Origin of the sequence: Levilinea saccharolytica (assembly GCF_001306035.1) — a bacterium.
In the GTDB taxonomy this organism is placed as follows: Bacteria; Chloroflexota; Anaerolineae; order Anaerolineales; family Anaerolineaceae; genus Levilinea; species Levilinea saccharolytica.
Genome location: NZ_LGCM01000014.1, coordinates 119,694 through 177,364 on the forward strand (window position 1 = coordinate 119,694; position 57,671 = coordinate 177,364).

General features: G+C 54.1%; 53 protein-coding genes (1 of these 53 only partly in view). 37 read left to right on the plus strand and 16 right to left on the minus strand.

What is annotated here, in order from left to right:
- Positions 1–78: 78 nt before the first annotated feature.
- The 8 genes from ADN01_RS03330 to ADN01_RS03365 form a co-directional block, all read right to left on the minus strand.
- On the minus strand, positions 79–417 hold the full coding sequence (locus tag ADN01_RS03330; protein WP_330218292.1) for a GIY-YIG nuclease family protein: 339 nt from the start codon (positions 415–417) through the stop codon (positions 79–81).
- A gap of 6 nt (positions 418–423) precedes the next feature.
- Entirely contained in the window at positions 424–906 is a 483-nt protein-coding gene (locus ADN01_RS03335; RefSeq protein ID WP_062416916.1) for a hypothetical protein, read from the minus strand.
- 134 nt (positions 907–1,040) lie between these two features.
- Entirely contained in the window at positions 1,041–1,901 is an 861-nt protein-coding gene (locus ADN01_RS03340) for a nucleotidyl transferase AbiEii/AbiGii toxin family protein (RefSeq protein WP_062416915.1), read from the minus strand.
- Complete coding sequence (locus tag ADN01_RS03345) at positions 1,902–2,741, minus strand: type IV toxin-antitoxin system AbiEi family antitoxin domain-containing protein (protein WP_082142586.1); 840 nt, start codon at positions 2,739–2,741, stop codon at positions 1,902–1,904.
- A 129-nt stretch (positions 2,742–2,870) separates the two neighbouring features.
- The gene (locus ADN01_RS03350; protein WP_075070917.1) at positions 2,871–3,902 is read right to left on the minus strand and encodes a restriction endonuclease; all 1,032 of its coding nucleotides are present in this window, start codon (positions 3,900–3,902) and stop codon (positions 2,871–2,873) included.
- 93 nt (positions 3,903–3,995) lie between these two features.
- On the minus strand, positions 3,996–4,370 hold the full coding sequence (gene arfB / locus ADN01_RS03355) for an alternative ribosome rescue aminoacyl-tRNA hydrolase ArfB (RefSeq protein WP_082142585.1): 375 nt from the start codon (positions 4,368–4,370) through the stop codon (positions 3,996–3,998).
- A gap of 42 nt (positions 4,371–4,412) precedes the next feature.
- Positions 4,413–4,838, minus strand: a complete 426-nt coding sequence (gene arfB, locus ADN01_RS03360) for an alternative ribosome rescue aminoacyl-tRNA hydrolase ArfB (RefSeq protein ID WP_062416911.1) — start codon at positions 4,836–4,838, stop codon at positions 4,413–4,415.
- Positions 4,839–4,855: 17 nt separating this feature from the next.
- Positions 4,856–5,824 (minus strand): tyrosine-type recombinase/integrase, encoded by a 969-nt coding sequence (locus tag ADN01_RS03365; protein WP_062416910.1) that lies wholly within the window; start codon positions 5,822–5,824, stop codon positions 4,856–4,858.
- On the opposite strand from ADN01_RS03365, the gene ADN01_RS19580 reads away from it, so the two are divergent.
- From ADN01_RS19580 to ADN01_RS03375, 3 genes are all read left to right on the plus strand, one after another.
- On the plus strand, positions 5,812–6,048 hold the full coding sequence (locus ADN01_RS19580; protein ID WP_062416909.1) for a hypothetical protein: 237 nt from the start codon (positions 5,812–5,814) through the stop codon (positions 6,046–6,048). The two genes, ADN01_RS03365 and ADN01_RS19580, sit on opposite strands and share 13 nt — an antisense overlap.
- 204 nt (positions 6,049–6,252) lie before the next feature.
- Positions 6,253–6,480: a hypothetical protein gene (locus tag ADN01_RS03370; RefSeq protein WP_062416908.1), complete on the plus strand. Its 228-nt coding sequence runs from the start codon at positions 6,253–6,255 to the stop codon at positions 6,478–6,480.
- 2 nt (positions 6,481–6,482) lie between these two features.
- A complete protein-coding gene (locus ADN01_RS03375; protein WP_062416907.1) occupies positions 6,483–6,938 on the plus strand; it encodes a hypothetical protein in 456 nt (151 codons plus the stop codon).
- 79 nt (positions 6,939–7,017) lie between these two features.
- On the opposite strand, the gene ADN01_RS03380 is transcribed toward ADN01_RS03375, so the two are convergent.
- Both ADN01_RS03380 and ADN01_RS03385 read right to left on the minus strand, forming a co-directional pair.
- Positions 7,018–7,353: a type II toxin-antitoxin system HicB family antitoxin gene (locus ADN01_RS03380; protein ID WP_062416906.1), complete on the minus strand. Its 336-nt coding sequence runs from the start codon at positions 7,351–7,353 to the stop codon at positions 7,018–7,020.
- Positions 7,340–7,642 (minus strand): hypothetical protein, encoded by a 303-nt coding sequence (locus ADN01_RS03385; protein WP_201778623.1) that lies wholly within the window; start codon positions 7,640–7,642, stop codon positions 7,340–7,342. Before ADN01_RS03385 ends, ADN01_RS03380 begins: the two co-directional genes overlap by 14 nt.
- Positions 7,643–7,722: 80 nt before the next feature.
- Between ADN01_RS03385 and ADN01_RS03390 the strand changes: the two genes are divergently transcribed.
- The 21 genes from ADN01_RS03390 (at position 7,723) to ADN01_RS03500 (ending at position 39,730) form a co-directional block, all read left to right on the plus strand.
- Complete coding sequence (locus ADN01_RS03390; RefSeq protein WP_062416905.1) at positions 7,723–8,736, plus strand: metallophosphoesterase; 1,014 nt, start codon at positions 7,723–7,725, stop codon at positions 8,734–8,736.
- A gap of 209 nt (positions 8,737–8,945) precedes the next feature.
- The gene (locus ADN01_RS03395; protein WP_062416904.1) at positions 8,946–10,919 is read left to right on the plus strand and encodes an AAA family ATPase; all 1,974 of its coding nucleotides are present in this window, start codon (positions 8,946–8,948) and stop codon (positions 10,917–10,919) included.
- A gap of 187 nt (positions 10,920–11,106) precedes the next feature.
- On the plus strand, positions 11,107–11,331 hold the full coding sequence (locus tag ADN01_RS03400; RefSeq protein ID WP_075070918.1) for a helix-turn-helix domain-containing protein: 225 nt from the start codon (positions 11,107–11,109) through the stop codon (positions 11,329–11,331).
- The gene (locus ADN01_RS03405; RefSeq protein WP_147238957.1) at positions 11,328–12,494 is read left to right on the plus strand and encodes a UPF0758 domain-containing protein; all 1,167 of its coding nucleotides are present in this window, start codon (positions 11,328–11,330) and stop codon (positions 12,492–12,494) included. The genes ADN01_RS03400 and ADN01_RS03405 overlap by 4 nt, the downstream gene beginning before the upstream one ends.
- A 14-nt stretch (positions 12,495–12,508) precedes the next feature.
- Complete coding sequence (locus tag ADN01_RS03410; protein WP_062416902.1) at positions 12,509–13,075, plus strand: hypothetical protein; 567 nt, start codon at positions 12,509–12,511, stop codon at positions 13,073–13,075.
- On the plus strand, positions 13,059–17,393 hold the full coding sequence (locus ADN01_RS03415) for a DUF6079 family protein (RefSeq protein WP_062416901.1): 4,335 nt from the start codon (positions 13,059–13,061) through the stop codon (positions 17,391–17,393). Before ADN01_RS03410 ends, ADN01_RS03415 begins: the two co-directional genes overlap by 17 nt.
- A gap of 18 nt (positions 17,394–17,411) precedes the next feature.
- Positions 17,412–18,683, plus strand: coding sequence for a hypothetical protein (locus ADN01_RS03420; protein ID WP_062416900.1), 1,272 nt, complete (start codon positions 17,412–17,414; stop codon positions 18,681–18,683).
- Positions 18,684–18,694: 11 nt separating this feature from the next.
- Complete coding sequence (locus tag ADN01_RS03425) at positions 18,695–21,280, plus strand: DNA methyltransferase (protein WP_075070919.1); 2,586 nt, start codon at positions 18,695–18,697, stop codon at positions 21,278–21,280.
- A 92-nt stretch (positions 21,281–21,372) separates the two neighbouring features.
- Positions 21,373–22,476 (plus strand): AAA family ATPase, encoded by a 1,104-nt coding sequence (locus tag ADN01_RS03430; protein ID WP_062416898.1) that lies wholly within the window; start codon positions 21,373–21,375, stop codon positions 22,474–22,476.
- Entirely contained in the window at positions 22,473–23,135 is a 663-nt protein-coding gene (locus tag ADN01_RS03435; RefSeq protein WP_062416897.1) for a DUF4276 family protein, read from the plus strand. The genes ADN01_RS03430 and ADN01_RS03435 overlap by 4 nt, the downstream gene beginning before the upstream one ends.
- A complete protein-coding gene (locus tag ADN01_RS03440) occupies positions 23,102–25,924 on the plus strand; it encodes a PglZ domain-containing protein (protein WP_082142583.1) in 2,823 nt (940 codons plus the stop codon). Before ADN01_RS03435 ends, ADN01_RS03440 begins: the two co-directional genes overlap by 34 nt.
- 32 nt (positions 25,925–25,956) lie before the next feature.
- Positions 25,957–26,346 carry a TIR domain-containing protein gene (locus ADN01_RS03445; RefSeq protein WP_062416895.1) on the plus strand — a complete coding sequence of 130 codons (390 nt, stop codon included), beginning with the start codon at positions 25,957–25,959 and terminating at the stop codon, positions 26,344–26,346.
- Positions 26,343–26,900, plus strand: a complete 558-nt coding sequence (locus tag ADN01_RS19140) for a RipA family octameric membrane protein (RefSeq protein ID WP_147238956.1) — start codon at positions 26,343–26,345, stop codon at positions 26,898–26,900. Before ADN01_RS03445 ends, ADN01_RS19140 begins: the two co-directional genes overlap by 4 nt.
- A gap of 40 nt (positions 26,901–26,940) precedes the next feature.
- Complete coding sequence (brxL, locus tag ADN01_RS03455; RefSeq protein WP_062416894.1) at positions 26,941–28,971, plus strand: BREX system Lon protease-like protein BrxL; 2,031 nt, start codon at positions 26,941–26,943, stop codon at positions 28,969–28,971.
- Between the two features lie 246 nt (positions 28,972–29,217).
- Entirely contained in the window at positions 29,218–30,066 is an 849-nt protein-coding gene (locus tag ADN01_RS03460) for a helix-turn-helix domain-containing protein (RefSeq protein ID WP_062416893.1), read from the plus strand.
- A 136-nt stretch (positions 30,067–30,202) separates the two neighbouring features.
- Entirely contained in the window at positions 30,203–30,406 is a 204-nt protein-coding gene (locus ADN01_RS03465; protein ID WP_062416892.1) for a hypothetical protein, read from the plus strand.
- Positions 30,407–30,637: 231 nt separating this feature from the next.
- Complete coding sequence (locus ADN01_RS03475; protein WP_062416890.1) at positions 30,638–33,295, plus strand: DUF3854 domain-containing protein; 2,658 nt, start codon at positions 30,638–30,640, stop codon at positions 33,293–33,295.
- Positions 33,288–33,524 carry a hypothetical protein gene (locus ADN01_RS03480; protein ID WP_062416889.1) on the plus strand — a complete coding sequence of 79 codons (237 nt, stop codon included), beginning with the start codon at positions 33,288–33,290 and terminating at the stop codon, positions 33,522–33,524. Before ADN01_RS03475 ends, ADN01_RS03480 begins: the two co-directional genes overlap by 8 nt.
- A gap of 263 nt (positions 33,525–33,787) precedes the next feature.
- Positions 33,788–34,573 (plus strand): winged helix-turn-helix domain-containing protein, encoded by a 786-nt coding sequence (locus tag ADN01_RS03485; protein ID WP_062416888.1) that lies wholly within the window; start codon positions 33,788–33,790, stop codon positions 34,571–34,573.
- A 9-nt stretch (positions 34,574–34,582) separates the two neighbouring features.
- The gene (locus tag ADN01_RS03490; protein ID WP_062416887.1) at positions 34,583–36,214 is read left to right on the plus strand and encodes a recombinase family protein; all 1,632 of its coding nucleotides are present in this window, start codon (positions 34,583–34,585) and stop codon (positions 36,212–36,214) included.
- Positions 36,215–36,763: 549 nt separating this feature from the next.
- Entirely contained in the window at positions 36,764–39,730 is a 2,967-nt protein-coding gene (locus ADN01_RS03500; protein WP_062416886.1) for an ExeM/NucH family extracellular endonuclease, read from the plus strand.
- Positions 39,731–39,987: 257 nt separating this feature from the next.
- On the opposite strand, the gene ADN01_RS03505 is transcribed toward ADN01_RS03500, so the two are convergent.
- Positions 39,988–40,455, minus strand: coding sequence for a nucleoside 2-deoxyribosyltransferase (locus ADN01_RS03505; protein ID WP_160318370.1), 468 nt, complete (start codon positions 40,453–40,455; stop codon positions 39,988–39,990).
- A gap of 120 nt (positions 40,456–40,575) precedes the next feature.
- On the opposite strand from ADN01_RS03505, the gene ADN01_RS03510 reads away from it, so the two are divergent.
- On the plus strand, positions 40,576–41,256 hold the full coding sequence (locus tag ADN01_RS03510; RefSeq protein ID WP_062416884.1) for a hypothetical protein: 681 nt from the start codon (positions 40,576–40,578) through the stop codon (positions 41,254–41,256).
- 147 nt (positions 41,257–41,403) lie between these two features.
- Positions 41,404–42,747: a nicotinate phosphoribosyltransferase gene (locus ADN01_RS03515; RefSeq protein ID WP_062416883.1), complete on the plus strand. Its 1,344-nt coding sequence runs from the start codon at positions 41,404–41,406 to the stop codon at positions 42,745–42,747.
- Here the strand turns inward: ADN01_RS03515 and ADN01_RS03520 are convergent.
- From ADN01_RS03520 to ADN01_RS03530, 3 genes are read right to left on the minus strand one after another with little or no spacing between them, the layout of a single operon-like run.
- A complete protein-coding gene (locus ADN01_RS03520) occupies positions 42,730–43,566 on the minus strand; it encodes an SDR family NAD(P)-dependent oxidoreductase (protein ID WP_062416882.1) in 837 nt (278 codons plus the stop codon). The two genes, ADN01_RS03515 and ADN01_RS03520, sit on opposite strands and share 18 nt — an antisense overlap.
- A complete protein-coding gene (locus tag ADN01_RS03525) occupies positions 43,563–44,573 on the minus strand; it encodes an SDR family oxidoreductase (RefSeq protein ID WP_062416881.1) in 1,011 nt (336 codons plus the stop codon). Before ADN01_RS03525 ends, ADN01_RS03520 begins: the two co-directional genes overlap by 4 nt.
- Positions 44,570–45,169 carry a TetR/AcrR family transcriptional regulator gene (locus ADN01_RS03530; RefSeq protein ID WP_062416880.1) on the minus strand — a complete coding sequence of 200 codons (600 nt, stop codon included), beginning with the start codon at positions 45,167–45,169 and terminating at the stop codon, positions 44,570–44,572. Before ADN01_RS03530 ends, ADN01_RS03525 begins: the two co-directional genes overlap by 4 nt.
- Before the next feature lie 234 nt (positions 45,170–45,403).
- Here ADN01_RS03530 and gatB point away from each other — a divergent pair, with 234 nt between their 5' ends.
- The 9 genes from gatB (at position 45,404) to ADN01_RS03575 (ending at position 53,766) form a co-directional block, all read left to right on the plus strand.
- Positions 45,404–46,870, plus strand: a complete 1,467-nt coding sequence (gene gatB / locus ADN01_RS03535; RefSeq protein WP_062416879.1) for an Asp-tRNA(Asn)/Glu-tRNA(Gln) amidotransferase subunit GatB — start codon at positions 45,404–45,406, stop codon at positions 46,868–46,870.
- A 10-nt stretch (positions 46,871–46,880) separates the two neighbouring features.
- Positions 46,881–47,771 (plus strand): phosphate ABC transporter substrate-binding protein, encoded by an 891-nt coding sequence (locus tag ADN01_RS03540; protein ID WP_062416878.1) that lies wholly within the window; start codon positions 46,881–46,883, stop codon positions 47,769–47,771.
- Entirely contained in the window at positions 47,768–48,694 is a 927-nt protein-coding gene (gene pstC / locus ADN01_RS03545) for a phosphate ABC transporter permease subunit PstC (protein ID WP_062416877.1), read from the plus strand. The genes ADN01_RS03540 and pstC overlap by 4 nt, the downstream gene beginning before the upstream one ends.
- A 10-nt stretch (positions 48,695–48,704) precedes the next feature.
- Positions 48,705–49,571 (plus strand): phosphate ABC transporter permease PstA, encoded by an 867-nt coding sequence (gene pstA, locus ADN01_RS03550; protein ID WP_236690960.1) that lies wholly within the window; start codon positions 48,705–48,707, stop codon positions 49,569–49,571.
- A 4-nt stretch (positions 49,572–49,575) separates the two neighbouring features.
- Positions 49,576–50,331: a phosphate ABC transporter ATP-binding protein gene (locus ADN01_RS03555; RefSeq protein WP_062416876.1), complete on the plus strand. Its 756-nt coding sequence runs from the start codon at positions 49,576–49,578 to the stop codon at positions 50,329–50,331.
- 268 nt (positions 50,332–50,599) lie between these two features.
- Positions 50,600–51,886, plus strand: a complete 1,287-nt coding sequence (locus ADN01_RS03560; RefSeq protein WP_062416875.1) for a Glu/Leu/Phe/Val family dehydrogenase — start codon at positions 50,600–50,602, stop codon at positions 51,884–51,886.
- Positions 51,887–52,095: 209 nt separating this feature from the next.
- The gene (locus ADN01_RS03565; protein WP_062416874.1) at positions 52,096–52,266 is read left to right on the plus strand and encodes a DUF362 domain-containing protein; all 171 of its coding nucleotides are present in this window, start codon (positions 52,096–52,098) and stop codon (positions 52,264–52,266) included.
- Between the two features lie 111 nt (positions 52,267–52,377).
- Positions 52,378–53,082 carry a DsbA family protein gene (locus ADN01_RS03570; protein WP_075070920.1) on the plus strand — a complete coding sequence of 235 codons (705 nt, stop codon included), beginning with the start codon at positions 52,378–52,380 and terminating at the stop codon, positions 53,080–53,082.
- Positions 53,083–53,103: 21 nt separating this feature from the next.
- Positions 53,104–53,766, plus strand: a complete 663-nt coding sequence (locus tag ADN01_RS03575) for a deoxynucleoside kinase (RefSeq protein WP_062416873.1) — start codon at positions 53,104–53,106, stop codon at positions 53,764–53,766.
- A 58-nt stretch (positions 53,767–53,824) separates the two neighbouring features.
- Here ADN01_RS03575 and ADN01_RS03580 read toward each other — a convergent pair whose 3' ends face one another.
- Positions 53,825–54,085, minus strand: a complete 261-nt coding sequence (locus ADN01_RS03580) for a stage V sporulation protein S (protein WP_062416872.1) — start codon at positions 54,083–54,085, stop codon at positions 53,825–53,827.
- Positions 54,086–54,270: 185 nt separating this feature from the next.
- On the opposite strand from ADN01_RS03580, the gene ADN01_RS03585 reads away from it, so the two are divergent.
- Entirely contained in the window at positions 54,271–54,894 is a 624-nt protein-coding gene (locus tag ADN01_RS03585) for a GNAT family N-acetyltransferase (protein ID WP_062416871.1), read from the plus strand.
- Between the two features lie 33 nt (positions 54,895–54,927).
- A complete protein-coding gene (amrS, locus tag ADN01_RS03590) occupies positions 54,928–55,986 on the plus strand; it encodes an AmmeMemoRadiSam system radical SAM enzyme (protein ID WP_082142579.1) in 1,059 nt (352 codons plus the stop codon).
- A 24-nt stretch (positions 55,987–56,010) separates the two neighbouring features.
- Here amrS and ADN01_RS03595 read toward each other — a convergent pair whose 3' ends face one another.
- Positions 56,011–57,671 carry the 3' portion of a hypothetical protein gene (locus ADN01_RS03595; protein ID WP_062416869.1) on the minus strand. It continues 145 nt past the right edge of the window, so only the last 1,661 of its 1,806 coding nucleotides appear in the window; its start codon lies beyond the right edge, outside the window — the gene reads right to left on this strand; its stop codon occupies positions 56,011–56,013.

A 57,671-nucleotide genomic window follows, 5' to 3' on the forward strand; every position in this document is an offset into this window, starting at 1 on the left:
ACATGGTTGGCGGTGAGATCGCTTCACTTCGTTCGCGATGACATAATTTTGCCATGACATACGATTTGCCGCTTCACGCTAATCGCCAACACCCTCTTCAAACAAATCCTTCCATTCTGGATTCATGCTGTTCACCAGATCAACCTTCTTTTGTCTCGACCCCGCCTTAATCTGTTTATCTCTAGAAATCGCCGTCTGAATATCACAGCCCGCTTCATAATAAACTAACTTTTTGATGTGATATCTGCAAGTGAACACGCCGCCTCGCCCTGACTTGTGTTCAAGCACCCGGCGCTGCAAGTCATTGGTTACCCCCGTGTATAACACCGCGTTGTTATAATTGGTCATAATGTAAACGAAGTAGTCATTCCTGGGCATCATTCCCCCAAAAAACGCACAATTCTCAAAAGACCACATCCATCTCTACCCCAGGCGGCGGCGAATCTCCGTCATGCGTCGCAGGCGCTGCGAACGGGCGCGGTTGAGGCGGATGGCGCTGTAGGTGGTGTATAAAAACACCCCCGCCCCCACCCACATCACCGCGGGGGCGAAGAAACGCCACAAACCCGCCTCCGGCGGAAAAATCAGTATCTGGCGGATCATAAAACCGATGAAAAACACCGCCAGGCTGCTGAACAGCACCCGGTTCTGGCCCTGCAATTGGCGCGAAAGCCCCTCCACCTCCACCGCCAGCACAGGCAGCAGGTTAGCCTCCTGCTGCCGCTGCAAAGCGCCGATCTGCGCCTGCATCTGGCTCAAGCGCGCAGCCATCTCCTCCAGATTTTCGCCCTGGTTCAAAATTTGCTCGCGCCCGCAGTGCGAACAGGCAAAATGTCCGCGCTGTGCCGCGGCTTCCAGCTTTCCCCCGCAGTGGGGGCAGGTCAGGGCGATCCAATCTGAGGTCATACTGATTCCTTTCAGGTGCTGTACTGATTTGATTTAACCACAGTTTGCGCAGGGTGTGTTCAGGATTTTCCCCATTGTTGTTTCCGGTGCGCCCCACCCAAGTTCAAATCGCCGTTAGTTCCATCGACACGATATTAATCCCACAATGATACGATGGAAGACCGCACCTGCAGTAACACTTCCTCTGCCCGAGGCACATCTGGTACAAATGGGAGAATCTGCTGTGTCCATTCCTGGCTGGCTACATTCAACAGATCTTCCGAAACGAAATCGCTCGGAGACTGATAGGTCACATTCCGGACAGCGCACTTCTCAGACAGCAAAGGGAGCATAGCAGGCGATAGAAGTGTAGGAGCCTGCAGCAGATTCCATAGGTCGTAATAGTCTCGGCAAACCCGGCTGGCGCCCCAGCCGCGCTCCTGCAAACGGGCCTTGCTCTGCAGCAAAGCCCGCAGTTTCTCCACAGTGATCTCTGCCAGCGAATATACTGGAACCTGCACAGCCATATGCTCAGCAAACCCATGCAGAATCGGATAAACGTTCACCGGAGTCAGGATGGGTTCATCCACCGTAATTTCCACTTTGAGTCGGCACAAGGCCTGACGTTGTTCGGGGAATTGCACTCGGACCACATACGCTTTTTGGCCGCCTGGGTGCGGCTGGTTCAAAACAAGGGGTTCCAGGTTGGCCTGAAACGGTCCGCGTTCATTCAACATCTCAGCCATCGTGCGCACAGCCGTTTCCATCCGTGCATTGACTTGTTGGATTGGTCCTAGGGTCCGCGTGGAGTAATCCAGATCTTCAGAAAAGCGATAATCCGCGAAGTAGAGTTTCTTGAGCGCCGTACCGCCTTTTAACACCAGGTGATTGCCCAGGCCGTCTGTTTGAGCAATGGCCGCCAGCAGATAACTCAAAGCATAGTCTTTTTCGACGATGTACTGCTGAACGTGTTTTTGTCGGCTGACCGACCGGATCATTTGGGGAACGCTGGGCATTTACGGCCTTTGCATGTTTTGGTTGATTTGCCAGGAAGGGTCCAATTGAGCGCTGCGCGGCTGATTCGGATCCAATAACACAATTCCGGTCACAGGGTAGGCTCGTAAAGGAAAGAGCAGGCTTACATCCACCCCCATTCTTTCCAACAGCCATCCCAGACGCTTAATCACCGCCCCAACATCATATCGCAGAGCATAGGCAACGAGCTGGTTCAGATTAATTTGAGACAGTGCGCCTTCCAGCAGTTCGCTCGCCGCGCGAATTCCGCCAAAAAGGTCTGGGCGAGCGATTAAATCCAAAACGGTTCGTTCTCGGTCGGTGATGTTCACCTGTGTCCAGGCGTTCACCCACTGCTTTTCAAATCCCCAAAAGCGCTCCTTCTTTACATAAATGAATTCAAATTCCAGGTCAAAGGCTCTCCATGAGGCGCGCCCTCTGGGGCGGTAGGCCTGACCTTGGCGCATTTCGGGGGTGATAACTTTGACGGGTGTTGAGGCCTGGATCATGAGTGGATTTTGGGTGGAGAAACCGTGATAAGCCAACGCAGACCAATGACTGATCGCCGCGGGGTTCACCAATGCATGGGCGATAGCAAACGGGGGAATGTCGCCCGAATACAGGGGGCTTTTGACCGCATAGGTTCCGCGCTTGAGAATTTCAATCCACCCCGAGCGAGCCAGCAAGCTGATCCGTTTTCGAACTTGCTGGGAGGTCAGCAGTTGGTGCTCTGATAGTGACAGGATCTGCTCCAGCGTGAAGATCGGACCAAACGCAGCCACGGCCCTTTCAAGCAGTTGGATTCCCTGAGAATTGGAATAAGAAGTCGTTGTCTCTGGCATAAAAATATTATACTTCGATAATACCCAATAAAGGCATTATCGAAGTAACCAATTTTCAGCAAACTTCTTTGGATGGGTATTTGGGTCGTTTATGGTTAGCAAGCGCCCTTTTACCGAGACTATTTCCCCCTACTCTTTAGATTTACGCAGTTTGCCAATCCTCTCGAATCTCCCGGTTTCCGGATCCTGATAATGCCAAAAATCCCAGCCATTCACCGACTTCCAGTCCACCGCCACGGCTTTTGCGGCCCCAGATGGGGTATCAAATTCCTGCCCATTCCACTGCACAATCCCTTTCGGAGTGAGCAGCTGTGCGAAATAGGTGTGATCTTTGTAACTGGCCTGAATGCTGATTGGAAAAGCAATTCTGGGTTGATCCGGTGTTTTTTCCTTCTTTGAACTTTTCACCGGGGGTTCAGTTTCAAGGAGGGTGACACCTAGCACCTCCGCCCAATACTCTCCGTCAATACTCGGCACGACATATTCTTCTTTTTTAACGCCCACATTATATTGAATCAATAAATCTACCAGTTGGCTGCCGTTGATCAGCCGGATGGGTGTTTTCCCGCTGGCCTGGGATTCCTCTTTCGCACTTGAAGAAAAATCGCTGGGGGTGATAATTAGCCCCTGTTCGGAATCCGCAACTTTTAGTGAGCCGCGCAAATCACGCACCACACCCGCGCCAACATTGCCGGTCCAACGTTTGGCTTGAATTGCAACTTTGACGACGCTCAGCGGATTCGAACGCAGCACACCGCGCACATCCACACCCTTGTCATTACTGTAAGGAGTGGTCTCCGTTTCTTCAAACCCCATTTGCTCTAAAAGAAGGCGAATCAGTTCTTCAAATTTCTGCGGCGGCATGTTCAACAGCTGTTTGCGCAGGTCCTTATGAATTTGAATTTGGATATTTTCAATCTGCTGCGGAATGGTGCCGTCAGCCGCCCCTTTTATCACAAAAGTGCCGCGCTCATCTCCGCGCCGAAAGCGTGAGTCTGGGTTGATGGTATCCGTATAGAGCATGGCGCCCATCGTAGCTTCAGGCGTACGGCCAAGAGTCTCCAGCAGTCCGGCTTCGATGGCTCTAGATGCGATCACTTTATAGTGCAGGGGCTGTCCGGCTTGCTTGAGGATTTCGAATGCGGCATCTTTGAATTGCACTTTGAACCTCCAGATTCATATTCCATAGGAAAGTTCAGGTACGCCAGGGATTTACGCTGCCAGATCTTCATTATAGGGGTACAAAAGCTGACCTTACTCCTCCCAATCCTCCCAATCACCAGGGTCCAGCTGACGCCAGCGCTTGGCCTCGGAACGGTGGGCCTTATCCTTCAGCCGGCTGCCGCCGGAGGGGCGCGTGGCCTTGCGCACCTTGGGCACCACGCTGGCCTGACGGATCAGCTCCACCAGGCGCTCCACGGCGTCCTGGCGGTTTTGCTCCTGGGTGCGGAAGCGGCGCGCTTCGATGAACAGCACGCCGTCTTCGGTCAGCCGGTTGCGGGCCAGTTTGGACAGGCGGTCTTTGATGTCTTCCGGCAGGCTGGCGGCGGTGATGTCGTAACGCAGCTGCACCGCCGTGGCGACCTTGTTCATGCCCTGGAGGACTGCCGGTACACTTCTCGCTATCATTTAGCTACCTGCGGGAGCCCAGTCCCAGGAGGAAAAAGAAGGTCACTCCCAATCTTCCGGGACATATCGCCGAATCCGCTTAGTTTCGCCATGTTTTTTCTTGTCGCCCACCCGAGCCGCTTTTGCAGTAACGCTCGGGCGGGTTGCTTTTCTTTCCTTGGGTTTTTCGAGGGCTTTTTGGATCCAGGTGATCAGGCGTTGGGTGGCATCGAAGCGATTTTGCTCCTGGGTGCGGTAGCGCTTGGCTTCGATGATCAAGATTCCATCCTCAGTGACGCGGCTGCCGGCCAGCTTGATCAGGCGTTCTTTGACTTCGGAAGCCAGTGAGGGGGAATTGCGAATATCAAAGCGAAGTTGAACTGAAGACGCGACCTTATTTACGTTCTGGCCACCAGGGCCAGACGCGCGGATGAAATCGAGTTGGATTTCGCTTTCATCAATTTTTAGGGTCGGGGTAACCTCAATCATGGGTTAAGTATATCAGTTCACTCAGAAATGGTCGCCGGAGAGAAACCCTTCGGTACATATTTATAAGTCACATCAATCCGGGCATGCCCAAGCAATACTGACACACATTTACGTGCCTCGCGCTCATCCATTCCCTGGGCTAGAAAATCCTGGTATTTATTCTGGGCAAAATTAGCCCGCAACCGATGAACCCCGCTGATCTCAATACCAAGGGCTTTGGTCGCATCTCGAACCGTTCGACGGAAACCAGCTCGCCAGGAAGCGCTTGGGGTAAACAGATATTGTTTGGAGTGGTTTAGCTGACTAAGCAAATCGTCTGGGATAGGAACAGGACGATATCGGCCACCTTTGCCAGTGATATGCAGCAGCTTATGTTCTACATCGATGTTCTCGCCTTTCAATCCAGCAATTTCATCTTCCCGTAGCCCACAGCGTAAAGCCAGTTCCGCCGGCAGAGCATAGACAGATTTTTTCGCTTTCAGATGGGAAACCACTCTTTCGGCATCTTCAGGTCTATATCCAAACCTTGGTGAACGCACATCACTATCGTCGCGAAATGCCTTTACCCAATCACGTAATTCTGGGGTAATCGGGCAAGGCTCTTTCGTCCAGCCGAGTTTGGTACAACCAAGATGAACTTTCTCTAGCGCTGCCAACAATTTGTTCGCCGTCCCAGGTGCCGCATCTGAGTAGTGCTCTTCAAAAGTTGTCATGATGATGTCTTGATCCAGAAGGTTGGCCAGCAAACCCTCATCGGCGATTTCTTCAGCGCATTTGAAGAATAAAGTAGCTGCCTGAAAATAAGTTCGACGGGTGCTGATGCCCAGAATGACCGGTAGGGGTTGGGTTGGATCTCCGCCTGGTCGCAGCGATTTCTTGACAGATGTCACTCCTTGCTCGGCCTGGTACTCTGCAATTTGTTCTTTATTCCAGGTTACTTTGGCCAGGGCATGATTGACCTGGTTGGATATGGATGCCAAAGACAATTTACACCTCCTCCGACGGCTTTGGATTGCGTTTCCAGCCGTTTCTAGTATTAAGGATTTTTTGTGCCGTTGAGCCTTTCGCCGAGATGATCTCGACGTACGAACAGGGTTTGCACTTCGCGATGCCTGCGACCCTGGGCGCTCTGCGCGGCATCTTCGGACTGGTGTTGATCTGTCATTTCGTGACAGACCGGCAAGCGCAGGACTTGCCTTCTTCCCCATGAATAACTCACGTTGAAAATAAATCTCACGATAGGGGAAACCAGCTCACGTTGAGAAACATGATTTTGTCTACGAAGAGACAATTTGTACTGTTACTAAACCACAAACCCACGATTTAGTTCAAGTACCCACTTTTCGGGAATTTACATCTTGTATTCGTAATACATTTGTATTACAATATTGATAACAACATACAGGAGAATAAAATGCCCAGGAAAAACTCGAGCACTAAACCAGTACGTTCTTTCCGCCTCAGTCTTGAGTGCGTGCGCCAGTTAAAAGATCTGTCTGGAACGATGGGGCGCAGCGAAGGAGACGTCGTTGAAATTTCAATTGACCGGATGTACCGGGAAGAACTGAGATTTGGAAACTTGATAGTGGCTGAGGGAAATAACTCTGAGGACAACTACGTCGTTGAAAAGAAAGAGGAATAAACATGGTTTCGGGATTTTTACACCTGGTATGGAAACTGATCTCAAATATCGTGCTTCTGATGGTCTGCGCTGGTATTGTGTTCATTGGATACAAAGCGAACCAGCCTATGGCAGTTGCCGGAGCGCCAGCGGGGATGACGTACGTTGAGTTCATGCAGGATCGGCTGGATGCGGCAAAAACCGTAAAGCCATCCCGTTGCGGATGGGGCATGATGTTGTCTTTAGCGGCGCTGGGACCAATTTATTCACTTGACTATACTTGGGTGGCAACCCATCCGGATGGTTATCTGGCGAAGGTCACGGCTCCAGACCCGGATATCCCTCAGAATGTGGCCGGGGCAAGTTGGTATAAAATCCCTGGAATCTGGTGGACAGTGGTCGAGCGATTGTCCTGGACAATGCTGGCAGAACATCACCCGGGATGTAATTTGGGTCTGGTGCAAGCGCGAAGTGATTAATACGATCGCAGTTGAAAGAGTTGGCGCATAAAAACAGCCGCGGTAGATTGTGCGGCTGTTTTTGTTGCTTGGTACTCTTTTAGCATCTTACCCTGCTGAGCTTGTCACTTGCCAACCGGTTCAGGCTAACGCCGGATTCTGCTGCTTCCATTACCAACTGTCGGTGGAGTTCAGGAGGGACTCGCACCATAAAGCGGCCGCTGTATTTTTTCACAGCCAGAGGTTCCGGAACCGGTTCGCCGCTCTTTTGCAAGTCAGCCACGACATCGGCAACCACCTGGCGGATTCCCTGGAGTGCCGCTTCGGGGTCGGCTGCCAACCAGCTCAGACTGGCGAACTCCGCGCACAGCCCAATATATTCGCCATCCTCTTCGGACCAGGTAACACGATAGGTGTAATGATCATTTTGTAACATTGTCTTGTACCTCCACATCCCCGTCGGGGGCTGTCAATCGTTCAATGGCTTTGAGCACTTGCTTCACCTGATAAGCTTTTGCCATTCCTCTGTCGTTTTGAATGTTTACTCGCGGATCTCCCGGCCAGGGTGTCTTGCCCCCACCCTGGGTGGGGGTTGTAGATCCTGTGGCTGCTGCCGGACTGTCGGGCCACACCAAAGAAATGGTCGTACCTTTACACAAATCGCCAAAACTTACCCCTTTTGGGTTTCGCCGCATGATAGCGAGAATGTCTTGGATGGATGGCATATCAATATGATACTACTATTGATATCATTGTTAAGAAATTTCATAACGAGTCACCCCACAAGTGAGTTATCATCATTGCTATGAACACCTTTGTCATTGGGGATATCCACGGCTGTACCACCGAACTACAGGAGCTGCTCGACAAAGCCGGTGTCGCAGAGGACGTCCGCATTATCGCGTTGGGCGATATCGTCGACCGCGGACCGGATTCGGCGCAGGTGCTGGATTTCTTTAGCAACAATCCTTCCCGGCTCAGCCTGATGGGCAACCACGAGCGCAAACACGTTCGCGGTGCACGGCATGAAGTCCGTTTAGCACTGTCGCAGATCATATCGCGAGAGGAGTTCGGGCCAGCGTATCCGCAAGCGCTGGAACGGATGGGCAGCTTTCCTCTATACATCGATCTTCCTGAAGCCATACTTGCGCATGGCTATCTTGAGCCGGGCATTCCGTTGGAGCAGCAGCGGGACACGGTGTTATGCGGCACGATGTCGGGAGATCATTATCTCCGGAACCAATATGAACAGCCCTGGTATGCCCTGTACGATGGTGAAAAACCGTTGATCGTTGGACACCATGACCATCTACACAATGGGCAGCCGTTCATTTTCCAGGATCGTGTTTTCTGTCTGGACACCAGTTGCGTGCATGGCGGAACCCTGACCGGTCTGCTGCTTCCCGAATTCAAGATTGTGTCGGTTCCCAGCCGGCGCGATTATTGGCGCGAAACCCGTCAGAAGTTTACAAAATCGAAATCACCTCAACAGGTGGACTCGCCCAAACGAACCCTGCCCGATGGGTGGGATGACGCCAGTGAGCAAATTCTCGAAATGATCGCTGCGTTGGCCCAGGCCGAGAATAGTCGAATCCTGGCAGAGTTACAAAATGATCCTGGCTTTTCTGAATCAACACCCCGCCAGCAGGCAAAAGCTTACGCGGCGGTGGTTGGCAGCGAGATGCCATGGGCACCGCTGCTGCATCAGGCTCGGAACGGAGGAATTCGATTGGACACGGCCCGGCGGTTGTTCAAGAGCCATATAGAGGCACGAGATCTTTTGAGCCGATTAAACGGGACAAATGAAAAATGGGTTTAAAATAGGGAAACGGAGAATGGTTGAAAAGCACATCTCCGTTCTCGGCAATTCAACATGTTCTTTCTACTTACGGAATATTGTCGTTTTTAATTTCATAGTTCACAAGATAGAAGTATAATTTAGAACATCTGAACAGGTAATGCCGACCTTTATGGAGACATTACACCATTGTCAATTTCGCTTCGGTCCGTTAAAAAAGGGGTGAAAAAATGAAGCTCCAATCCGTCAGAGTACGTGAATTTCAATCCATCCAAGATTCAAACGAATTTGAAATTGGAGACATTACCTGTCTCGTTGGTAAAAATGAAGCAGGAAAAACTGCCATATTGCAGGCTTTGTATCGTCTGAATCCCATCATTGAAACCGAAGGGAATTATGATGTCACCGATGATTACCCTAGAGCTTACGTTGAAGATTATCAACAAGATATTGAAACCCGAAAAAGAAAACCAGCGACCGTTGTTACAGCAAAGTTCAGTCTAGATCCAAAGGAAGTCGCAGAAATCGAAAATGAATTTGGATCGGGGATATTGGTCAACCCAGAATTTACTTACAGTAAGAGCTATGAGAATCAACGGTTTTTTAATTTAAACGTAAACGAGATTATTGGCATTCGATCTCTTATTGAAAAAGCAGAGTTACCCACCCGACTTTCATCGAGTCTATTAAAAGCCACAAGACTTGAGGAGTTGAAAGAGGTACTTCAATCAAAGAGCACTCCCGAAAATGCTGATCACCTAAAACGGCTCAATAGTGAATTAAGTAAAATCGGCAATAAATCATTAGATCAGTATATTTTTGAGACTTATATCGTTGCACACATTCCAAGGTTCATGTATTTTGATGAATACTATCAAATGACTGGGCGTGAAAACCTCGACGCGTTGATAAAGCGCAATAATGAAAACAAGTTGCAAAAGAGTGACTATCCTCTCCTTGGGCTACTTGAATTAGCGCGCATAACTTTCAACGAGGTGTTAAATCCTACGCGGACTCAGGAGCTTGTGAATAAACTTGAAGGAGCCAGCAACCACCTAAGTAGAAAGATTTTAAAGTATTGGTCACAAAACAAACATATTGAGCTTAGGTTTGATGTCCGACCTGCACGACCTCAAGACCCGGAAGGAATGACGAACGGCACCAATATTTGGGCTAGGGTTTATGACAGCAAACACAAGGTTTCAACCCTACTTGGCTCTCGTTCAAGAGGATTTGTGTGGTTTTTCTCCTTCCTCGCATGGTTTGATAAACAGCAAAAGGCAAACGAACCTTTGATCCTTTTATTGGACGAGCCAGGTTTATTTTTGCACGGAAAAGCCCAGGAAGATTTGCTGCTTTATATCGAGGAGGAATTAAAAGACAAGCATCAAGTAATCTATACTACTCACTCACCATTCATGGTCGATGCACGAAAATTTGAGCGAGTGCGTATCGTTCAAGACAAAGAAATGGACACTACTGAAGATTTACCAGAGGAAGAGCGCGGAACAAAAGTCCTGAACGACGTCTTGGAAGCAACGGACGACAGTTTATTTCCTTTGCAGGGCGCTTTAGGATATGAAATATATCAAACACTCTTCGTCGGCCCTAACAACTTAGTTGTTGAAGGGGTTTCTGACTTGATGGTACTTCAGACGATATCGGCCCTCTTGGATAGGCTCGGTAAAACGAGCCTATCTCCAAAATGGACAATTACTCCTGTTGGTGGAACCGATAAAGTCCCGACTTTTGTCGCCATTCTTCGTTCTCAAAAGGGCATGACAACAGCCACTCTAATTGATATTCAGGCTAAAGATCGTCAGCTTATCGAGAATCTATATAAAAAGAAACTTCTAAAAAAGCAGAATGTGATTACATATGCTGACTTTTTAGGTCGAGGCGAAGCGGATCTTGAAGATATGTTTGGGGATGAGTTTTATTTACAATTAGTCAACAAGGAATATGAAGCCAGTTTACAAAAGCCAATAACTGTCGATGACATCAAAAATGGCCACCCACGTCTACTTGTCAGGCTAGCAGAATATTTTGAACATAACCCAATGAAAGGCAATATAACTTTTTCTCATTATCGTCCTGCAAGATACTTCGTTGATTGTATTGGAGTTTTGGAAAATCACCTCCCACAAACCACAATCGAAAACTTTGATAAGGTATTCAGTACTTTGAACAAGCTACTTAGGTAGTACCTGAAAAGCCCTTTTGAAAAGCTCTCTACTCAAACCTAGAGGGCTTTTCTCTTTTTATGGCATTACTACTATATCCCATGCTCCAAGAAATTCGTTCACGAAAGAACTATTTTTGATTGACACCCATGAAATAAGATGCAATAATTACTAACAACCTCAAATAACAGTCTTACGGGAGCACTCGATGAATGACGAGAGTTCACCCATCATAACCATTGAAGAAGCGGCTGATCTGCTAAAAATACCAGTATCATCTGTATATAAATTAGCTCAGGCCGGTAAGATACCCGCCCAAAAAGTGGGCAGGCATTGGCGTTTTCATCGTCCGACGCTGATTCAATGGATTGCGAATGGTCAGTTGAACTTTGATTCCTCAAAATCAAAGCCGCCTAAAATGGATTTTTCATGAACTCAGATTCAGCAAAAGATCATGAAGGCCATCGAGAACGTTTACGAAAACGTTTTTTAACTTTTGCTGACCAGGTCAGTGAAATTGAATTACTGGAATTAATCCTAACGTATTCGATACCCCGGAGAGATGTGGCTCCCCTTGCTGGAAATTTATTACAGCATTTTGGAAGTATAGACGCTATCATTTCAGCCCCTATCGAGAAATTATCGTCCTTTCCTGGCATTGGAGAATCAACGGCCACTTTGTTCAGAATTATTGATGCTATCAAAATGAAGAAATCATTTATTCAACAACCCACTCTTTTTAATTCACATGAAGCGAGTGTTCAGGAATTGGAACCAGAATCACGCAATATGCGTGTTTTTGCAAATGATGAAATTGCCAATTCTCTACTTCTTTTACCCAAGGCCCCTTCTTTTACAAATTTAGAGGATTACAAGAACTACCTAATTAGCAACCTTCCTTATAACTCTGAAGAGACGCGACGAAGAAGAGCCAATTACATTGTTGACCGGTTTTACTCAACGGGAAAATTCAAATCCCCTTTGACCCTATTCCTCAGTCATGAACCACAAGATAATGCCCTAAAACCGATTGTTTTTTACCATATACTAAAATCCGAGCCGATAGCCATTAAGGTGGCGGAAGAATTGGTTTATCCATTGCTCCCAATCGGGCGAACCAACCGGGACCAGGTGAAGGATTTTGTTCTAAAATACTTACCTGAAGCCAGCGATTCTTCCCTTAAAAACATGCTTCGGGCAATATTCTATTCTTATAATCTTCTAGGCATCGGCAATGTAGCCGGTGAGACTATACGTTTTCAATTACGGCCCGGTGAGTTTGAGCCTTTTTTGTATGTTTTCACTTCTGAATTTAGCGAACCCGGTATTTATACATTTGATCAACTTTACCAGGGGCCACTACACCGGTGGTTACTTTGGGATCGAGAGTGGCTTCGCCGTCAGTTATACAACCTGCGCGATTTGGGAATTATTTCCAAAATCAGCGAAATCGATAATGTGAAGCAATTTACCGTCTCACTCGATCAAACAGCGGCTTTACAGGAATATTTTTCGAAGTCAAAAGATAAGGCGTTATTCCTGCGTGAAAAACCGGAAGATTTCTCCGACACTCAACAGGAATCTGCAGAGTCGTAAAGGGGAAGCAAATTATGAAGTTGAGCGGGCCGCAAATCACAACGATACTCAGAGAAAACCTGCAAATTGACAGCGGGCGCCACTTATATGGTGTCTTGGGTACTTACTCGCAACTGGCTGCGTTTGAGAATGACATCCTATCTCAAATAAACCTCTTGTCTCAGGAACCAGGCAATGCGACCACCGCTCGCCACCAGGTCGTCAATCTAAATTTTGCTTTGATGGATCGGATTGGAGATGAGGACCTGCGTGACCTCGTTCGAAGTGAAGGGAAACGTCCTCAAACCATCCAACGCCGGCTTAATTTGACATTTGACTCGCTTCTTGCCAATCTCTTAGAGAAGGATCACTTTATCATCCTCAAACAAATTGAGTTATTGTTCGCCTATGATCTAGATCTACAGACCATCCGCGCGCGAGCATCCAACCAAAACCATATCCTGCTTTTACTTCCTGGTGAAAAGCGGGGTGACCATGTCGCGCTGTTTACCGAGGCGAATTCACGTTTCCACCGAGAATTGCCTTACCAGTTGATCGCCGACAACCATCTTTGGGAGTTAGAAAATGCCAACGCCGCCTGAACTTAAACTTTACCAACGAAAATCACTCGACCAGATCACTCAGGTGCCCGACGATATTATCAGCGTCTATGTTGTCGAACAGCACATTTGGAATAATAAGGGAACAGAGGAAGAGCGACACCAATCCCGGAAAAACCGCGTTGGCGAAACGCAGACAGTGACAGAATTCCTGATCGATCCTGTCCGGCCCTTCCTGATGGATTTCTTCCGTCAACTATCTGCACCCTATGATCCCAAAAGGAAAGACACCCCGATTGGTCAAGGATATTGGATTCAAGCAGAATTTGGCTCAGGGAAAAGCCATCTTTTGTCATTCCTCGGTGCATTGGCGCTAGGCGGCGAGAAGGAATGGGAGGTTGTTCGAGAAAAAGAAGACAAGCTTGGGAAAGGAAAACGCGACAGCCTGTATTACTTCTATGAAAATGGACTAAAGAAGAAAACCCAAGAAACCAGAGGGCTTTTGGTAGCTGTAAAAACGTTGGTGGGGCAAGGTGGCGGCAGCGGCTCTGGATTAAGCGGATCTGAAAAGAACCTGGCTGATTACATTCTTGAAGCGGTTGGCGAGCAGTATTTCATTGAAAACGGTCATTCGCTGCCTTTGTACCCAACCGAAATTCTGGCGGAACGCTTCCTACAGCAGGATATTGAACGTTATAGTCGTGACCTGAGCAAATTCTTACAGGATCCAAAATACTTTGACGAAGAAAGCCGGGAAAGCCTGGAGGAATTCCTGGGCGATTTACAGAACAACCAGGACCCGGGTGTTCGGCGTGACTGCGGTCAGCGTTTGTGGGATTTTTATCGACTCTATCTAAAAGTTACTCCCGATATCCCGGTGGATACTGAGCCAAAGCTCAAACACATGGTTGATCGCTTACTTTCCGAAGGGTATGCGGGCTTGTTGATTATTTTGGATGAAGTATCCCTTTTCATGAAAGGCCGCAGCGACTCGCAGCGGGTAGAGGATGAGAAAGCCCTCGTGGTGCTGTCGAATCGTCTGGCCAAGGTTGAGAACCTGCCCGTGTGGACGGTATGCGCTGCCCAGCAGGCGATCGAGACCAAGCTGGTGGGGGTGAAAAATATCATCGCGGACGAACGCTTGAAACTCGTGCCTTTGCTCAACCGGCCAGATTACTATTACGATATCGCTCTTTCGCGCGTGCGGGAAATTACGGACAAAGCCGCGATTGATCAATACTACGAAGATTACAAGCGCAGTTTCTCCTGGCCGCAAGCGACCGGAAAAGATCAGTTTGCCCGTTTCTTCCCATTCTATCCGCCGGCTATCGATGTGGTACGTGCGGTGTCTTTCCACCTGACAACGGTACGGTCGGCGCTTTATTTCATGCTCCAGACGCTGAAAACCCAGCGGAAACGTCAATCCAACGAATTGATCACCCTCTGGTCGCTCTTTGAAGACGTGGTCAGTTATGAAGAAGATCCATCCGGCACCACGCGCAGTATCGCCAGCATCAAAACTAAATTTCCCGAAGAATGGCAGGCTTACGAGGAAGCCAAACGCCAGATTGACGGTGCACTGGGCGGGCAAATCAAAGTGTTCCGCAGCCGCTGTGAAAAGATCGTCAAGACGCTGTTTCTATATCATGTGGCAAATCTTTCACCGGATGGTCTTTCTTTCGAAGAATTAATGAACTGTGTTATGGAGTGGAAAGATCACGACAAAGGTCAGGCGGCAGACCTACAAGATAACCGGGATCACTATGAAATATTGGCCGATAAGCTGGATATCGAACTCGTCCAGGTTGAAAAGGTCAGCGGTAAATACCGCTTCAATGTCACGGGGTCTGGTCCCAATCCGGTGGATATCTTCCAAAAAGCCCGGTCTGAAGCCGAACAGAACGAAGTTTATCAGCGCGATGCCTGGCATCAACTGCTGGCGTTGGACGGTTGGCAAATTGACACCAACCTTCTGACTCTAGAACTGGCCTCCGGTACGCAATCGCTCTTGCGTGAGGTTGCTCCGGAAAGCCAGAAAGATTTCACCATCAAATGGCATGGCCGCGAAATTACCGGCAGAGTTTACATGCGCAACCTGTTGGATATTGCCAAACGCGGCGCAATCCTTCCTTCCATCAACAGCGCAGAAACCGGCCTGGACTTTGCAGTATTCATCAGTAACACGCCGGCGGGGAGCGAACTGGAAAAGCTGGCGAAGGATAAAGGCGACTCGCGGATTCTCTATTGGTCTCCGGATCAATTAACCCCGGCCGAGGAATCCCTGCTTTTGGATTTCGCCGCTTACCGCAGCATGGTGGCCGAAGCGATGGGTAAGGATTCGGATAAGGCCAAACTCATCCTGGATTGGGTTCAAGGCCGGCTAAAAGCCCAGATGGGCACCATCTATCGCATCGTTCCGGATAGCTACGGGCGGGGTCAGATCACCGCCACCGACCATTCTCAAATGGCATTTCTGTCGCAGGGAGAGCTCACCGCGATCCTGACGCCTCTGGTTGGGCAGGTGTTGGATTCAACCTATGCCTGCAAAGATATCGTCTTCGATGCTCAAGCTCCCTTCAACGACCTGAATGCAATCAATGTAATTAATGGGATCGTAAAAACAGGCGAATTCCCACGCGGTGTAAAACCTGGCAAGGAGGTGTCCGCGTCCTGGAACTACGGCTTCGCGTTAGGGATCATGCGCAAACCCAACGACCTCAAACTGGACACGCGGGACTGCCGTTATACCAAAGAAATGCTGGAGTGGATTGAAGATAAGATCGGCAGCAGCGGGGTTAGCCTGGCTGCCACCACCCTGTATAAAAATTTCACGGGAATCGGCGGTCCGGGAGGCGTGAATTACGGCCTCAGCAAGCGCATGATCCAACTCTATCTGCTGTGCCTGGTGCGGGAAGGCCGTTTGCGCATCACGTTATCGGGTAAGAATTTGCCTGCGGAAGCGATCGATTACAGCAACATCACCACGATCGACTTTAAAACCGCCACCCTGGATGCTTTTGACCAGATCCAGCGCTTGAAGCCCCCGGAAGGGTGGGAGGTGCTGGCGCCTTTTGCCGCCGTTTTCTTAAATGATGAAAGCCTCAAATCCGTGCATGAGGACGCGGACATCCAGATTGCGGTGCAGCGAATATTGGAATTCAAAAAAGATGCGCTGGAGCCCTGCCGGAAGTTAAACAAGGGGATGAAGGATCTCTTCGAAGAAATCGGCAAACCTTTCACGATGGCAGAAAGGATGAGTGCCTGGGAGAGATTTTTGGCCAGCCCGGTTGAAGTGACCGATCCAATCCCCTTCCTGCGCAATGCGATCGAAAAGGCGTTTGGCTATCCTACCTATCATGAGGATGTTGTTCGCTCCGAAGACGTGGATGACCTGATCATCCGCCGGAATGAGATCGATCAGGTCGGCAAGTTCTATGCCTATCGGGAACAGCTCCGCGCCGGCATGCGTTACCTGGATGTGGAGATCCCCACAACCCCCGAACTGGCGGATCTGGGACGAAATCTGGCGGCGTTGAAGCTGCGGATGAAAGACCTGGATGCCTGGGTGAAAAATGAAACCCGGTTGTTGAATGAATTTATCCAACCCATGCAGGAGGCGATTGAGTCCTACCGGGTGCGCTACCTGCAAGCCTTTGACCAGGTGGTGTCGCATACCGAACAGGTCCGGCAGGAACTCGGCGAAGTAGAAAGCCAACCCGAATACCTGGCCCTCAAAGCGCTGGCGCAGCTCAAAGCATTGGGAGCCGACCCCTGCCCGGCCATCCAGAACCTGGTTCGCCAATTGGAAAAATCACCGGATTTGTTCCCTGCCAGCCTGACACGCGCCGGGGTCGAACGCGATTTGGCCTACTGGCCGCAGCCGGCCAACTGCCCGCTGACCTTGGGCAACAGCTCTGAATGGATCACCCGAGCAAATGCTGCGCTTCAGGCAGCCCGGGAAAGCATTCAGACCGCGTTGACGGCCAAGGTTCAACTATTATTGAGCCCATCCCTGCAGCAGCGTCTCAAGCAGGGTGAGGAGGAAGCTCTCATACGTGATCTACTTGCGGCACGAGACGCAGATAATTTGAAGTCAGTTCTTGTAATGTTACTCATGGGTGATAACAAGAATGCGCTATTGCACTTGCTTGAAAAGTATCTCAAGCAAGTTGTGATGATTAAGATTAATATGGCTGATTTCATGCCCACTAAACGCACCTATGAGGGTGGTGAATTAGAACTGATCGTTTCTGAATTTGAAACTTATCTTCGTAAACAGATTATCGGGAACGATCAGGCTGACCAAACGCTTGTGATCGAGATTTCGACATCCACCGATGACCAAAAGGGCGCACCGTAAAATGAAAGGGGGAATAAGATGACCACCCAAAAAACATCCAACATTCAGGAAACCATCCTGAATCAGGTTCAAACACTCAACGAATCTTCTGCCTTTTTGGAATGGAAAGGCAAAGAATTAACTCGGTTTGAAGAAGATGATCTGGTGATCATCAACAATTCTTTCCTGTTTCGGGATCAATTTCAAACGAACAAGAATCCCTCTTACCTTTGCATGATGGCCGCAGATGGAAGTGATTTTAATATAAAGAATCTTGCATTAGTGGATGGAATTCAGGTGAATTCCGATTTCAAATATATTTCCAAGAAAAGTAAGAACCTGCCTAACAAGCAATCGATCACCAATGCGATTGAAGGTGAATTAGCCTCGCTTGGCCGGATGGTTTTCATTTTGATTGGGAAGGTCAATGCGACGGAGCAGTTTTCGGAAACCATTAATCATGCCCTTTTCAACGAAATTCAGATTGACCCAACCCTACCCAATTCATTAACCGTGGCTCAACCTCTCATCCAAGTTCAGAATTTACCCGACGAAGAATTATTGCTGGATGAGGTTGAAAAGGCCGTCCCTTTACCCGACAACTTTTACAAGCCATTCCATGATGCATATATTAAGTTAAAGAAAAAATGTTTCGCATCTCTACAGGTTCCTAAGCCAGGCGAAAAGGTTACCGTCGGTTTTTTAGACGAGGTGGCCAATGCTCTTGCAAGGCAAGCAGATGAATATCACGCGTCTCTTCAAAAATGCGGCCCTCAATTGGATCAGAACCAGGCGGAATTCAACAATGTGCTTCGAATCGCGTATGATTTTGAAAGCGATGCCGTTAGAATTCTACGCCTGTTGATGAGTGTCTGTGACTTGAAGCCGATCATTCTCTGGATGACCCTTTCGGCTCACCACAACCTGAGTGAAGCCTTCCGCTGCCTGCCACGGTCTCGAGATCAGAATAAACCCTCTTTGTCAAATTACCGTGAGATGATCCACGGGGCCAGAAATAGAGCATTTCATAATCTGCTCCCATTTGGCCAATCGATTCAGGTGGATCTGGATGGAATTAATATTAAGGCAAAGCGATTGAGGCTGTTTTCAGAGTACAAGTTGAAATCCGAGAATGTCTTCGACTTCGAGGATAAGCAACTGGTTGAGATCCTTACCGAGTTCACCCGCGCGGATGAAAAGTATGTAACCCCAGACTTCTGGAAGCGCAATCATGATGTAATGATAGCCACAGCGCAGCTTGTGGCAGCCGTATCAGATGCAATCAAAGCGCTCAATTTATTGCACGTATAGGTCGCACCCCCATGCCCAAACAAAAACCCTCCCCTCATCAATCCCCGCTCTTCAAGCGCAGCGTGCCACGGATGCCCGACGGCTACTACTCCTCCGGCCCCAACCCGAACTTGCGCAAATTCGTGGAGGAGCACGCCACGCCCTACGACCCCGAGCATGACGATTACAACGTGCCGCCTTTTGATGTCCCGATCACTACAACGAAGGCGACCGCCATTTACAACATGCACACTTACTGGTCGAAGAAGCCGCATGACGCCATCCAGCAGTACATCCGCCATTACACCCAACCTGGCGACCTGGTGCTGGACCCCTTCTGCGGCTCGGGCGGGACGGCACTGGCGGCGTTGATGGAGGGACGGGCTGCCATCGCCATTGACCTTTCGCCGGCGGCCACCTTCATCACCAAGAACTACTGCACCCCGGTGGATGTGGATGAACTGCAGCGCGCCTTTGAGGAGTTGAAAGCCAAAGTAAAGCCCGAAATGGACTGGCTGTACGAAACGCGCTGCGACCGCTGCGACGGGCGCGCCACGACTGCCTATACCGTTTTTTCAACAGTCTTCCAATGCTCACGGTGTCTTGAGAAAGTAGCTTATTATGATTGCCCAGAAATTCAAAGTCAGACTAGTGATGGAAAGTTAAAAACAATACGCATTTGCCCATCTTGCCTGAAACATGGTCATCAGGAAGAGATTAATACTTCTGGGAAACGTCTAGAATCCATACCCGTAGAGGTTAGTTACATTTGTGAAGAGGGTTGTAAACCTCAACGTGGTGAACGTAGCCATATTGACCCCAATGCTAAGAAACGAAAATACTTTGAGTTGTTTGACTTAAAAAAAATTAAAGAAATTGAAAGCAAATCGTTACCGTATTGGTATCCCCACAATAACATGAATAACACCCCTGATAAAGAATTAAGGTGGGGATTGTTATGGCGTCCCTACCACGGGGATTTGAAGAGAGTTGACCAATTTTTTACCAAGCGGAATTTATGGGCCTTCGCATTATTCTTGTCTGAAGCAGACAAATCATTATATTCCAATGTTTTTCGCCTACTTCTAACAGGTTCTTGTTTACACGGTAGCAAGATGAGCCACCATAAAGAAGCTGGTGGGGGAATTATGGCGGGAACTTACTACTTGCCACAGATGTGCAAGGAACGAAACGTATATGATCTGCTGGAAAGAAAGTTTGTAGATATTAGAAATGCAGAGGTTGAATTATCCAAGTCATTATCTGCTGTTGATGTTTCGATTTCTACACAATCAGCAACTAATATCGGAACAATCCCTAACGATTCAATTGACTACATCTTTACCGATCCTCCTTATGGTGAAAAAGTTCAATATGGTGAACTTAACTTTGTTTGGGAAGCATGGTTAAAACTAGATACATCTTGGCAAGACAACGAAATCGTAATTAACAAAATAAGAGGTAAAACCGATGTAGACTGGGCTCAATTAATGCGTAGCTCTTTTGAAGAGTGTTTCCGAGTGCTAAAACCTAATCGGTGGATAACACTTTGCTATCACGATACAAGTGAAGGAACTTGGGAACTGGTACAAGACTTTATGACCGAAATTGGATTTATACCAGATAAATCTGACTCTACTCTTTTTATTGATACTGGCCAAAAATCATATAATCAATATACTGCTGAAAAAGTTACCAAACGAGACCTGGTGATTAATTTCCGTAAGCCGCGACCGGGCGAAGTGGCCGCCAAAGTCATCCTCACCGGCGATGAGGACGCGACTTCCTTCTTCGAAAAAGCGCGCGCCATCCTGATTGAAGCTTTGGAAGCCCACCCCGGCAGCAGCGCTGACCGGCTGTACGACGAACTGGTCAGCCGCATGGTGCGGCGCGGCGAGTTTCAGCGCCACAACTTCGACGAGCTGCTGCGCAGCGTGGCCGAACCGGTGACCGAGCCGGTGATGAAAAACCTGTTTGAACAAAAAGAAGCTGATTTGTTCGGATCGCATGAGGCCGTGCGCTGGTACCTGCTGGATACCGCCGGCCTGGTGGATGAGGCCGAAGGCAAAAAAGAATCCGCCGCGGCGCAGCGCCTGGAGGCCTTCATGCAGCGCTGGCTGCGTGAACACCCTGGCGAGAGCGGCGTGCACTATTCAGACCTGTTCGAGCAGTACCTGCCCATCAGCGATAAACCGCGCCGCCTGCTGCAGGAATGGCTGCCGGAATTCTTCTTCAAAACCGCTGAAGGCACCTGGCGACCGGCCAAAGACGATGAAGAACGTCAGCAAAAGCTGGGGCTGCGCTCTACCGGTGTCCTGCGCCACATTAAACGCTTTGCCAACGCCCTCAGCGAAGGGGTACCGCCGGGCGAGCGCGACAAACCCGCCAACCCCGCCACCCTGGCAGACTGGATCTATCAATGCCGTCGCGCCGGGCTGTACGATCTGGGACGCATCCTGTACGAAAAGGGCGGCCTGCGCTTCGATGGGCTGGGCGAAGAACTGCAGCTGCAGGTGGAAGAGGATTACCAGATCTGCGTCAAGCGCGGAATACAAACAAGCCCGAAGAAAACCAGGAAGAAACCCGACCAACCCCAATTGGAAGGGTTGGTCGATTGACCATGAGCATTGGATTGTGTGATGATAGGGGATGTTCTTTGTCAAGTATGACAGGTACTCGAATGAATGACGTGAAATGGAGATGATCGGATATGGCCAGACCTCTCGACCAAATCAGTATAAAAGGTTTCAAATCGATCCGGGAATTGGTTGATTTTCCCCTGGGTCCGCTTAACGTGTTAATTGGGGCAAACGGGGCAGGCAAAACCAACTTTATCTCCTTTTTTAACCTTCTAAACCAGATCGTGCAAAACAATCTGCAGGTAACGATTGCCCAATCTGGTGGAGCGAATTCATTCTTATATTTCGGGCAGAAGAAAACTTCGGAGATAAAAATTCGCCTGGTTTTCGGCAGCAACAGCTATCAATGCACTCTGGTTCCTGCATCCGGCGATACGCTCATATTCGCGGATGAGTTGATTTGGTTTCATGACAAAAAACGGTATCCCAATCCGTACACCGTCCAATTAGGGGGAGGGCAACGGGAGACAAGGTTACATGAAGAATCCAGACGCCAACAATTTATGTCTATCGCGGATCATGTTCTTGGGGCCATAAAGAGCTGGCGGGTTTATCATTTTCACGATACCAGTTCCAGCGCCAGGGTAAAGCAGCAAGGCGATCTTAACGATAATCAGATGCTTCGCCCAGATGCGTCCAACCTGGCGGCTTTTTTGTATCTTTTGCGTGAGACTGAAAACGACCATTACCGCAAAATCGTTTCGACGATCCGGTTGGTTGCGCCTTTCTTCGATGATTTTACTCTGCGCCCCAATCCGCTGAACCAGGAAAAAATACAACTGGAATGGCAGGAGAAGGGTTCGGATACCTACTTCAATGCCCAAACGCTTTCGGATGGCACTTTGCGATTCATGTGCCTGGCGACATTGTTGCTGCAACCCAAGCTTCCCTCGACGATCATTATTGATGAACCTGAGCTGGGCTTGCATCCCTATGCCATCACCATGCTGGCGTCCCTACTGAAGAGCGCATCCCAAAAAACCCAGGTGGTGGTCTCAACCCAATCCGTGCCGTTGGTCAACCAGTTTGGGCCCGAAGAGATCGTCGTGGTCGATCGCAAAGATGGTCAGTCAACCTTCGAGCGCCGAACCGCTAAGGATCTTGAGAACTGGCTGGATGATTATGGAATGGGCGACCTGTGGGAAAAGAACTTGCTTGGGGGACGCCCTCGATGAACCGAGTTCTCATCTCTGTGGAAGGGCAAACGGAGGAAACGTTTGTCCGGGAAATCCTCACGCGGCATCTCTGGAATCTTAATGTAGATCCAATTCCTGTTGTGGTCTCTACGAAGATCGTAAAGCAAGGCAATAAGTTCAAAGGAGGATTGCTTTCATATGCGCAGGTGCGAAATGATGTCCAAAGATTGTTAAGAGACAGCAACGCACTGGCCATTACCACCATGTACGACCTTTACAAACTTCCAACTGACTTTCCAGGTTATTCGACAAGACCTGCTGGAAATTGTTTTACCAAAGCCGCTTACCTTGAAGCTGAGTTCCAGCAAGACATCAACCACCCAAGATTCAGACCTTATCTTCAGGTTCATGAGTTTGAGGCGCTGTTGTTTGTCAACCCTGAGATAACTGCGCGCATGTTCCCCGAAACCAATAAACTGAGGGAATTACAGCAAATAAGGAATGGGTTTAACTCCCCCGAAGAGATCAATGATGGAGTAACAACCGCCCCTTCTAAACGAATTCTGCGATTATTTCCAAATTACGACAAGCCGTTGTACGGCTCTCTCGTCGCAATTGATGTGGGTCTGGAGAATATTCGGGCTGAATGCCCTCACTTCAATGAATGGATTACCTGGTTGGAGGGATTGGGGGGATAATGCTGGAAAGCTATATTTTGTCAAAACTAGAATCAATAAAAAACTCATCCCTGATCATCCTGCGCGACCCGCAGCGCATGATTCGTCCAGGTGCAAGGGCTGTAGATGGTTGGGCGCAAGAACACGGCTATACTGTTTTACTCTGCACCGGGAATCTTGCCCTGCGGGAAATGTACGAGCGCCTGCGCAATACACCGGATGCCAAAATCCTCCTGGTTGACCGCAGCCGCAACGATGGTCAACTCTTCTACCCTGATCTTGAAGCCGCCTCGCCTAAACCGCCTTTAGAGATTACCCTCAGGGATTTTTTGGTTGAGAAAACGGGCGATCCTGCCTGGCCTCACCTTGTGGCTGATCGCAACTTTTCGCGTCTCATTTTGGCAAATATTGAAGGGGTGATCGCGGCGCACGAGCAGTTGCGCCAGGTTTCACCCACCCGGTTCAGCGACAGCGATCTTTACAAAATCATCCTGGGTGCCAGTCTTCACATTAACCCATTTAAAAAATTATCTACCAGCGAGGTGCGGAAAATCTGCCTCGAACAGCACAGCACTTTGGAAGAACTAAATCGTGTTTTGCCAGATGAGGTAAAAGTAATCCTGCAACAAATTATCAAAAGTGCGCCAAAGCCTTTCTGTTATTTACTGGATCGCGATCCTGAAGCAATCATTCGCGCCTTTACCCTAGCCGGCATACTCCACCAGCATGGGCTGGATTACTCACTCCTGCTAGCCAACCTGGATCCGGCGCTGCACGAATATAAGAACATTGAGCCAGCCGTGCTGGATGCTGCCCTCAAGGATCAGATTGCATTCGATCCGGATTGCATTTTGGCCGATGTGCAAAAAGTCGAAGAATTCCTAAAGGAAGATCCAAAGCGCCTGTCCTTCCTGCTGCGCGACCAACTCCACCTGGACGAACCAAAATTCGCAGTCGAAGCGCTGAAAAAGGAACAACTCTCCAACCTGGTGCGATCCATCGCACTGGCCACTCTACTGGTAGATTTAATCCTTGAACTCAACTGGCAGAAGCACCTCAAAGTACTAAAAAATCTCGAAAAACAGGAGCGTGAAGCCGTTTTTCCAGTTTTGCGCCGGCCAACGGAGCAGTGGCAGCAGTTGCTTTCAGCTTATAAACGGGCAATTTCCCTGTATGAATTAACCGAGAAGTTGAAAAACCAGTACATGGATCTGAAAGTTGCCCAAACAGAGGATTTGACTTTCACGAAATTTGATCAGCTATGGAACCAGGAGCGGTTAAACCGGCTCGATTTTTACGTTTCTGACCTGGAACGGATGCTGCGTGTAAGTGATATGCTGCCCGTTCCGCATGCTCAATTATGGCCTGAGTTTGAAAAACGCTGGAATGATGCGCGATCTGCGTTTAAATCCACTTCCGACGTGGTTGACAAGGTTTTCCAGGTCATCAATAAGCAGTTCCAGGATCTTTACCACAAGAACTACACCAAATGGATTCTGCAAAATGATTCGCCGGTGGTTTTTACGCATCAATTCCTCAGCCGGATGTTAAAAGCGCATTGGGATCCAAAGTCTGGTGTCAAAGCCGTTGTCATGGTTTTTGATGGCCTGCGCACGGATGCCTGGGATGAATTTGTACGACCGGTGCTCGAAGAACAATTTGATGTGATGGAGAGCCGTCCTGGCAGCGCGTTAATCCCTACCGAAACCGAATTGTCGCGGAAAGCCATTGCAGCGGGAGCGCTACCGACCGAATTCCCCATTAAAAGTAAACGCGAGCTGGATTTGTTGGCTGCCTGGCTTAAAACCAACATGAATCTCTCCTCACATTTCACTGTGCTGCGGGATGATGATACGATTGCATCTGGAATGACGGTACGGTACCAGTCGAAAGAGTTAGATTACATCGTCTTCAATTTTACCGATGACAATCTCCATCACAACAGCCAGGACCTGGCGTTTATTTACAACACCACGGTTCGAGAGATCATTCGTCAAGATGTGCGCAGCGTACTGCGTGAGTTGCCGGCGAACGCGATGGTCTTCGTGACCAGCGACCATGGTTTCACCCCCATGCCTTCCGGAGCCCTGGACGTTACCGATCAAATTGTTGGAGATCCTGCTCTGATCAAGTATCGCAGTGCTCGAGCAGCGCACAATTTCAGCGGGGCGGAAGCCACTCAGGTCGTTTCGTTTGATATTCGCGCTTTAAAAATTCCTATCCCGAATGTGTCCCATGGATATGATCCGGTTCAATCCGTGCTATTCCCGCGCCCCGGGATTAATTTCCGGAGAGATTCCTACAAGCACTCCCCAGATCGGTACAGCCACGGCGGGCTAAGCCTCGCGGAATGCATGGTGCCGATGGTGGTTCTGAGCCGCCGCAGGCAGGATCAGGGCGTGCTGATCCTGGAGGATGTGCAGCAGATTGGCTCCATGAATGAAAATGAACCGCTCGAAATCGCCATCAAAGTTCGATCCAGCCAGATGCTGTTTGAAGGCCTCCCGTTGACGCTGTCATTCAGCACCCCGGAGATCACAGACCGCAAGGAGTTTTTCAGCGGAATTGAAAAGGTTTACCAGGTGCAATGGAAACCTAAGCTGAAAGACATTACGGAAGAGGAGCGCAACCAGGGATTTATCGAAATTCCGGTCACAGTAATTTTAACTTACGCGCATAAGGATCAATCCTTCCGGCAGAGCAAGACCGCCGATTTACGCATACGGTTGGACACCAACCGCCTGCGCCGGCGGATCGACTCCAGGCTGGACTTGCTGATGGGCAAAACGCCCAAAGAGTTGAAGAGTTAACCTAAAGAATAAATAACAAAGGAGTTTAAGAAATGGCCAAATCACGAGTTTTCATCAGCTTCGATTACGACCATGACCTGGGTTTAAAGAATTTGCTTGTCGGTCAGGCTAAGAACCCAGATTCCCCATTTGAGTTAGCGGATTGGTCTGTAAAAGAGCCTTTTACTGGAGATTGGAAAGAAAAGGTCCGTTCAAGGATGAGACAGACCGACCAAGTTATTGTGATTTGTGGCGAATACACAGATAAAGCCAGCGGTGTAAACGCTGAAGTTACGATTGCCCAAGAGGAAGCTTTGCCTTATTTCCTTTTGTATGGATATTCCGATAAAACATGCGTAAAACCCAAAACAGCCAAGGATTCCGACAAAATGTATAAATGGACATGGGATAATTTAAAACTATTGATTGCAGGGAACAGATGAAAAAGAAGGACCCGCAACCTAAACCACATATCGAATTACGCAATCCGCACATTTCACAAGAAGCTTATTGTTCAAACGAGAAATATCAAGACCATCTGTTTGAGCAATACAAACTCTATGTGGAGATGGCGGACCGATTGAGCGAACGGCGAATGGTTGCTAATACTTTTTTTCTTACACTCCACACTCTAATAATCGGTATAGCAGGATTTTCTTACGAAAGCCTACTTAGTTTGCCATATAAGGGGTTTTTGATTTTTCCGTTACTAGCGATCATCGCTCTATGTTATGCGTGGAGACGAATCTTATATTCTTATAAGCAATTAAATACTGGCAAGTTTGAAGTGATAAAAGAATACGAAAATCTGTTACCCACTCGTCCATATGTAGAAGCCGAATGGAAGGCTCTAGGTTTGGGTAAAGACCCTAAAATTTATAGACCATTGACAGACATCGAAAACTGGATTCCAATAATATTTGCTGTTTTGTACATTATCGGAATAAGTCTTATTATTGCGACTGTCCCTCCTTCTTGTGGCTCTACTACCCCATGAACCGAATAATAAGCTCTACTAATTCCCCAAGGATGTGTATATGAACTTGCGGTTTAAAGATTCTTTTTCAGGAAAAGTTGTCAACAAACGGCTGACTTTTAATACAGGCATGGACGAGTTCCCACGCTACGTTCTCGAATATCTGATTGACAACTATTGTTCTGAAGATAATTTTCAGGAAGATTTTGAGCGGGTGAAACGCCGGCTTAGAGAAAACTTTGTTCATGGAGCAGAGGCAGAACGCATCCGATCTTACATCCGGGAACATCGAGAACATACGATAATTGCCAATCTGGAAATACGCCTGGTAGAAACGGAAGACAAGTACTGGGGATCGATTGGCGCGATCAATGAATCGTTCGTCAATATCCCAGAGCCATTGGTCAAACAGTACCCCATGCTATTAGCCGGCGGCATGTGGGGCACTATCACGCTGACATACGACGAGAGTGAAGTGCACAATAAAAAAATCCGGCCTTTTAAAGTCGCCGAATTTACCCCATTCCAAATTTCGATGATTGACTTGAAAGAGTTCATCGAGAAACGAAAGTTATTTGACGATCGGGAATGGCTGGATATTTTGGTGAATTCATTCGGCCTAAATCCAGATAAGATGACGCGCCGAGAAAAATTGCTTTATATCAGCAGGGCAGTCCCGTTGGTAGAAAGTAACCACAATATGATCGAACTGGGACCGCGCGAAACCGGGAAAACGTATTTATTCCGTAATGTATCCTATTATGCTCACGTTCTGAGCGGTGGGAAAGCCACGCCCGCAGGTTTGTTCATCAACCTGAATACTGGAAATGTTGGGCTGGTTGGCACCCGTGAAGCGATTGTGTTTGATGAAATCGCCAATACCGACTTTACCGATCCCAAAGCCATGGTCAGTATCATGCAAGGATACATGCAGGATGGAAAGTTCAGTCGTGGGAAAAAGGAAATTTTGGCATTTGGTTCCATTGTGTTAGTCGGCAATTTGGACATCCAGGGAAAACTGCCTCACGAAAAGTATTATCACCTCTTTGAGCCCTTACCCAGTTTTCTGCAAGTCGAGGCACTGATCGACCGTCTGCACTACTACCTGCCCGGTTGGGAAGTTCCAAAAATTAGTCCGGAAGGTGCCAGTCAGGATTATGGATTTATTACGGACTATTTTTGTGAAATTATGCATGAGCTGCGAAGGATTGATGTCTCTGGACCAATCAAAAGCCGATTTGAAATCTTTGATGGTTCGGGCACCGGACCTGGATTAACCTCGCGTGACGTGCGGGCTATTAATAAAACCTTATCCGGGTTGCTTAAACTCATGTATCCACATGGGGAAGTCAGCGATGACCAGTTAGAAGAATTGGTTTCATTAGCCATAGAAGGCAGGCAGCGTATTCGAAATCAGCTACACCTGATGGCACCAGGCGAATATGCACCAGTTCAAATATCTGCGCGTATTATAAAAAGTGGTGAAGTGATCATTCCTACGTTAATCGAAGGAGATCGGAAAGTTCACGTACAACTTCCTGCACAAGCTTTGGTTGGTGAGGTTACAGGCCTTGCGGTTGCTGGCGAACAGGGGATGATTTTGCGTTTTGAAACTCAGGCCTCAAAAGGTCATGGCCGTATTGTGCCTTTAGGTTCGATTCAACGCGTTATGCGGGAATCCATTGAAGCAGCGGCGCAATATATCAAGGTCTATGCTGCAGATCTGGGGATTGCTGCGGATTGGGCAGAAAACTTTGACCTGGCAGTTTTGGCAACAATGATGGCTATTCCCAAAGAGGGGCCGTCCGCAGGAATAACAATTGTGACGGGAATTGTTTCGGCTTTGAAGAATCAACCCGTTCGCCATGATATCGCGATGAGTGGTGAAATTACGATTATGGGAAAGGTATTGGGGGTTGGAGGTATTCAGCCCAAATTAATGGCAGCCATTGATGCTGGCGTTAAGATGGTCATATTACCCGAGGAAAACAAGACTGACGTTCTTAACCTTCCTGAATATATTCGAAATCGTATTCAGGTACAATACGTGACTGATATTAAGCAAGTTCTAGGGTTGGCTTTATTGGTTTAAATAATGTCGCCTAAAATTACAGGGCTGAATTGTTTTCGAAGTGTCATCGCTTGCTTCCAACCTGTGTTTGGACCGGGGGATTTTTACTTTTCCCAATCGACAGAGTCGGCAGAGCTAATCCTATATTGTAAACAGTGGGGAAATATTGGGAAAATATTTTTTCGAGAAGGTCATCTAGCGGCAAGTCAATTTCGTTTCGAGCCCCCATTCGCAGTCATTCCTGATGAGCCTCTTAAGTACGAAACCATGCTCCGCGAAGAAGTCCTGGGGCCCAGGGGACGACTTGCCGAACTGATGGGCCAGAAAGATGTTTACCAAGCCATTCTCTCCGATGCGCTGTTTGAGAAGCGCGTCCAGCGACAGCAGGAATTCAAAGTCTGGCTTTCCAGCAGATTACAAATCTTTGGTTATCACGACCTGCCTTTTGGAGCAGTTGCGGACGGCTCAAAGAAAATCGATCAGCAGTTCGATTTCTCCATCAAAGGCACGCCGGCGCAGTTCGGGGTCATGCTGCGTCAATTCGCACTGACCTTACGGAGCAAAGCAAACTACCAACGGCTAGCGTGCCAAATTCTACTTCCAGGCGGACGCAAAGATGCAGGCAGCATTCCACCAGATGCCAACCCCATTGAAGCAAAGATTTCTCTCGATAAGAATCGCTTATCCATTCACGCGCATATCCTGCCTTCAGCAGGGACCCTTCTACGAATACGCTTGACCGGTGAAAGAACCCTCTGGGACCTGTGGGATGCGATCCGCGAAGAGCTGGAAAAGTTGGGTTGGTTTTCCTTGCCAGAAATCCCCGAAGTCACTGCTTCTACTACTCCACAAGCTGTAACCAGTACCGAAGCGCAATCTCAACCAGCAAATCCAACTGCGGAGATCTGGATGACCATCCCGGATGTCGGACCCAACCGCGAGATCTTGCGCCATTGGCACAAAGGTCTGACCTGTGAACAGATCGCGGTCCGGGTAAGCCTTTCGAGAAAAACAGTCCTCAACCGGATCAATAAGCTGCGAAAAGGTTATGGGGCTGAAGTAGTACCCTACCGAAAGTCGAATTACATCAAGGATTCCAAGAAGAAGCTCTCTTGAACCAATAACCTTCGAAAAAAGGATATGGAAGGGATAAAGAGGGATATTGCGGGTACTTGAGCAAGGGATATCCCTGGCGGCAGAATGGCGGCGTTGAACGATAACGCCGTCATTTTATTTTGCCGAAAGGAGATCTATGCTCAACCGTTTGAAAATCCTCTTAGAACAGCCCGAATACTCCGCCCTGATTCATCTGGCGGAGCAGGAACTGCGTACCCCGGCGGACCAGGCCAGGCTCATCGTCCGCCTCGACCTGATCCGGCGCGGTTTGTTATTAGCTTCAGAAAGCCCATCCACAGAACCACAGGAGAATTGTGTTCGCCATGATTCAACCTGCTGAGATCCTCCAACTTTCACCGGAGGAGCAGGGGAGGTTGTTGGCGCGCGTCTACGCTTACATCCTCAGTGATCAATTTACAGGTACGAAACCCGAAGGCCCCCGCACGCAGTGCAGGGGGAGAGAGCCAGGCAAGAAATCGGACGAACCTTCCACAAAGAAACGCAAGGTACGAACCACAGGAGACACAGCTGTTTTAGACGCAGAAACCACCGATAGCCAGGAGCCCAAAGCATGAGCCTCACCGACCTGTCCCTTTCAGACAAACACTTGAAGATGCTTACCGAAGAATCGGGCATCTCGGAACAGGTGATTCGAGAGCGTGGCTACCGCACGATTACCAGCGAGGGCGACCTGGTTCAATATGGCTTTTCGCCCGCCCAGCGGCGTGTGCCCGGACTGCTTATCCCTTTGCACACCACAGACGGCAAGGTTGGCTTGCACGTCTACCGTCCCGACAACCCACGCACCTATGAAAATCGCGGCAAACGTGATTCTGACGGCTTGCGACCGGTTAAAGTGCTCAAGTACGAGATTCCCAAAGATACCGGTGTGCGGGTGGACTGCCCAACCTCCTGCATGAAGAAACTCACAAATCCGAGCATTCCGCTGTACATCACCGAAGGGCAGAAGAAAGCCGATTCTTTAGCCACGGCAGGAGCTTGCACCATTGATTTACTCGGCGTCTGGAACTTCAAAGGGCGCAATGAATTTGGCGCGACAACCATCCTGGCGGATTTCGACTTCGTTGCCTGGGAGAACCGCTCGGTGCGCATCGTTTTCGACTCGGACGTGATGTACAAACCTTCGGTGCGCCAGGCGATGGAACGCCTGACGGAAATCCTCCAGCGCAAGGGAGCTACCGTTTCGGCCATCTATCTGCCCAATCATCCCAGCGGGGCCAAATGGGGTGTGGATGACTGGTTGGCCAGCGGGCATGATCTGAAAGACCTGGAAGCGCTGGCAGAACTCCCCCGCCCCATCCCCCAGGCTGCCCTGCCGACCATCGAGTTGTTGGATGAACCTTCGCCCAATATCAAGCGCCCCCTCTGCCTGATTGGGAAATATGCATTCGCTGCGACCTGGCTGCCGGTGCGCACCACCCAGCGCGAAGGGTTGGACAAGGATGGCAACCTGATCGTCCACAACCCGCCCCTGGTCGAGGAAAAGACCTGCCTGTTCATCATTCGCAGCGACCGGCGCGTTTTCGCTGAAGTCAGCGACGGCCAAAGCACACGCCCGATGAGTGAACTGGGGATGAACGCGATCTTCCCCGAAATCATCCCGGTCGAGAAACGCTGGTCTACGCGCGGCGTCCGCGCTTACGTTCAAGGCAAAATCCCTGACCCGATCGACACCTTCCAGCAAGTCGTGGATGTGGTCAATCGCTTCCTGGATTTCGATCATTCGTTGGGTGACCAGCAGGCCATGGCCGAATTGGTTGCCTGCTACATCATGGCGACCTACTTATTGGATGCATTCAATGTGATCGGGTTTCTCTGGCCAAACGGGGGAGCCGGATCAGGAAAGACTAACCTGCTAATCGTGGTGACCGAAATGGCTTACCTGGGCCAGCTTATCCTGGCCGGGGGAAGCTTCGCCAGCCTGCGCGACCTGGCGGATTATGGCGCCACCCTGGCTTTCGACGACGCCGAGAACCTGGCTGACCCGAAAAAGACCGACCCGGATAAACGCGCATTGCTGCTGGCCGGCAACCGGCGCGGTTCGACCATACCGCTGAAAGAACCGGATGGGCCCGGAAAATGGAAGCTGCGCCACGTGAACGCCTACAGCCCGCGCTTGTTTTCCGGGATCAACATACCCGATCCCGTTCTGGCATCGCGCACCATCGTCATTCCCCTCATCCGCACCGCCGACCGCGACAAGGCCAATTTCGATCCCCTGGATCACACCTTCTGGCCACACGACCGCCGCGCACTGGTCGATGATCTGTGGGCCGTGGGTCTGGCAAATTTGCCCTTGCTGCACGATTTTGAAACTCAAGTCGCCCAAAATGCACGCCTCCGAGGGCGCAATCTTCAGCCCTGGAAAGCGATCCTCTCCGTTGCCGCCTGGTTGGACAGTCTTGATCAGCAGCACCGCTTGCAGCACTCTTACACAGTTCGCAACCAGGGCCAGGATCAGGTGGTAATCAGTGGCCTCTGGCAGCGATTGGAGGAGATGTCCTGGCGCTACCAGCAGGAGGAGAGCGCCGACCAGCAATCGGGAGACATCGTTTTACTGGTGCTGCAGGGGCTGTGTAAGCTGGCAGGTGACAAGAGTGACATTAAGGACAACAGTGACATTCATTCAACCGTATGGACGTTTACGACATCTCAGATCAGCGAAGCTGCCCAACACATCGCCGAGCAAACCGAAGCCGATATCGACACGGAGAAAATCACTTCACGGAAGGTGGGGCGACTGCTGGGAAAGCTCAGGCTGCGCAAGGCGCGTGAAGCCGGCAAAGGTACGCGCATGTGGCAGGTCACCCTCGCCGATCTAAAACGCTGGGCAGCCGTTTACAACATCCAACTGCCGAAAGAGCTGGGGCAAGAAAATAATGTCACTCATGTCACTGATGGCCAAACGTCACAAGAGACTGAAGAGCCCTGGTTGAACTGTGAAATCGCCATCCGCCTGCCCGCGGACAGCAAAATGCCCGCGATTGGCGGCTGCTGGCGCAGGCTGCCGGATGGAAGAATCGAGGCCGGTTACAACCCGGAGCAGCTGGCTATGGCGCTGTCGATTTTCCTGGATAGGAATGTCGGGGCCGAGAAAATCAGCGGCTCGCCCATACCACAGTTGAGAGAACGATTGACGGCGGTTACAGATGGGGAGGTCATCCATATCCATCTACCGGAGAAATCCGAGGAAAGCAAAGATGGTTGACGCGATTATCCATGACCCGTATATAGCACTGGCCCTGGCTGTGATCTACCATGCCGTTCTGGATCTGGACAGCGATAACCCGGCTCGCATGGCCGAAGCCCGAGCATGGCTGCAGTTTGTCGGGCTGAATTGGTGCGAACTGCTGGGTGTTTCCGAGGAGGAGTTGGAAACGTGGGTGGCAGGCGGTTTTGCTCTGCCGCCCAGCGCCCATCGCAACTGGCGCTATTGACTTTTTTCCGGTTGGCTCGCTACTTCCGGATAGCCCTAAATTCGATTACTCGCATATTTGTTCTATGAGATATAATAGATAGAACAAAACCATAGGACGGTTCGTGCAGGTGTAGCGAGCACCTACACGAACCTGACCCCAACCACCGGAATTGGCGGCGGCAGGGGCTGATCTCATTATAGCTGATCAGCCAGGATTCGCCCTCGGTGGGGACCATTTGCCGGGGGCTTTTTGTTGCCCCCTACTTATTAAGGAGGCTTATCTTGGCTGATCAATCTTTTCTTATTCGATTCCGGGAGGCCCTCTCGGAAATTGAGACCAATCTTACTGATGGCATTGCCGCCATCGGTCCCTGGATCACTCCCATCCCCAGCGCCGTGCTGGTGGCCAATGCCACAGTCAAAGACTTGCATTGGAGCGCTGAGTTAGCTTGGGTCGCTGCTGCGATCATCGAGAGCCTGGGCCTAACTACCGTAAGTACCAGCCTGCTGCTTTGGGAGTACAACGCAGACAAAAGGAAAACGGATCCAGATGCGCCTTTTTTGTTGGCAGCTTCTTTAGTCGGTGTTTACCTGGTTTCCACCATTGGTTTGACCGTGCTGTTGGATATTTTCCCAGATCTGGCCCGTTACGCGCCGGCACTCTTTCCAATTCTGGCGCTGGTCGGTGCCGTCAATCTGGCATTGCGTTCTGGACATCGCCGGCGTCTGGCAGGTATTACCCAAGAGCGTGCAGATCGAAAAGCGGAACGTCAAGCTGTTCGTCCACCAGTGGGGAATCTGAATGACTTACTTGCGTCCAATGCAACGTCTATAACTGTCAATCCAGACAGTTCGTTAGTCAAAGCGCGTCAAGCCAGGGCAGCTATTCAGGGTAACCGAATGGACAATCTTTTGACACTCTATCGTGACAATCCAACGATTGGGGTGACAGATGCTGCTCGTACATTGAACATGTCCAGGCAGACGGTTTACTCCTACCTGGATCGTCTTGAAAATGATGGGCGCATTCGGCGCAATGGACATGGTGTTGAGATCATTAAGGGTTAGGTGATAATTATGGCTACCAAACGTGCGATTATTTACTCTCGGGTTTCTACGGACGATCAGCGATCCAACTTCAGCATTCCCACCCAAATTGCGGAATGCGTCAAGTATTGTCAAAATAACGGTTATACCCTGGTGGGGAATGCGTTCGTGGACAAGCAAAGTGGATTGGATGTCGAGAAAAATCCCAATTCAATTCCCGCTTACGTAGATGATTATTCCTCCCGTGAAATGAACCGTCCCAGTCTGGATGCCGCGTTGACCTATCTCGAAGATTATGGCTTTGATGTTGTTGTGGTCCATTCGATCGATCGGTTAGCCCGCGACCCCTATATCCGCCAAACCTTGGAGAAGGAATTCTTCCGGCGGGGAGCCAAAGTCGAATTTGCGCTCGGAAATTATGACGACTCACCCGAAGGCGAAGTGCGCAAAGATATGGATGCCACTTTTGCCAAATGGGAAAATGCCAAACGTGTCGAGCGCTGCAATCGTGGGAAACGTGGTAAAGCCGAAAAGGGTCTGTATGTTGGTGGACGAACACCGTATGGTTACATATTGGATGCGAAGGGAATGGGTGGACTGTCTATTCATCCTGAGCAAGCCGAGGTCGTTCGATTGATCTTCTCGCTTTATGGCGAGGAGAACTACTCTATGCACAGGATTCGTGTAGAGCTAGAAAACCGTAGTATTCCTTCCTACACGGGAAAACCAAACTGGCACTTATCCGCCATACGAAACATCCTGACCAATACCGCTTATAAAGGGTATGTCCATTACAACAAATCGGTATGCCGGAGTAATTCGGATCGAAAACCACGTGAAAAACGTGAATGGATTAAGATTGAAATTGCCCCTCTGATAGATGTGCAATTATTTAACCTCGTTCAAATGAGGATCAAGGATCATCGCGAAGCGCTCCGCCGCCAGCCCCAACACTTTTATCTTTTATCTGGGATGATCCGTTGTATGGAATGTGAGAAACCTTACAGGGCCAATTTCCAAAAGGATCGTCCAAAGGAGCATCGAAAAGCTCATCGATCCTATCGCCATCGCAGAATTGAAGGCCAGTGTATGGATCGGGAAATAACAGCAGTACGTCTGGAAGAACGTGTTTGGGAAGCCGTAAAGGAAATGCTGGTCGATACAGAGGTTCTGAGACAGGCTTATTACCAGGCTCAACAATTGGATGTGGAAAATCGCTCGCGCTCGCGCATCCTACTCGAAGGGTATTATCGGTCAGCCGGTAAACTAGAACAACAGTTAACCAATCTGACCCGCGCCTACACGGATCCAGACATCCAGATGACAAAAACGGAATATCTCGCCCAAAGGGTGCAGCTAGACCGGGATCTTACCGAAGTCCGCGCGAAAATTGAGGAGATAGAGGCCGTACCCACCGCTGTACCAACTCAGAGGCAGTTTGAAGATTTAGAAGGTTTTGCCCAGAAAGTAAGGGAACGGATTGCAAATGAGGATTGGGACCCTACACCAGAGAGCAAGCGTCAGGTGCTGGAGCTGTTGCATGCCAAGGTTGTTCTCTCAAAAGATGGCTCCGGGAAGGTGACCGGGTGGTTTGGAGAAACGTCAGGGTTTTCGTACACACGCCGTTCACATTTTGGCCGCCCGGGCCGGAAGAACGAATGAACTCAAATTGGATCTCGCTCTCAGGGATAGAAAGGGTAGGGGTAATCTCGATCATGGGGATAAGGTAGGGGGGAAGGTGGGCAGTGGACGGGTTAATCATACCATTTTTTATGCGTCCATTGACCGGGAGATGGCGTCACTTCGTTCGCGATGACATCATGCAGATGTGTCATTGCGAACCCCCGTTTTTTGGGGGGTGAAGCAATCTCTGCCCCGAGGGAAGAGAACGCGCCGAGGTAGAGATCGCCGCGGGCAAAAAACGCCGCCTAAGCCACCGGTTTTCGGTGGTCGCGATGACATGCAAGGGGGGCGCGTTGCCCCCGAAAGGCAGATATCTGCGAAATCTGCGTCATCTGCGGATCAGGCCTTGCACAAGGGGCAAGTCGGCCGCCGCAGCCCAAAATTGACGGCTTAAATTAATTTCTGATAAGAGAATGTAAGGTTATAATAACTACGGCCCTTGCACCGAAAATCACAAACCGGCCTCCCCTGGAGGGAAATCCCATTGGTTCCTCGGAACACCCAAGAAACAGAATAGGAGAACATTGTATGAGAACTGCCAATCGGTTCTTCAACCTCATCGTCGCAATTTCCATTGCGCTCGGTTTGGTCATGCTGCCCGCCCCGCAACACACGGTGCAGGCCGCCAGCGATTTGCGTATCAGTCAGGTGTATGGGGGCAACAGCAATGCCAGCTCTCCATACAAGTATGATTATATCGAACTGTACAACGCCGGTTCCTCCGCGGTTTCACTGACGGGCTACTCCGTTCAGTACGCCAGCGCCACCGGAAGCTCTTGGTCTGTGACCAGCCTGTCCGGCAGCGTCGCTGCGGGCGGATATTATCTGGTCCAGGAAGCTTCTGGAACGGGTATTGCAGACCTGCCTACCCCTGATGCCACCGGTACGATCAACCTGAGCGGCACGAATGGTAAGGTGGCTCTGGTGTCCAGCACCACCGCGCTGACGGGCACCAACCCCAGCGGCGGCAGCCTGGTGGACCTGGTGGGTTTTGGCACGGCAAACGGCTTTGAAGGCACCGCCGCCGCCCCGGCTCCCAGCACCACGACTTCAATTTTCCGCAAGCTGAACGGCTGCACGGACACGGACAACAACAGCGCCGATTTTGAAACCGGTGCGCCCGCCCCGCGCAACTCCGCCAGTGCCACCCACACCTGCTCCGGCAACCAATTGCCCAGCGTGCTCTCCAGCGTACCCGCCAACAACGCCACCAACGTGGCCGCGGATGCCACCCTGACGGTGGTCTTCAGCGAGCCGGTGACTTTGGCCGCGGATTGGTTCAGCCTGACCTGCGGCGGCTCCCCCGTCGCCTTCACGGAAGACGCCACCGGCGCCCCCACCTACGTGATGACCCCCACCAGCGGCCTGCCCCTGGCGGCCAACTGCACCGCCACCGTTTCCGCCGCCAAGGTGACGGATGCGGACGGGGCTGCCATGAGCGGCGATTACGTGATCAACTTCGCCACCGTGGGCGCCTGCCCGGTGCCTACCAATCTGCAAGAGATTCATACGGTGCAGGGGACTGGGGCGACCAGCCCCTTAGTCGGCCAGGTCGTCACGGTGCGCGGCATCGTCACCGCGGACTTCCAAACCTCCGCGGGCATGAGCGGCTTCTTCTTGCAAAGTGATCCGAGCAATGCGGATGCAGACCCGGCCACCTCAGAAGGCATCCTGATCTATGACGGCGGCTCCCCCGCCGTGGACGTGGCCGTGGGCGACGCGGTTCAAGTGAAAGGTACGGTCACTGAATATAAGGAAATGACCGAAATTGGGACGGTCACTTCCGTGGCCAAATGCGGCACGCCTGCCGTGATTGCACCGGTGCAGATCACCCTGCCGGTTCCCGCGGGCAGCACCCTGGAACCCTATGAGGGCATGTTGGTGCAGATTGATCAACCCCTGACCGTGACCCAGAACTATTGGCAAGGGCGCTACGGCCAGCTCAACCTTTCCGCTGGGGGACGTCTGTTTAACCCCACCAACGGCAATGAGGCCGGAACCTATGCGGATCTTTCGGATGCCAATCTGCGCCGCATGATCATGCTGGATGACGGCAAAAGCGTTCAAAACCCCAACCCCGTGCCCTATTACACCTACGGCAATCCCTCCGGCGTCAATTACTTCCCGCGCTCCGGCGATTTGACCAGCGGCAGCCTGGTGGGTGTTTTGGATCACGGTCTGATCACCTCCAATTCCACCGCTCCCATTCACTACCGCCTGCACCCGGTTGCCCCGGTGGCCTTCACCTCCGGCAACCCGCGCAGCGGCCCCCCCGCCACCACCGGCAGCCTGAAAGTGGTCGGCTTCAACGTGCTGAATTACTTCACCACCCTGAACAGCCGCGGGGCCAACACCTCGGTTGAATTCACCCGCCAGAAAGATAAAATCGTGGCCGCTTTGGCTGCCCTCAACGCGGACGTGTACGGCTTGATCGAGTTGGAAAGCGACCCCGCTGCCGGGGCTGTGGACGACCTGGTCGCCAGCCTGAACGCTGTGGTGGGCGCCGGCACCTACGCCAAAGTGGCGGATCCCGCCAGCGGCGTGGGCACGGATGTGATCAAAGTCGGGTTCATCTACAAACCCGCCACGGTCGAATTGGTGGGCGCTTCCATGAGCAGCACCGCCGCCATCTTCAAGCGCGCTCCTGTGGCCCAGACCTTCAAAGAAAAAGCCACTGGCGCCGAGTTCACCGCTGTGGTTAACCACTTCAAGTCCAAAGGCTGCGACGGCGCCACTGGCCTGGATGCCGATCAGGGCGACGGGCAGGGCTGCTGGAACGCCACCCGTATCGAAGAGGCCGAAGCGCTGCTGGACTTCATTGATGACATCGTCACCACCTCCGGCGACCCGGACGTGCTCGTTCTGGGCGACCTGAATTCCTACAATGCCGAAGACCCCATTGACGTGTTGGAAGCCGGCGGTCTGGTGAACCATGCAGACAGCATCCCCGCCGCCAACCGCTACAGCTACATCTTTGACGGCGCCGCGGGCAATCTGGATCACATGCTCAGCACCGCCAGCCTGGCCACCCAGGTGACCAGCGCGGCCTTCTGGCACATCAACACGGATGAACCCGTGTTCATTGACTACAACACCGAGTTCAAGCCCACCATTGACCCCTACGCCCCAGATGCCTACCGCTCTTCGGATCACGATCCCGCGGTGGTGGGCCTCACTCTGGCTCCGCCCGCTCTGGCGCCCACCAGCCTGAAGCTTTCGCGCCTGCTGTTCTTCAAGTACGCGCTGCCCGGCACGGTGGTGGGCACGCTGACCGCCAAAGACCCCAACCCGGGTGAAACCTTCACCTACTCGTTGGCCCCCGGCGGCTACGACAACGCTCGGTTCGCCGTGCAGGACAACAAACTGGTGCTGGCCACCACCTTCCGCTACGAAAAGCGCCCCTACTACTATGTGCGCCTGCGCGTCACCGACAGCACCGGCCTGAGCCTGGATCTGAACGTGCGCCTGACCATGGTGAAATTCGCCCTGCGCTAAGGCCGCGGCACTGGTTATAACCAAAAACTCCGGAGCGAAACCGCTCCGGAGTTTTTTATCGGCTGGATCCAGATCGGGGGTTAAAAAGAGCCTCCGCCAGGGGCGGTGAGGGACCTGGCGGAGGCTTTCGCCAAAGGAGGAGACAGCGATAAGCTATTTTGGAGTGTCTGAGGTGCGTCTCCATATACAATATACCGGATATAGCAGGCTGAATGCAAAGGAAAACGTCACCGCTTTTGAATGATCTTCCTCACCTTTCAGCCAATTTTCCCCAAGAACGCATCCACGATTTGCAGAGCTTCTTCCGGGGTGCGGTAGGCGCGCACCATCACCGCGGGGTTGGGGTTACCGGTGATCATTTTGCTTACCTTGCGCCCGGCCTGATAACAGCACAGCACCGGCATGCCCAGGCTTTCGGCCAGGGCAATTTCATAGCCCACGCCGTGAGAGGGTGTGCTGACCTCGGCGATGAGGGCCTGGCTGGTTTTTACCCAGTTCACGTCGCGCGCGTAGACCGCCGCCGCGTCCAACTGGGCTTCGGGCGGCTCCATCTGTGCATCCGCCAGGAGCGCGGTGGGCACCTGGTGGCCGCGCGCCTGCAAATGCGCCACGATGCGCTGGTAGATGGGCTGGTCTTGCCGCCCGCCGGTGATGGAACAGGAGAAGTAGATTTGCATGGGGCCGCCTTTCAACACGCTGGGGTTGGAACGGCGTAATTGTATCATCCGGTTGGTATGCTTTTTGCAACCACTTGCTGCGTGTCGGCTTTGGCGGTGACAGCCGGAAGCAGGGGGAAACCATTCCATCCTCCGAACGACACCTTAAAAATCTAGGGGAGACGGCCGATGACAACCGATGTACGCGTTATCCGTGAGGATTTTTCCAAGCTGCTGATCGGCAGCACAGCAGTTTTCACCTTGTTTGCCGAATTTGTGTTCGGCATGGATCTGGTGCGCCGCTACTTTTTTGAAAAGATGGCTGAGGGCATCAACCCGGCCCTCATCACCCTGGCCATGTTGGTGGTGATCTGCTTCCTGTTCTCCCAGGCCCTGGTGCTGGCTTACGGCACGGGGCGGCCAGCCCGCACCCTGGAATTTCAGGCCTTTCAAATCATCCTGGGCTGCCTGCTGATTCTGTTCTTCTGGCTGCACTTCTTGGGCTACACCGGGCTGTTTCTTCTGACCTCGCAGCGTTTCATCCTGACCTATCACAACGCCCAATTCACCCGCTACGTGGTCATGCTGTGCATGTCGGGGGGCACCGCCCTGCTGGGCTTTGTGATGGGACGCGTGCTGCAAATCGCCCTCAAGGGCATGGATCCCTTTGTGGAGGCTGTGCTGCAAGCGTCGCTGCAGGGCAGCACGGTGGTGTATCTGATCACCGCTGTGGCGCAGATTGGCATGTGGCTGTACCGCAGCGCCAACGGCCTGGAAATGGGCTTTGATTTCAGCATCATTCTGGCGCTGTCCTTGTTTGTGGTCAACGCCGGTCTGGCGCTTTTCCTCTCGAACCAACCTGCGCCCTGAGCCGCGCTCGTCCCCGCCGTTATGAACCGCCTGAACCCAGGCGGTTTTTTTATTGGGTCAAAATGGGCCGATGGGGGGTTGACAAGCCCAGGAAAAGGTCTATAATAGTGTATAAATTACACCAATTGCAGCACACAAGGAGCCAAAATGAGCATCTTTGACGGGAAACGCCTGACGAACAGCACCTTCAAATTGGATATTGAACGGATGCGGCGCGGGTGGTACACCGATAAATATTTCACCAACATCGCCGCCATGCTGACCACCCTGGCGGAACGCGGCGAGATGTACACCGGCACCGGCCACCGCCTGCCCCCCGAAATTTCTCCGGATGGGATTTGCAGCGGCGATCTGGAAGTGGAAATGCAGTGGTTCACCCGCCGCCCCGGCAAAACCCTGGTGGTGGGCGTGGATAAGGCCCTGGCCATGCTGCGCCACTGCACCGGCGCCTGGCAGGGCGACACCTTTACCGATACCTCTGACCAGATGCAGGTATGGGCTGTGCAGGACGGCGACACCGTGACCTACGACGGCGATCCGCGCAGCATTCAGCCCGTGCTGCGCGTGCGCGGGCGCTACCGCGACTTTGCCATGCTGGAAACGCCCACCCTGGGGATTTTAACCCGCGCCAGCCGCGTGGCCACCAACGTGTATGAGGCCTTGCAGGCTTCGCGCGGCAAGCCCATGCTGTTCTTCCCGGCGCGCTTTGACCTACACGAGGTGCAGGCCGCCGACGGCTACGCCTATAACATCGCCGTGCAGCGTTTTAACATGGATTTCGCCGGTGTGCTCGGCCCATTTGTGTCCACCGATGCCCAGGGCGACTGGTGGGGTGGGGCGGGCGGCGGAACCGTGGCGCACGCGGCCATCGCCTGCTACCTGGGCGACACCTGCGAAGCCATGCTGGCTTTCTCGCGCGTTTTGCCCACCAGCATCCCGCGCATCGCTCTGGTGGATTTTAACAACGACTGCGTGGCCGATTCGCTCACCGTCTGCCGCGGCATGTTCGACCGTTTCCGCGCGCTGATGGACAGCGGGCAGACCGAAGAGGCCGAGCGTTACCGCCTGTATGGGGTGCGCCTGGACACGAGCGGCACCCTGCGCGACCGTTCGGTGACGCCGCTGGGCGACCCCGCCCTCGACCTGGGCGTGAACCCGCGCCTGGTGTTTGTGGTGCGCCAGGCCCTGGATACCGCCTGGGAAAGCTGGGACCTGCCCCTGCACTGGCAGGAGCGTGCCCGCAAGTATTGTCAGGCGGTCAAGATCGTCGTTTCCGGCGGGTTTAACCCCGAAAAAATCCGCCGTTTTGAAAAACTGAACGTTCCGGTGGATATTTACGCCGTGGGCTCTTCATTGTTCGACAACCACGGCCCCACCGTCACCGATTTCACCGCCGATGTGGTGCGCGTTAAGGTGCACGGCGAGTGGGTGGATATGGCCAAGGTGGGGCGCCAGCCCTGCGATAACCCCCACCTAGTGCGCGTGTGGTGAGATCCGCGGCGAGGGTTGGGCCGTGCGCCGCAGCAGCAGCGGGCCCAGCCGGTCAATCAGCCAGCCAAAGCTGATCTCCAGCCAGGGGGCCGCGCGCAGCAGCGCGGGAACATACACCACGCGGCGCGGACGGCCCAGCAGCCGCCACAGACTCTCGGCCACCTGTTCACAAGAAACCGCAAAGCGCTCCGCGGGCACTGGGCTGCCCCCGGAGCGCTGGGCTGCCTGGGGGTAGAATTCACTGCGCACCGGCCCGGGGCGCAGCACGCTGACCTGCACGCCGCTGCCGCGCAGTTCGCGGTGCAGCGAGGTGGAATAACTGTCCAGAAAGGCTTTGCTGGCGCCGTAGAGGGCGATGCCCTGCATGGGCAGGCTGCCCGCCACCGAGCTGATGTTGATCACCGCGCCGCTGCGCCGCGCTAGCATGTCGGGCAGCGCGCGGTGGGTCAAATCCACCGCCGCCTCCACATTCACCGCCAGCAGTTCGCGGGCGGTCTCGGCGGGCATGTGCGTAAACCAGCCGTACCAACCCAAACCGGCGTTGTTGACCAGCACATCCGGCGCACCCCAGCGGGCGTTCACCTGCGCCCACAGCGCCTCGCGCTGCGCTGGGTGGGCCAGATCCACGGGAAATGCGGCGGCCTGTCCGCCCGTCTGGATGATCTCCGCGGCCAGAGCCTCCAGCCGCTCGGCCCGGCGGGCCGTCAGCGCCACGCGCAGCCCACCCCGCGCCAGGCGGCGGGCGATGGCGGCTCCAATGCCGCTGGAGGCCCCCGTCACCAGCGCCAGCTTGCCTTCCCAATGATTCTGCCGGTTCACATGCGCCCCAGGGCGGCCAGAGAGCGCAGGCGGGCGGCGTTTTGCCGCCACCACTGCACGGTATCTGTCAGGGAATCGCGCAGGCTGCGCGGGGCAAAGCCCAGCTCACGGCGGGCGCGCTGGTTGCTGATTTCCGAATTGCTCTGCACCGTCTCCAGCGAATAGGGCGTAAAGCGCGGGCGGGTATGCGTCAGGCGGTAATACCAGGGGGTCAAATGCGCCGCTGCCATCGCCAGGCCAAAGGGGATTTTGACCCGCGGGCTGTGAATGCCGGCAGCCTCCTGCACGATGCGCAGCATGGAATCCAGGGTGATGTTTTCGCCGCCCAGGATGTAGGTCTGGCCGCGCTGCCCGTACTGGGCCGCCAGAATGTGCCCTTCAGCCACGTCGCGCACGTCCACGAAGTCAAAATGCCCGTCCACAATCACGTGCAGGCCGCGCTTCATCCACGAGAAGATCAAATTGCCCATCTCCGACCAGCGGTAATCCCCCGGACCGACCACACCGGTGGGGCACACGATGACCGCGTCCAGCCCGTCCTGGGCGGCCTCCAGCACCGCCAGGCTGGCCTGGGCTTTGGTGCGGTCATATTCCCCTGCCGGATTCTGAGGGTCAAAGGGCAGGCTCTCATCAATGGGCGTGCCGTGGGGGGCGCGCAGAATGGCGTGGATGGAACTGGTGTACACCAGCCGCCGCACCCCCGCCGCCCGCGCTGCGGCGATGACGTTGCGCGTGCCTTCCACGTTCACCCGCCGCATCATCTCGTTTTGCCCCGGCAAAATGGACACCATCGCCGCCAGGTGGTAAACCGTGTCCACGCCCTGCGCGGCTCGCAGAAGTTCCTGGGGGTGGAGCACGTTGCCTTCCACCACCTCCACATCCAAATTTTCCAGGGGGGTGCGTTCTTCGTTGGGCAGGATCATGGCCCGCACAGGCAGGCCCCGCGCCCTCAAAGCGCGCACCAGGGTATTGCCAATATGTCCCGTGGCTCCGGTTACCAGGTTCATCCTGCCTCACTCCTTCGCAAACCATCCATTAAGAACTGGATCGATTGGCGCGTGGCCGCCGCCCAATCGGCGCCGTCGGGGTTCAGCACGCTTTGCAGCAGCATCCCCACCCCCAGGCTCATCAGGGTATGGGCCGCCGCCTGGGGATCCACCGGGCGCAGGTGGCCTTCTTCGATGCCCTGGGCGATGATCTCCGCGAAGATTTTCTCAAAGCGGGAATAGGGGGCCATGCTGGCCGCCCACACCGCCGGGTCTTTGCGGGCCTGATTCCAAAATTCCAAAATGATGGGCAGCCGTCCGGCCGCATCGGCGAACACGGCGGGGGTTAAATCGGCCATCCACAGCAGCAGGGTGGGGATATCCGGCGCTTCTTCAAAGAAGCGGGCAAACTGGGCTTCGATCTGCGCCAACCATTGGTTCAGCAGCTCCAGAAAGACGGACTGCTTGGTGGGGAAGTGGTGGTAAAACGCGCCCTTGCTGACCCCCGCCGCGGCGCACAGATTCGACACGCTGGCGGCGTCATAACCAAATTTTGAAAACTGATCCACCGCCGCGGCCAGGATGCGGGCGCGGGTCTCTTCGCTGCGTTCTTGCATGGTTCCTCCGAGGATGTTAACATACCGACTGGTTGGTTTTATTGTACGCTGCGCCCCCTGCCTCACGCAGAGCATCTGGGCATACTGGGGTCATATTTTCGGGCACATTTCCATCGGCAAAACGGCGCGCCCCCTGCCCCGAACTTTCTCCGCCGCGCGGGTTTGCCTATGGTAAAATCAGGGGCAGACTGCGCTTTTGCGGTCATTTCGCGGGGAAGGACGGATGAAAACCTGATGGAATACGAAGCGGTCATTGGTCTGGAAGTTCATGCCGAAATGCAGACGCGCTCCAAGATGTTTTGTGCTTGCCCAGTGGTGGATACCACCCAGGTGGAAGCCAATGTAGCTGTCTGTCCGGTGTGCGCGGGCATGCCCGGCGTGCTGCCGGTGGTCAACCGTCAGGCGGTGGAATACGGCCTGCGGGTGGCGCTGGCTTTGGAATGTGAGGTGGCGCGCACCAGCCTGTTTGACCGCAAGAACTATTTCTATCCCGACCTGCCCAAAGGCTATCAAATTTCTCAGTACGAATATCCGCTGGCCCAGCACGGGCAGCTGTGGATCACCACCAGCCAAGGCGAGCGCGCCGTCCGCGTGCGGCGGGTACACCTGGAAGAAGACACCGGCAAGCTCACCCACGTCACCCGCGACGGCGAGAGCTATTCTTTGGTGGACCTGAACCGCGCCGGAATTTCTCTGCTGGAAATCGTCTCCGAGCCGGATATGCACACTGTGGAAGAAGTGCGCGCCTATGCCGACGGGCTGCGCGCCATCGTGCGCTACCTGGGGGTCAATTCGGGCGATATGGAAAAAGGCGTGATCCGCTTTGAGGCCAACGTTTCCGTGCGGCCAGCGGGCAGCCAGACTCTAGGCACGCGCGTAGAGATCAAGAACCTGAACAGTTTTCGCGCCCTGGAACGTTCGGTGGCGTATCAGATCGAAGAGCAAATCGCCGCTCTCGAACGGGGCGAAAGCGTGGTGCAGCAGACCCTGGGGTGGGATGAGACCGCCGGGAAGACTTTCTCGCAGCGCAGCAAGGAAGAAGCCCACGATTACCGCTACTTCCCTGAACCCGACCTGCCCCCCCTGGTGGTGGAGCCGGAATGGGCCGCGGCCGTGGCCGCCAGTCTGCCGGAACTGCCGCGTGCCAAACGCGCCCGCTTCCAGGCGGAATTTGGCCTGACGCCTTACGAAGCCCGTCTGCTGGCCGAAGATCAGGCCGTGGCCCGCTACTTTGAGCGCGCGGCTGCCGCGGGCAAGGGCCTGGCCCCGCGCACCTTGGCGCTGTGGATCACCGGCGAGCTGTTCGGCTGGCTCAACCAGAACGGCGGCGACATAGAGACTCTGCGGGTGGCGCCCGAAGGATTGGCGGAACTGCTGGGATTTTTGGAGCGGGGAGAGATCAACATGGCCACCGCCAAAACCCTGCTGGGCGATATGCTTGTCAGCGGACAAAGCGCCGCTGCTCTGATCCAAAGCCGCGGCCTGCGGCAGATTTCCGACAGCGACGTGCTGGCGGCCCTGGTGCGGCAGGCGCTGGAAGAAAACCCCGCCGAGCTGCAAAGCTATCTGAGCGGCAAAGAGACCCTGGCCAACTGGTTCTTCGGCCAGGTGATGCGCGCCGCCCGCGGACAGGGCAACCCGCAGGTCATCCGCGCCGAGCTGGAACGGCAGCTGGCTGAACGCAAACAAGCCGCTTCATAAAAGGCACATCATGAAACTACTGCGCATCACCTGCATGATCCTGATCATCGCCGTGCTGAGCGGGGGCTGCTCTGCCCGTTCCAGCAGCGAACCAGGACAGGCGGCGAGCGTATATTTGCAGAATAAAGGCTCCGACACGATGGTAAACCTGGCCCTGGCCTGGGCCGAGCGCTACCAAAGCGCCCATCCCGAGGTGACCATCGCCGTCACCGGCGGCGGTTCGGGCACGGGGCTGGCCTCGCTGGCCAACAACACCGTGGATCTGGCCAACGCCTCGCGCAAAATCAAAGCCGAAGAGCTGGCTCAGGCCTCCGCCGCCGGGGCCGACCCGCAGGAATTTGTGGTCGCGCGCGACGCCATCGCCGTCATCGTCCACCCCGACAACCCGGTGGAGAACCTGACCCTGGAACAAATTGCTCTGATCTACCGCGGCGAGATCAACAACTGGCTGGAGGTGGGCGGCGAAGACCGGCCCATCGTGCGCCTGTCGCGCGAGACCAATTCCGGCACGCATGTCTACTTCCTGGAAGAGGTGGTGCGCCTGGGCAATTCTGAAGATAAGAGCATCTTTTCGCCGCAGACCCTGCTGCTGCCCTCCTCCGAAGGCATCATCGCCGAAGTCAGCGACAACCCCAACGCCATCGGTTACGACGGCCTGGGGTACGTCACCGACCATGTTAAAATGGTCGCCGTGGCCCCCAGCGCCGGTGCGCCGTACGTACGCCCTTCGGTCACCACGGTCAACGACGGTTCGTACCCCATCGCCCGCGACCTGTACATGTACACCCGCAGCGCCCCGCAGGGCACGCTCAAGACCTATCTGGACTGGATCTTTTCCGCCGAGGCTCAGCAGATTGTGGGCGACCTCGGTTTTGTGCCGGTGACCCAGGAGACCCCATGACCTCCTCCAACCCCTCCCTGGAATCCACCCGCCCTCCGGCCCGCCGCACAGAATGGATCATCACCCTGCTGATCCGTGTGGCGGGCTATTTGAGTATCTTCTACGTGGCGCTCATCAGCCTGTTCCTGCTCAAGGAGGGCCTGCCTGCCTTGACGGATGTGCCGCTTTCCAGCCTGGCGGGCAAATTCTGGTACCCCATTGAAGGCTATTACAGCCTGTGGCCGCTGATTTTCGGCTCGCTCACCGTCACCCTGGGCGCGGCCCTTTTTGCCGTGCCTTTGGGGCTGGGAACCGCCATCTTCCTGTCGGAAGTGGCCCCCAAATGGGTCAAAGAGACCCTCAAGCCGCTGGTGGAGCTGCTGGCGGGCCTGCCCTCGGTGGTGCTGGGGTTTGTGGGCATTTTGGTGCTGTCTCCCTTCATCCGTAAAGCTTTTGATCTGCCCACCGGCCTGACGGCCTTCACCGGCGCTCTGCTGTTGGGCTGGGCGGCCATTCCCACCATTGTGTCCATCGCCGAAGATGCCCTGTACGGCGTGCCGCGCTCCTACCGCGAGGCGGCTTTGGCGGTGGGGGCCACCCCCTGGCAAGTCATTTGGGGCGTCACCCTTCCGGCGGCGCGTTCGGGCGTGCTCACCGCGGTCATGTTGGGCATTGGGCGCGTCATCGGCGAAACCATGGCCGTGATGATGGTGACCGGCAACGCTCCGGTGCTGCCCAGCGGGCTGGGGGCGCTGTTTGGGCCGGTGCGCACCATGACCGCCACCATCGCCTCCGAAATGGGCGAGGTGGCCACCGGCAGCCAGCATTACCAGGTGCTCTTCCTCATCGGCATCGTCTTGTTTGCCCTATCCCTGATCATCAACATCACCGCTTTCATGGTCAGCAACCGCCGTACCCAGCGCGTGGAGCGCCTGCTCTCCTGAGGAGTTGGGATTGAACCTGCCAAAACCCTTCCTGACCGCACGCCAGACCCAAAAAGTGGGCTATGCCGCTTTGGCGGGCATCGCCGTGCTGACGGTGATCCCCATCATCGCCCTGTTTATCTACATTTTGATCGCTGGCCTGCCCGCCATCAGCTGGGAATTCCTCAGCGGTTTTCCGCGCGACGGCATGCGCAGCGGGGGCATCCTTCCGGCCATTTTGGGTACGCTGTATCTGACCCTGGGCACGGCGCTCTTCTCTGTTCCGCCAGGGATCGCCGCGGCGGTGTACCTGGCCGAATACGCGCCGGATAACGGCCTGACCCGCACCATCCGCATCGCCATGATCAACCTGTCCGGCATCCCCTCGGTGGTGTACGGCCTGTTTGGGCTGGGGCTGTTTGTGCTCTTCCTGAAATTCGGCACCAGCATCCTGGCTGCCTCGCTGACCCTTTCGATCATGACCCTGCCGGTGATCATCAGCACCACCGAAGAGGCGCTGCGCTCGGTGCCCACCAGTTTTCGGGTGGTGAGCATTTCGATGGGGGCCAGCAAATGGGAGACCATCTGGCGCATTGTGCTGCCGCAGGGTCTGCCGGGGATCATCACCGGCATCATCCTGGGTCTAGAGCGGGCCGCGGGCGAAACCGCCCCCATCCTGTTCACCGGTGCGGCCTTTTTCCTGCCCAATCTGCCCAATTCGCCCCTCGACCCCACCATGGCCCTGCCCTACCATCTGTTTGTCATCTCCACCCAAATTCCGGGGATGCCCATCCAGATCCAATACGGCACGGTGCTGGTGCTGCTGACCTTCGTGCTGGGCATGAATTTGATCGCCAATTTCATCCGCTCGCGGGCGCGCGCCCGGCGGCATTGGTAAGCGCATGGACAAAATTGTCATTGAACACCTCAGCCTGAACTACTCCGACGGCACCGAAAGCCTGAAGGATGTCAGTCTGCGCATTCCGGCGAACCAGATCACCGTGCTGTTTGGCCCGGCGGGCGGGGGAAAATCTACCCTGCTGCGCTGCATCAACCGCCTGAACGATCTGGCGGATGTGACCATGCTGTCGGGGCGGGTGCTGCTGAACGGCGTAGATGTGTTGGACCCGCACACCAACGTGACCGAGCTGCGACGGCGGGTGGGCATGGTGTTCTCGCGGCCGGTGCCTCTGCCGCTGAGCATCTATCAAAACATCACCTACGGGCTAGAAATCGCCGGGGAACGGCGCAAAGCCCGCCTGGATGAGGCCGTGGAACGCGCCCTGCGCCAGGTGGTCTTGTGGGATGAGGTCAGCGACCGGCTGCAGGACCCGGCCCACGCCCTGAGCGGCGGCCAGCAGCAGCGCCTGTGCATTGCGCGCGTGCTGGCGCTGCAGCCGGAGGTGATCTTGTTGGATGAGCCCACCTCGGCCCTCGATCCCGTGTCCACCTTCAAGATCGAAACCACCCTGCGCGAGCTGCGCAGCGAGCTGACCATCGTCCTGGCCCCGCACAGCACCCAACAGGCCGCGCGCATCGCCGATACCGCCGCTTTCTTCCTGGCGGGCGAATTGGTGGAAATGCAGGAGGGCGAAAAACTGTTTGTGAACCCCAAAGATCCGCGCACTCAGGATTATATTCAAGGGCGTTTCGGCTAAAAAGGCCCCTCACAGCCATCCTTCCCCCGTGTTGAAGAAGGTCATCACGCGAACAGGCGACTTTCATCATATTGACCCGCACCCTCAAATTTGTTACCTTTAACACAGTAAACCGGCGGGCGGAGGAAAGCAGTGTACGATAGGACGAAACAACCCTGGTAGCAGGCGGGCACACTACGAACGTGTCCGCTTATTGTTTTCCAGACTCGCCCGGCGCACAGCCTCAGTCCCACAATTCATTTAGATCCTAACGATAGGAGAATTTTCTATGGCAGGAACAACCAATGCGTTTGAAATGGCACAGCGCCAGTTCGACCATGTGGCCGACCTCCTCAAGCTCGATCCGCAGGTTCGTGAAATCCTGCGGTGGCCGCTGCGCGAATTCCATTTTCGCATTCCCGTGCGCATGGATGACGGCACCATTAAGGTTTTCCAGGGCTTCCGCGTTCAGCACAACGACGCCCGCGGCCCCAACAAGGGCGGCATCCGCTTCCACCCCTCGGAAACCATTGACACCGTGCGCGCCCTGGCCACCTGGATGACCTGGAAATGCGCCGTGGTCGATATCCCGCTGGGCGGCGGCAAGGGCGGTGTGGTGGTTGATCCCGCCACCATGTCCACCGGCGAGAAGGAACGGTTGGTGCGCGGCTGGGTGCAGCAGATGTGGAAGAACATCGGCCCACGCAAAGACGTGCCCGCCCCCGACGTTGGAACCACCCCGCAGATGATGGGCTGGATGATGGATGAATTCTCCAAACTCCAGGGCGATTACACCCCCGGCGTGATCACCGGCAAGCCTGTGGGCGGCGGCGGCTCCTTGGGCCGCACCGAAGCCACCGGTTTCGGCGTGATCTACACCGTGCGCGAAGCCATGAAGCACCTGGGCATGGACTCCAGCAAATGCACCGCGGCCCTGCAGGGCTTCGGCAACGTCTCTCAGTACGCCGCCATCGGCTTTGTGGAAATGCTCAAAGGCAAAGTGGTGTGCGTTTCCTGCTGGGATCGCGAAGACAAAGTCTCCTACACCTTCACCAAGATGGACGGTGTGGATCCGCGCTTCCTGATGAGCATCACCGACCAGTACGGCACGATTGACAAAGCCAAAGCCAAAGCGGCTGGCTACGTCATTGAAGACGGCGAAGCCTGGATCAGCAAGGAAGTGGACGTGCTCATCCCCGCGGCCCTCGAAGGTCAGGTCAACGCTGACACCGTCAAGAAGATCAGCAGCAAAGTGCGCATCATCGCTGAAGGCGCCAACGGCCCCACCACCCCCGAAGCCGACGAAGTCATCAAAGAACGCGGCATCTTCATGGTGCCCGATTTCCTGTGCAACGCGGGCGGCGTGACGGTGTCTTACTTTGAAGGCGTGCAGAACGACATGAACTTCTACTGGAGCAAGGAAGAAGTGCTGAGCAAGCTCGATGAGAAGATGACCGTGGCTTTCCAGGGCGTTTTGGATATGGCCCTGAAGGAAAAGGTCTACATGCGCGATGCGGCCTATATGGTCTCGATTGCTCGCGTGGTGAAAGCCATGCAGCTGCGCGGCTGGATCTAATCCCAGGCCTGTAATGAACCCCATGCTCCCCTCCTCTGGTTTGTCCGGAGGGGGGGAGTTTTATGAGAGGCACCCGGCAGTTATGACATTTTGAAGCGAATCTGATGACAGATGACCGCTGGAGCAATGTTGACAAAAAAGCTCAGATTGTGCTATCCTTCACACAGTAAACAAAAAATTACCGACCCACACGGGAAAGGATGAATACCATGACGTATATTATTACGGATGAATGTATCGCGTGCGGCGCTTGTGAAGCGGAATGCCCCGAAGGCGCCATTTTCGAATCGGACGGCACCTACAAAATTGATGCCTCCAAGTGCCAGGACTGCGGTGCTTGCGCGGATGTTTGCCCCGTGGGCGCCCCGCAGAAGGCCTGATCCTCCTTAGTTTTTCCAACAATCGGCAAGTTCCAGCCCCTCACTTAGGAGGGGCTGGGCTTATTAAAAGCTGCTGTGCCCCGAGGGTGGGGAAGTGTTATAATCGCGCTGATGGAAGAACCCACCCCACCCACCCTGTCCGATCCGCCGCGCGAACTGAGCGTGGCTGCCCATTTGACCCCTCTGCTGCGGCGCGGCCTGCTGCTGGCGCTGGCTTTTGGCCTGGGGCTGCTGGGCGGCTATCTGCTGTGGTACCGCGGCCCGGCGGTACCCCAAAGCGCGCTGGCCGCCGCCCTCTTAGATGACGATCCCTCGCGCGGTCCGGCCGACGCTCCCATCATCCTCATCGCCTTCAGCGATTACGAATGCCCTTACTGCCGCCATTGGGAACAGAACGTTTGGCCCCAGTTGGAAGAAGCCTACCCCGGCAAAATCCGCCTGGTGTACCGCGATTTTCCACTGCTGGGCATTCACCCCAACGCCGCCCCTGCTGCCGAAGCTGCTAACTGCGCCGGTGACCAGGGCCAGTATTGGGAGTACCACGACCGTCTGTTTGCCCAGGAAAGCCTGGAGACGGCCACCTTTAACACCCTGGCCGCCGAGCTGGGCCTCGACACCGGCAAGTTTCAATCCTGCCTGGATACGCAAAAATTCCGCGCCGAAGTGGCCGCAGATTTTCGCGACGGCATCACCCTGGGCATTGAAGGCACGCCCACTTTCTTCGTTAACGGCATTCGCATTGTGGGAAACCAGCCCCTGCGCAGTTTTCAGGAGCTGATTGACCCCATGCTCATGCAGGCCGAACTGAACCCCTAAGCCCTCACCGCAGGAGGATCTATGAACAAATTCATCGCCGTCGCCGGGAACATTGGCGTGGGCAAGTCCACCCTGGTCACCCTGGTCAGCCAACGCTTGGGTTGGGAGCCGTTTTTTGAGCCCGTGACCGAAAACCCCTACCTGGCTGATTTTTATCAGGCCATGAGCACCTGGGGCTTCCATTCGCAGATCTTCTTTCTCACCCACCGCCTGCGCATTCACCAGGACCTGCTGCACCACAGCGGTTCGGTGATTCAAGACCGCAGCATTTACGAAGATGCCGAGGTGTTCGCGCGCAATCTGTTTCTGCAGGGGCACTTAAGCGAGCGCGATTACCACACCTATCACACCCTCTATCAAACCCTGGCGGGTTTCCTGCCGCCGCCCGACCTGGTCATTTACCTGCGCGCTTCGGTTCCCACCTTGCTGCAGCGCATCGCCCGCCGCGACCGCGATTATGAACGCACCATCGCCCCCGGCTATCTGGCGCAGCTCAACGACCTGTACGAAACCTGGATTTCCAATTTCGTCCTGTGCCCCGTGCTGACGGTTCCGGCCGACGACCTGGACTACGTGGCCCATCCCCGCCATTTGGATTTGGTGGTGCGCAAAGTGGAAGAAAAGCTCACCGGTAAAGAGGTGGTCATGTTTGCGCCAGATGAAGTCTCGGAGGCAAGCGATTAAACCCCGGTGGAGTTCCGGGGTTTAAGACTTCCTGCTTTTTTGAGGCCGAGGGAACGGCTTATCTCGGCTCGATGACCAGCTTCACCGCCGTGCGGACTTTCTCATCAATTTCCACATCAACAAATTCTGGGATGCAGACCACGGAGATCCCATCTTCGCTCAGGTATCCTTTGGCAAGTACCAGAGCTTTAACAGCCTGATTGACCGCGCCGGCGCCAATGGCTTGCACCTCCGCGCGGTGGTGTTCGCGGATCACTCCAGCGATTGCCCCTGCAACGGCTGCTGTGCGGGAGTTGGCCTTTACTTTGATGACGTCCATTTCGAACCTCCCATGCTGGTGAATGTCGGATGATGGTTGCGGTTAAGTTCCCGGGGGCCTTACCAATAGATTGATCGTACATTGTTCCGAATATATATGGGAATTGTACAAGATTTAACGACGAGAATCAAGCGGATGATCCGCGAAATATGCGCGCAGCCCCCCGATTTTGAGGTCAAAACCGGATGACAAACACCGAAATGCCCCTGTTAGAGACCGAACGGCTGTGGATTCGCCCGCTGCGGCGCGGTGATTTGCAGGCCGTCAGTCATATTTTGGACGAAGCCCTGGGCTTCACCGACGGCGGTTCCCAGGAACTGCGCGGCCTGCGCGAGCGGCGGCGCTGGCTGGAATGGACGGTGCGCGGCTACCGCGAGCTGGGTCAACTGTTCCAGCCGCCCTACAACGACCGCGCCGCCGTCCTCAAATCCAGCGGGGAGATCATCGGGGTGTGCGGCCTGGTGCCCAGCCTGGGGCCGTTTGGGCAAATTGGCCTGGGCGGGGCCGCGCCGGGGGCCATGACCCCCGAAGTGGGCCTGTTTTACGCCGTCCACCCCCGCTGGCAGCGGCAGGGCTACGCCCTGGAAGCCGCGCGCGCCCTGGTGCACTACGCCTTTGAGGGCATGCATCTGGCGCGGGTGGTGGCCACCACCTCAGACGATAACCTCGCCTCGCGGGCGGTGATGCGCCGCCTGGGCATGACTCTGCGGCGCAACCCGCTGTCCGAACCGGTATGGTTCCAATGGGTGGGGGTGCTGCACAACCCGCGCTATGCGCCTGCACACCCGCTGGAAACGGAGCGCGCTTGACGGCCTGGGTATAATCAGCTTAAGGAGATGCGCATGAGCGAACGGCAGGCGCTTCTGGACGAAATGACCGCCGACGGTGAGCTGGTGGAGCGGCTGGAGGACGGCCGCCTGCGCTGCACCGCCTGTGCCCACCGCTGCACCCTGGCCGAGGGACGGCGGGGGATCTGCGAGGTGCGCTTTCACCGCCAGGGGCAGCTGCGCGTGCCCTACGGCTATGTGGCGGCCCTGCATGTGGACCCCATTGAGAAAAAGCCCTTCAATCACCTGCTGCCGGGGCGTACAGCCCTGACCTTCGGCATGCTGGGCTGCGACTTCCACTGCGATTTTTGCCAAAACTGGCAGATTAGCCAGGAATACTGCGACCCGCTGAACGGGGTTTCGCCCGCGCTCCTGCAGCGCACTTCCCCCCAGGAATTGGTGCGGGCGGCTGTGCGCGCCGGGGCCGCAGCCCTGATCTCCTCGTACAACGAGCCGCTCATCACCAGTGAATGGGCCGCGGCTGTCTTCCGCGAGGCCAAAGCCGCCGGTCTGCGCACGGCTTTCGTCTCCAACGGCCACGCCACCCCCGAAGTGCTGGTCTATCTGCGCCCCCACCTGGACGCCTACAAAATTGACCTGAAGAGCATGCAGGAGCGCCGCTACCGCGAGATGGGCGGTAAACTGCAGGCGGTTTTAGACAGCATCGCCCAGGCGCATGCGATGGGCCTGTGGGTCGAGGTGGTCACCCTGGTCATTCCCGGTTTTAACGACAGCCCAGAGGAGCTGTGGGAGGCGGCCCGCACCCTGCGCGCGCTGTCGGCCGACATCCCCTGGCATGTGACCGCTTTCCATCCCGACTATCACCACACCCAGGCCGAGCCTACCCCGGCGGCCCTGCTGCAACAGGCGGCGGAAATTGGTCAGGAGGCCGGACTGCACTATGTGTACGCCGGCAACCGCCCGGGGCGGGTAGGGTCGTTGGAAAACACCTACTGCCCCCAGTGCGCTTTGCCCCTGGTGCAGCGGCGCGGCTTTTACGTGCTGGAAAATGTGCTGACCCCCCAAGGAAAATGCCCGCGCTGCGGAACTGCGATCGCGGGCATCTGGTCTTAAAGCGGCTGAAGAGTTAGGGCTGACCTACCAGTCTTCGTCTTCCCAATCCTCGTCTTCCCAATCTTCATAATCTTCATCGTCCCAGCTGTCTTCATCTTCCCAGTCCCCGTCCAGATAGGGGGTATCGGGGGTGGGGGTGATGTTGACTGCCAGCCAGGGGGTCGGCGTGGGGGCTGCCCCCGGCACCTGGACGATATCCGCCACGTATTTCACCGCGCCGCGGCAGGCGGGTTCCAGATTCCTTGAGACATAGCGCCATTCCAGCGGGTCTTCGTTGTCGTAGGTGGTCTGCACGGCCTCCGCCAGGCAGCCCGCCCCGGCGTTGTAATTCACCAGGGTGAAGCGCCACAGGTCGGTGTAGCTGGAGACCTGGCCGGGCTCGCGCTCGGTGACGTTGCGCACGATGCGCGCCACCTGCTCGCAGTTGGCCAGCAGCCCTTCGGCAAACACGCCCACGCTGAAATTGGCCTGGGTCATGTCAATCCCCTCCGGGCAGTCGGCGCAGGCCGCGTTCACCTTCTGCACCAGCGCGCCGCGCAGGATGTTCTGTTCCTGCTCGCCCAGTTTCAGGAAACCCTGCCGGCAGGCGTCGCGGCTGAGCACCAGCGGGCAGAACTGGTCAAAAAAGCTGGAATTCCACAAAAGCACCGTATCGGCCCCGTTGGAGGTCAGCTGGCCCAAACCCGCCTCGCGGAAGGTCTTGTACAGGCCCGGCCAAAGCTGGCTTTCGCGCGAGAAGATGTTTTTCACCAATTGGGCAGGGACGCCCGTATCCTGCGAAACCTGCATGATTTCGGCGTCAAAGCGGTTCTGCCACTCCAGCACCTCCGGCATGGCCACCTGTACCCCGCAGGCGTTGGCCACGCCGTCTTTCTGCAGGCCGTCGTTGGGGCACATGCCCGCGTCCACCGCGCCGTTTTGGATCAAAATACCGGCCAGGTAGTAATAGGAGATGGATGAGCGCAGCTCATCTGCACTCTGCGGGCTGGAAAGCCAGGCGGGCAGCCCGCCCACGTCGGGCAGGGCCTGCCAAATGTCGGAGCAGGAGGCAGGGCGCTGTCCGCGCCATTGGGAGGAAAGCACATCCACGTAATACAGGCGCGGGTCGCTTTTGCGGCCTTCGGGGGACATAAAATCGCCCCAGGGCAGCACCCGCACCAGGGCGGTGTAGCGCTGGCTGGAATCGCCAAAACTGGAATCGGCCCAAAACTGAACCGTCTCCCCTTTGGGACCGGTGGGGCGCATGGGCAGCACGCAGGTTTCACCCGTGCAGGAGAACGGCTCGGAGCCAAACGCACCTTGAATGCGCATGATGCTTTCGTTGGGCAGGGGTTCTTTGGCGCTGATCACCAGGCTGGGGATGGTGGAACAGCGGTTATCGGGGGGTTCGGGCTGGCAGCCCTCCAACGACACCCACACTTCGGGGGCGGGCAGCTCAATCTTGACCTCTTTTTGCACCCGTTCCTGATTCACCCGGTGCAGATACACTCCCGGGCAGGTGCTTTTATCCCCCAGCGATTGGTCGCAGGGGGCGCTTTCTTCCCAGTCTTCGTAAATATCTAACCCGCAGGCATTGAGCACTTCCACACCGGTGGGCGCATCGGGGTGTTCCACCACCACCGTGCAGGCGACGCGGTTGTTGTCCCAGCGCAGCAGCCACCAGGTGTAGCGGTCGACATCAATAT

Excerpts from the sequence above, each read along its gene's own strand:
- ADN01_RS03410 (WP_062416902.1), top strand. The coding sequence starts at position 12,509 with ATGAAGTTGAGCGGGCCGCAAATCACAACGATACTCAGAGAAAACCTG.
- ADN01_RS03500 (WP_062416886.1), top strand. The coding sequence starts at position 36,764 with ATGAGAACTGCCAATCGGTTCTTCAACCTCATCGTCGCAATTTCCATT.
- ADN01_RS03435 (WP_062416897.1), top strand. The coding sequence starts at position 22,473 with ATGAACCGAGTTCTCATCTCTGTGGAAGGGCAAACGGAGGAAACGTTT.
- gatB (WP_062416879.1), top strand. The coding sequence starts at position 45,404 with ATGGAATACGAAGCGGTCATTGGTCTGGAAGTTCATGCCGAAATGCAG.
- ADN01_RS03335 (WP_062416916.1), bottom strand. The coding sequence starts at position 906 with ATGACCTCAGATTGGATCGCCCTGACCTGCCCCCACTGCGGGGGAAAG.
- ADN01_RS03510 (WP_062416884.1), top strand. The coding sequence starts at position 40,576 with ATGACAACCGATGTACGCGTTATCCGTGAGGATTTTTCCAAGCTGCTG.
- ADN01_RS03445 (WP_062416895.1), top strand. The coding sequence starts at position 25,957 with ATGGCCAAATCACGAGTTTTCATCAGCTTCGATTACGACCATGACCTG.
- ADN01_RS03415 (WP_062416901.1), top strand. The coding sequence starts at position 13,059 with ATGCCAACGCCGCCTGAACTTAAACTTTACCAACGAAAATCACTCGAC.
- ADN01_RS03395 (WP_062416904.1), top strand. The coding sequence starts at position 8,946 with ATGAAGCTCCAATCCGTCAGAGTACGTGAATTTCAATCCATCCAAGAT.
- ADN01_RS03425 (WP_075070919.1), top strand. The coding sequence starts at position 18,695 with ATGCCCAAACAAAAACCCTCCCCTCATCAATCCCCGCTCTTCAAGCGC.
- ADN01_RS03560 (WP_062416875.1), top strand. The coding sequence starts at position 50,600 with ATGGCAGGAACAACCAATGCGTTTGAAATGGCACAGCGCCAGTTCGAC.
- ADN01_RS03330 (WP_330218292.1), bottom strand. The coding sequence starts at position 417 with ATGTGGTCTTTTGAGAATTGTGCGTTTTTTGGGGGAATGATGCCCAGG.
- ADN01_RS03475 (WP_062416890.1), top strand. The coding sequence starts at position 30,638 with ATGAGCCTCACCGACCTGTCCCTTTCAGACAAACACTTGAAGATGCTT.
- arfB (WP_082142585.1), bottom strand. The coding sequence starts at position 4,370 with ATGATAGCGAGAAGTGTACCGGCAGTCCTCCAGGGCATGAACAAGGTC.
- amrS (WP_082142579.1), top strand. The coding sequence starts at position 54,928 with ATGAGCGAACGGCAGGCGCTTCTGGACGAAATGACCGCCGACGGTGAG.
- ADN01_RS03440 (WP_082142583.1), top strand. The coding sequence starts at position 23,102 with ATGGATTACCTGGTTGGAGGGATTGGGGGGATAATGCTGGAAAGCTAT.
- ADN01_RS03370 (WP_062416908.1), top strand. The coding sequence starts at position 6,253 with ATGCCCAGGAAAAACTCGAGCACTAAACCAGTACGTTCTTTCCGCCTC.
- pstC (WP_062416877.1), top strand. The coding sequence starts at position 47,768 with ATGACCTCCTCCAACCCCTCCCTGGAATCCACCCGCCCTCCGGCCCGC.
- ADN01_RS03460 (WP_062416893.1), top strand. The coding sequence starts at position 29,218 with ATGCTCCGCGAAGAAGTCCTGGGGCCCAGGGGACGACTTGCCGAACTG.
- ADN01_RS03345 (WP_082142586.1), bottom strand. The coding sequence starts at position 2,741 with ATGCCAGAGACAACGACTTCTTATTCCAATTCTCAGGGAATCCAACTG.
- ADN01_RS03565 (WP_062416874.1), top strand. The coding sequence starts at position 52,096 with ATGACGTATATTATTACGGATGAATGTATCGCGTGCGGCGCTTGTGAA.
- ADN01_RS03505 (WP_160318370.1), bottom strand. The coding sequence starts at position 40,455 with ATGATACAATTACGCCGTTCCAACCCCAGCGTGTTGAAAGGCGGCCCC.
- ADN01_RS03430 (WP_062416898.1), top strand. The coding sequence starts at position 21,373 with ATGGCCAGACCTCTCGACCAAATCAGTATAAAAGGTTTCAAATCGATC.
- ADN01_RS03585 (WP_062416871.1), top strand. The coding sequence starts at position 54,271 with ATGACAAACACCGAAATGCCCCTGTTAGAGACCGAACGGCTGTGGATT.
- ADN01_RS03480 (WP_062416889.1), top strand. The coding sequence starts at position 33,288 with ATGGTTGACGCGATTATCCATGACCCGTATATAGCACTGGCCCTGGCT.
- ADN01_RS03555 (WP_062416876.1), top strand. The coding sequence starts at position 49,576 with ATGGACAAAATTGTCATTGAACACCTCAGCCTGAACTACTCCGACGGC.
- ADN01_RS03380 (WP_062416906.1), bottom strand. The coding sequence starts at position 7,353 with ATGTTACAAAATGATCATTACACCTATCGTGTTACCTGGTCCGAAGAG.
- ADN01_RS03530 (WP_062416880.1), bottom strand. The coding sequence starts at position 45,169 with ATGCAAGAACGCAGCGAAGAGACCCGCGCCCGCATCCTGGCCGCGGCG.
- ADN01_RS03525 (WP_062416881.1), bottom strand. The coding sequence starts at position 44,573 with ATGAACCTGGTAACCGGAGCCACGGGACATATTGGCAATACCCTGGTG.
- ADN01_RS03400 (WP_075070918.1), top strand. The coding sequence starts at position 11,107 with ATGAATGACGAGAGTTCACCCATCATAACCATTGAAGAAGCGGCTGAT.
- arfB (WP_062416911.1), bottom strand. The coding sequence starts at position 4,838 with ATGATTGAGGTTACCCCGACCCTAAAAATTGATGAAAGCGAAATCCAA.
- ADN01_RS19140 (WP_147238956.1), top strand. The coding sequence starts at position 26,343 with ATGAAAAAGAAGGACCCGCAACCTAAACCACATATCGAATTACGCAAT.
- brxL (WP_062416894.1), top strand. The coding sequence starts at position 26,941 with ATGAACTTGCGGTTTAAAGATTCTTTTTCAGGAAAAGTTGTCAACAAA.
- ADN01_RS03575 (WP_062416873.1), top strand. The coding sequence starts at position 53,104 with ATGAACAAATTCATCGCCGTCGCCGGGAACATTGGCGTGGGCAAGTCC.
- ADN01_RS03540 (WP_062416878.1), top strand. The coding sequence starts at position 46,881 with ATGAAACTACTGCGCATCACCTGCATGATCCTGATCATCGCCGTGCTG.
- ADN01_RS03375 (WP_062416907.1), top strand. The coding sequence starts at position 6,483 with ATGGTTTCGGGATTTTTACACCTGGTATGGAAACTGATCTCAAATATC.
- ADN01_RS03465 (WP_062416892.1), top strand. The coding sequence starts at position 30,203 with ATGCTCAACCGTTTGAAAATCCTCTTAGAACAGCCCGAATACTCCGCC.
- ADN01_RS19580 (WP_062416909.1), top strand. The coding sequence starts at position 5,812 with ATGCCAAAGACAATTTACACCTCCTCCGACGGCTTTGGATTGCGTTTC.
- ADN01_RS03490 (WP_062416887.1), top strand. The coding sequence starts at position 34,583 with ATGGCTACCAAACGTGCGATTATTTACTCTCGGGTTTCTACGGACGAT.
- ADN01_RS03420 (WP_062416900.1), top strand. The coding sequence starts at position 17,412 with ATGACCACCCAAAAAACATCCAACATTCAGGAAACCATCCTGAATCAG.
- ADN01_RS03405 (WP_147238957.1), top strand. The coding sequence starts at position 11,328 with ATGAACTCAGATTCAGCAAAAGATCATGAAGGCCATCGAGAACGTTTA.
- ADN01_RS03580 (WP_062416872.1), bottom strand. The coding sequence starts at position 54,085 with ATGGACGTCATCAAAGTAAAGGCCAACTCCCGCACAGCAGCCGTTGCA.
- ADN01_RS03570 (WP_075070920.1), top strand. The coding sequence starts at position 52,378 with ATGGAAGAACCCACCCCACCCACCCTGTCCGATCCGCCGCGCGAACTG.
- ADN01_RS03390 (WP_062416905.1), top strand. The coding sequence starts at position 7,723 with ATGAACACCTTTGTCATTGGGGATATCCACGGCTGTACCACCGAACTA.
- ADN01_RS03515 (WP_062416883.1), top strand. The coding sequence starts at position 41,404 with ATGAGCATCTTTGACGGGAAACGCCTGACGAACAGCACCTTCAAATTG.
- ADN01_RS03340 (WP_062416915.1), bottom strand. The coding sequence starts at position 1,901 with ATGCCCAGCGTTCCCCAAATGATCCGGTCGGTCAGCCGACAAAAACAC.
- ADN01_RS03385 (WP_201778623.1), bottom strand. The coding sequence starts at position 7,642 with ATGCCATCCATCCAAGACATTCTCGCTATCATGCGGCGAAACCCAAAA.